This window comes from Bradyrhizobium sp. WSM4872 (assembly GCF_055811715.1).
Genome location: NZ_JBVVPT010000002.1, coordinates 469,344 through 518,241, shown reverse-complemented (window position 1 = coordinate 518,241; position 48,898 = coordinate 469,344). Strand labels below are relative to the sequence as shown.

At 64.2% G+C, this 48,898-nt stretch carries 49 protein-coding genes, 1 tRNA gene and 1 pseudogene (1 of these 51 running past the window's edge); 31 read left to right on the top strand and 20 right to left on the bottom strand.

Features of this window, described 5'->3' with window-relative positions; all coding sequences use genetic code 11:
- Positions 1 to 115: 115 nt before the first annotated feature.
- The 5 genes from AC0L3C_RS05650 to AC0L3C_RS05630 form a co-directional block, all read right to left on the bottom strand.
- Positions 116 to 2,074, bottom strand: coding sequence for a DEAD/DEAH box helicase (locus AC0L3C_RS05650; protein WP_473407391.1), 1,959 nt, complete (start codon positions 2,072 to 2,074; stop codon positions 116 to 118).
- A gap of 311 nt (positions 2,075 to 2,385) precedes the next feature.
- Entirely contained in the window at positions 2,386 to 2,898 is a 513-nt protein-coding gene (locus AC0L3C_RS05645; protein ID WP_473407373.1) for a hypothetical protein, read from the bottom strand.
- Positions 2,899 to 3,002: 104 nt separating this feature from the next.
- The gene (locus tag AC0L3C_RS05640) at positions 3,003 to 3,443 is read right to left on the bottom strand and encodes a VOC family protein (RefSeq protein WP_473258772.1); all 441 of its coding nucleotides are present in this window, start codon (positions 3,441 to 3,443) and stop codon (positions 3,003 to 3,005) included.
- Positions 3,444 to 3,536: 93 nt separating this feature from the next.
- Positions 3,537 to 4,001, bottom strand: coding sequence for a DUF5680 domain-containing protein (locus AC0L3C_RS05635; protein WP_473407372.1), 465 nt, complete (start codon positions 3,999 to 4,001; stop codon positions 3,537 to 3,539).
- A 2-nt stretch (positions 4,002 to 4,003) separates the two neighbouring features.
- Positions 4,004 to 5,155: a zinc-binding dehydrogenase gene (locus AC0L3C_RS05630; protein WP_473407371.1), complete on the bottom strand. Its 1,152-nt coding sequence runs from the start codon at positions 5,153 to 5,155 to the stop codon at positions 4,004 to 4,006.
- Positions 5,156 to 5,416: 261 nt separating this feature from the next.
- Between AC0L3C_RS05630 and AC0L3C_RS05625 the strand changes: the two genes are divergently transcribed.
- The 4 genes from AC0L3C_RS05625 (at position 5,417) to AC0L3C_RS05610 (ending at position 9,534) form a co-directional block, all read left to right on the top strand.
- Positions 5,417 to 6,658 carry an MFS transporter gene (locus tag AC0L3C_RS05625; RefSeq protein WP_473279673.1) on the top strand — a complete coding sequence of 414 codons (1,242 nt, stop codon included), beginning with the start codon at positions 5,417 to 5,419 and terminating at the stop codon, positions 6,656 to 6,658.
- Between the two features lie 71 nt (positions 6,659 to 6,729).
- Positions 6,730 to 7,896, top strand: coding sequence for an MFS transporter (locus tag AC0L3C_RS05620; protein ID WP_473407370.1), 1,167 nt, complete (start codon positions 6,730 to 6,732; stop codon positions 7,894 to 7,896).
- Positions 7,897 to 7,964: 68 nt separating this feature from the next.
- Complete coding sequence (locus AC0L3C_RS05615; RefSeq protein ID WP_007602573.1) at positions 7,965 to 8,576, top strand: PilZ domain-containing protein; 612 nt, start codon at positions 7,965 to 7,967, stop codon at positions 8,574 to 8,576.
- A 331-nt stretch (positions 8,577 to 8,907) separates the two neighbouring features.
- On the top strand, positions 8,908 to 9,534 hold the full coding sequence (locus AC0L3C_RS05610) for a transglutaminase-like cysteine peptidase (RefSeq protein ID WP_026232931.1): 627 nt from the start codon (positions 8,908 to 8,910) through the stop codon (positions 9,532 to 9,534).
- 120 nt (positions 9,535 to 9,654) lie between these two features.
- Here AC0L3C_RS05610 and AC0L3C_RS05605 read toward each other — a convergent pair whose 3' ends face one another.
- Entirely contained in the window at positions 9,655 to 11,148 is a 1,494-nt protein-coding gene (locus tag AC0L3C_RS05605) for a CYTH and CHAD domain-containing protein (protein ID WP_473407369.1), read from the bottom strand.
- On the opposite strand from AC0L3C_RS05605, the gene AC0L3C_RS05600 reads away from it, so the two are divergent.
- The 3 genes from AC0L3C_RS05600 to AC0L3C_RS05590 all read left to right on the top strand — a co-directional run bounded on the left by AC0L3C_RS05600 (position 11,140) and on the right by AC0L3C_RS05590 (position 13,643).
- Entirely contained in the window at positions 11,140 to 11,397 is a 258-nt protein-coding gene (locus AC0L3C_RS05600; RefSeq protein WP_473407368.1) for a hypothetical protein, read from the top strand. The genes AC0L3C_RS05605 and AC0L3C_RS05600 overlap by 9 nt on opposite strands.
- A gap of 341 nt (positions 11,398 to 11,738) precedes the next feature.
- Complete coding sequence (locus tag AC0L3C_RS05595) at positions 11,739 to 12,551, top strand: helix-turn-helix domain-containing protein (RefSeq protein ID WP_473258789.1); 813 nt, start codon at positions 11,739 to 11,741, stop codon at positions 12,549 to 12,551.
- A 114-nt stretch (positions 12,552 to 12,665) separates the two neighbouring features.
- Positions 12,666 to 13,643 carry a Bug family tripartite tricarboxylate transporter substrate binding protein gene (locus AC0L3C_RS05590; RefSeq protein ID WP_473407367.1) on the top strand — a complete coding sequence of 326 codons (978 nt, stop codon included), beginning with the start codon at positions 12,666 to 12,668 and terminating at the stop codon, positions 13,641 to 13,643.
- Positions 13,644 to 13,685: 42 nt separating this feature from the next.
- Here AC0L3C_RS05590 and AC0L3C_RS05585 read toward each other — a convergent pair whose 3' ends face one another.
- Positions 13,686 to 14,393, bottom strand: coding sequence for a GntR family transcriptional regulator (locus AC0L3C_RS05585; RefSeq protein ID WP_473407366.1), 708 nt, complete (start codon positions 14,391 to 14,393; stop codon positions 13,686 to 13,688).
- Positions 14,394 to 14,657: 264 nt separating this feature from the next.
- On the opposite strand from AC0L3C_RS05585, the gene AC0L3C_RS05580 reads away from it, so the two are divergent.
- From AC0L3C_RS05580 to AC0L3C_RS05555, 6 genes are all read left to right on the top strand, one after another.
- Positions 14,658 to 15,644, top strand: a complete 987-nt coding sequence (locus AC0L3C_RS05580; RefSeq protein ID WP_275174674.1) for an ABC transporter ATP-binding protein — start codon at positions 14,658 to 14,660, stop codon at positions 15,642 to 15,644.
- A 42-nt stretch (positions 15,645 to 15,686) separates the two neighbouring features.
- A complete protein-coding gene (locus tag AC0L3C_RS05575) occupies positions 15,687 to 16,976 on the top strand; it encodes an ABC transporter substrate-binding protein (RefSeq protein ID WP_473258796.1) in 1,290 nt (429 codons plus the stop codon).
- A 4-nt stretch (positions 16,977 to 16,980) separates the two neighbouring features.
- Complete coding sequence (locus AC0L3C_RS05570; protein ID WP_007602562.1) at positions 16,981 to 17,940, top strand: ABC transporter permease; 960 nt, start codon at positions 16,981 to 16,983, stop codon at positions 17,938 to 17,940.
- A gap of 3 nt (positions 17,941 to 17,943) precedes the next feature.
- Positions 17,944 to 18,822, top strand: a complete 879-nt coding sequence (locus AC0L3C_RS05565; RefSeq protein ID WP_473407365.1) for an ABC transporter permease — start codon at positions 17,944 to 17,946, stop codon at positions 18,820 to 18,822.
- A 4-nt stretch (positions 18,823 to 18,826) separates the two neighbouring features.
- Complete coding sequence (locus AC0L3C_RS05560) at positions 18,827 to 19,558, top strand: aspartate/glutamate racemase family protein (RefSeq protein WP_473259431.1); 732 nt, start codon at positions 18,827 to 18,829, stop codon at positions 19,556 to 19,558.
- A gap of 173 nt (positions 19,559 to 19,731) precedes the next feature.
- Positions 19,732 to 20,226 carry a hypothetical protein gene (locus tag AC0L3C_RS05555; protein ID WP_473258802.1) on the top strand — a complete coding sequence of 165 codons (495 nt, stop codon included), beginning with the start codon at positions 19,732 to 19,734 and terminating at the stop codon, positions 20,224 to 20,226.
- 173 nt (positions 20,227 to 20,399) lie between these two features.
- Here the strand turns inward: AC0L3C_RS05555 and AC0L3C_RS05550 are convergent, their stop codons facing one another.
- Together AC0L3C_RS05550 and AC0L3C_RS05545 are read right to left on the bottom strand one after the other, a co-directional pair.
- Positions 20,400 to 20,768, bottom strand: coding sequence for a hypothetical protein (locus tag AC0L3C_RS05550; protein ID WP_473407364.1), 369 nt, complete (start codon positions 20,766 to 20,768; stop codon positions 20,400 to 20,402).
- A 104-nt stretch (positions 20,769 to 20,872) separates the two neighbouring features.
- Complete coding sequence (locus tag AC0L3C_RS05545) at positions 20,873 to 21,175, bottom strand: hypothetical protein (protein ID WP_473258806.1); 303 nt, start codon at positions 21,173 to 21,175, stop codon at positions 20,873 to 20,875.
- Between the two features lie 111 nt (positions 21,176 to 21,286).
- On the opposite strand from AC0L3C_RS05545, the gene AC0L3C_RS05540 reads away from it, so the two are divergent.
- A complete protein-coding gene (locus tag AC0L3C_RS05540; RefSeq protein ID WP_007611843.1) occupies positions 21,287 to 21,451 on the top strand; it encodes a ribosome modulation factor in 165 nt (54 codons plus the stop codon).
- A 2-nt stretch (positions 21,452 to 21,453) separates the two neighbouring features.
- On the opposite strand, the gene AC0L3C_RS05535 is transcribed toward AC0L3C_RS05540, so the two are convergent.
- Positions 21,454 to 21,984 (bottom strand): gamma carbonic anhydrase family protein, encoded by a 531-nt coding sequence (locus AC0L3C_RS05535; RefSeq protein WP_473407363.1) that lies wholly within the window; start codon positions 21,982 to 21,984, stop codon positions 21,454 to 21,456.
- Positions 21,985 to 22,074: 90 nt separating this feature from the next.
- Positions 22,075 to 22,404, bottom strand: coding sequence for a DUF6949 family protein (locus tag AC0L3C_RS05530; RefSeq protein ID WP_473258810.1), 330 nt, complete (start codon positions 22,402 to 22,404; stop codon positions 22,075 to 22,077).
- Between the two features lie 219 nt (positions 22,405 to 22,623).
- On the opposite strand from AC0L3C_RS05530, the gene AC0L3C_RS05525 reads away from it, so the two are divergent.
- Complete coding sequence (locus tag AC0L3C_RS05525; RefSeq protein ID WP_473279653.1) at positions 22,624 to 23,331, top strand: hypothetical protein; 708 nt, start codon at positions 22,624 to 22,626, stop codon at positions 23,329 to 23,331.
- A 237-nt stretch (positions 23,332 to 23,568) separates the two neighbouring features.
- Positions 23,569 to 23,925, top strand: coding sequence for a PaaI family thioesterase (locus AC0L3C_RS05520; RefSeq protein WP_473407362.1), 357 nt, complete (start codon positions 23,569 to 23,571; stop codon positions 23,923 to 23,925).
- A gap of 108 nt (positions 23,926 to 24,033) precedes the next feature.
- On the opposite strand, the gene AC0L3C_RS05515 is transcribed toward AC0L3C_RS05520, so the two are convergent.
- Together AC0L3C_RS05515 and cysE are read right to left on the bottom strand one after the other, a co-directional pair.
- Complete coding sequence (locus AC0L3C_RS05515) at positions 24,034 to 24,252, bottom strand: DUF3126 family protein (RefSeq protein ID WP_007602550.1); 219 nt, start codon at positions 24,250 to 24,252, stop codon at positions 24,034 to 24,036.
- A 193-nt stretch (positions 24,253 to 24,445) separates the two neighbouring features.
- Positions 24,446 to 25,270 (bottom strand): serine O-acetyltransferase, encoded by an 825-nt coding sequence (cysE, locus tag AC0L3C_RS05510; RefSeq protein ID WP_007602549.1) that lies wholly within the window; start codon positions 25,268 to 25,270, stop codon positions 24,446 to 24,448.
- A 275-nt stretch (positions 25,271 to 25,545) separates the two neighbouring features.
- Here cysE and AC0L3C_RS05505 point away from each other — a divergent pair, with 275 nt between their 5' ends.
- A complete protein-coding gene (locus AC0L3C_RS05505; RefSeq protein WP_473407361.1) occupies positions 25,546 to 26,922 on the top strand; it encodes a hypothetical protein in 1,377 nt (458 codons plus the stop codon).
- Here AC0L3C_RS05505 and AC0L3C_RS05500 read toward each other — a convergent pair.
- Positions 26,908 to 27,663: an alpha/beta fold hydrolase gene (locus tag AC0L3C_RS05500; RefSeq protein ID WP_473407390.1), complete on the bottom strand. Its 756-nt coding sequence runs from the start codon at positions 27,661 to 27,663 to the stop codon at positions 26,908 to 26,910. The two genes, AC0L3C_RS05505 and AC0L3C_RS05500, sit on opposite strands and share 15 nt — an antisense overlap.
- A 34-nt stretch (positions 27,664 to 27,697) precedes the next feature.
- A complete protein-coding gene (locus tag AC0L3C_RS05495) occupies positions 27,698 to 28,831 on the bottom strand; it encodes a hypothetical protein (RefSeq protein ID WP_473258821.1) in 1,134 nt (377 codons plus the stop codon).
- 305 nt (positions 28,832 to 29,136) lie between these two features.
- Between AC0L3C_RS05495 and AC0L3C_RS05490 the strand changes: the two genes are divergently transcribed.
- Positions 29,137 to 29,382 (top strand): zinc-finger domain-containing protein, encoded by a 246-nt coding sequence (locus tag AC0L3C_RS05490; RefSeq protein ID WP_007602543.1) that lies wholly within the window; start codon positions 29,137 to 29,139, stop codon positions 29,380 to 29,382.
- A 19-nt stretch (positions 29,383 to 29,401) separates the two neighbouring features.
- Positions 29,402 to 30,604, top strand: a complete 1,203-nt coding sequence (locus AC0L3C_RS05485; RefSeq protein WP_473258823.1) for an FAD-dependent monooxygenase — start codon at positions 29,402 to 29,404, stop codon at positions 30,602 to 30,604.
- Between the two features lie 25 nt (positions 30,605 to 30,629).
- On the opposite strand, the gene AC0L3C_RS05480 is transcribed toward AC0L3C_RS05485, so the two are convergent.
- Positions 30,630 to 31,043 carry a twin-arginine translocation pathway signal gene (locus AC0L3C_RS05480; protein ID WP_473258825.1) on the bottom strand — a complete coding sequence of 138 codons (414 nt, stop codon included), beginning with the start codon at positions 31,041 to 31,043 and terminating at the stop codon, positions 30,630 to 30,632.
- Between the two features lie 172 nt (positions 31,044 to 31,215).
- Between AC0L3C_RS05480 and AC0L3C_RS05475 the strand changes: the two genes are divergently transcribed.
- From AC0L3C_RS05475 to AC0L3C_RS05465, 3 genes are all read left to right on the top strand, one after another.
- A tRNA-Leu gene (locus AC0L3C_RS05475) sits at positions 31,216 to 31,304 on the top strand.
- 160 nt (positions 31,305 to 31,464) lie between these two features.
- Complete coding sequence (locus tag AC0L3C_RS05470; RefSeq protein WP_473407360.1) at positions 31,465 to 32,715, top strand: multidrug effflux MFS transporter; 1,251 nt, start codon at positions 31,465 to 31,467, stop codon at positions 32,713 to 32,715.
- A 54-nt stretch (positions 32,716 to 32,769) separates the two neighbouring features.
- Positions 32,770 to 32,910 carry a hypothetical protein gene (locus AC0L3C_RS05465; RefSeq protein ID WP_473279645.1) on the top strand — a complete coding sequence of 47 codons (141 nt, stop codon included), beginning with the start codon at positions 32,770 to 32,772 and terminating at the stop codon, positions 32,908 to 32,910.
- A gap of 9 nt (positions 32,911 to 32,919) precedes the next feature.
- On the opposite strand, the pseudogene AC0L3C_RS05460 reads toward AC0L3C_RS05465, so the two are convergent.
- Positions 32,920 to 34,550: pseudogene (locus AC0L3C_RS05460) on the bottom strand (glycosyltransferase family 39 protein).
- Between the two features lie 205 nt (positions 34,551 to 34,755).
- Complete coding sequence (locus AC0L3C_RS05455; protein WP_473258864.1) at positions 34,756 to 36,363, bottom strand: ABC transporter substrate-binding protein; 1,608 nt, start codon at positions 36,361 to 36,363, stop codon at positions 34,756 to 34,758.
- Between the two features lie 280 nt (positions 36,364 to 36,643).
- On the opposite strand from AC0L3C_RS05455, the gene AC0L3C_RS05450 reads away from it, so the two are divergent.
- The 8 genes from AC0L3C_RS05450 to AC0L3C_RS05415 all read left to right on the top strand — a co-directional run bounded on the left by AC0L3C_RS05450 (position 36,644) and on the right by AC0L3C_RS05415 (position 46,838).
- Positions 36,644 to 37,774 (top strand): M20/M25/M40 family metallo-hydrolase, encoded by a 1,131-nt coding sequence (locus tag AC0L3C_RS05450; protein WP_473258866.1) that lies wholly within the window; start codon positions 36,644 to 36,646, stop codon positions 37,772 to 37,774.
- Positions 37,775 to 37,941: 167 nt separating this feature from the next.
- Entirely contained in the window at positions 37,942 to 38,883 is a 942-nt protein-coding gene (locus tag AC0L3C_RS05445; RefSeq protein WP_007602533.1) for an ABC transporter permease, read from the top strand.
- A gap of 21 nt (positions 38,884 to 38,904) precedes the next feature.
- Positions 38,905 to 39,792 carry an ABC transporter permease gene (locus AC0L3C_RS05440; RefSeq protein WP_007611875.1) on the top strand — a complete coding sequence of 296 codons (888 nt, stop codon included), beginning with the start codon at positions 38,905 to 38,907 and terminating at the stop codon, positions 39,790 to 39,792.
- Between the two features lie 14 nt (positions 39,793 to 39,806).
- Positions 39,807 to 41,456 carry an ABC transporter ATP-binding protein gene (locus AC0L3C_RS05435; RefSeq protein ID WP_473407389.1) on the top strand — a complete coding sequence of 550 codons (1,650 nt, stop codon included), beginning with the start codon at positions 39,807 to 39,809 and terminating at the stop codon, positions 41,454 to 41,456.
- Positions 41,457 to 41,692: 236 nt separating this feature from the next.
- A complete protein-coding gene (locus AC0L3C_RS05430) occupies positions 41,693 to 43,198 on the top strand; it encodes a M81 family metallopeptidase (protein ID WP_473407359.1) in 1,506 nt (501 codons plus the stop codon).
- A gap of 13 nt (positions 43,199 to 43,211) precedes the next feature.
- Complete coding sequence (locus tag AC0L3C_RS05425; protein ID WP_473258871.1) at positions 43,212 to 44,384, top strand: M20 aminoacylase family protein; 1,173 nt, start codon at positions 43,212 to 43,214, stop codon at positions 44,382 to 44,384.
- A complete protein-coding gene (locus AC0L3C_RS05420) occupies positions 44,377 to 45,798 on the top strand; it encodes an amidase (RefSeq protein ID WP_473407358.1) in 1,422 nt (473 codons plus the stop codon). The genes AC0L3C_RS05425 and AC0L3C_RS05420 overlap by 8 nt, the downstream gene beginning before the upstream one ends.
- A gap of 149 nt (positions 45,799 to 45,947) precedes the next feature.
- Positions 45,948 to 46,838, top strand: a complete 891-nt coding sequence (locus AC0L3C_RS05415; RefSeq protein WP_007611887.1) for a crotonase/enoyl-CoA hydratase family protein — start codon at positions 45,948 to 45,950, stop codon at positions 46,836 to 46,838.
- Between the two features lie 12 nt (positions 46,839 to 46,850).
- Here the strand turns inward: AC0L3C_RS05415 and AC0L3C_RS05410 are convergent, their stop codons facing one another.
- Both AC0L3C_RS05410 and AC0L3C_RS05405 read right to left on the bottom strand, forming a co-directional pair.
- Positions 46,851 to 47,828, bottom strand: coding sequence for an NADPH:quinone oxidoreductase family protein (locus AC0L3C_RS05410; RefSeq protein ID WP_473407357.1), 978 nt, complete (start codon positions 47,826 to 47,828; stop codon positions 46,851 to 46,853).
- On the bottom strand, positions 47,828 to 48,436 hold the full coding sequence (locus AC0L3C_RS05405) for a DsbA family protein (RefSeq protein ID WP_473258880.1): 609 nt from the start codon (positions 48,434 to 48,436) through the stop codon (positions 47,828 to 47,830). The genes AC0L3C_RS05410 and AC0L3C_RS05405 overlap by 1 nt, the downstream gene beginning before the upstream one ends.
- 110 nt (positions 48,437 to 48,546) lie before the next feature.
- Between AC0L3C_RS05405 and AC0L3C_RS05400 the strand changes: the two genes are divergently transcribed.
- Positions 48,547 to 48,898 carry the start of a methionine synthase gene (locus AC0L3C_RS05400; RefSeq protein WP_473258882.1) on the top strand. The gene runs 671 nt beyond the window's last position, so the window shows 352 of its 1,023 coding nt (coding positions 1-352); its start codon is at positions 48,547 to 48,549; its stop codon lies beyond the right edge, outside the window.

Genomic DNA, 48,898 nt, shown 5'->3' with positions numbered 1-48,898 from the left:
GGTGGTGGTGGTGGTGGCGGCGGCGGCGGTGGCCGCTGAGCCCATCCGGCTTTTCAGATGATGTCGCCGGTGCAATCCGGCGGCATCGTTGCTGTCGCTGCTGAACAGCGCCCGTTCAACCGCGATGCTTTTTCTTCTTCGGCTTCTTGCCCGACGCACCCTTTTCAGACCACGGCGTGACCGAAGCTTCGGAATGGCCCGGCTTGGTCTTATGTTTCTTTTTCTTCGCGAACGCCGGAGCGTCGTCGAATTTCGTCGGGCGCTCGCCGAAAGTCTTGCCGCGCGGTTTGAATTCGCTCTTGTCGCGCGGGCGATCGTCTCGACGTTCACGATGATCGCTGTCGCCGCTCTCGCGCCGCGGCGCGTGGGGCCGCTCTTCCGAAGCCGCTTGCCGCTGCGGCGCATCCGCCATCGGCTCGAGGCGGATATTGTCTTCCTTGTCCGGACGCTTGATCTTCACGGCGAAGGAGTCCGCGACCCGCTGGGAAATTTCGAACTCGGTCGTGGTGTCCATGATCTTGATCGCGCCGATATCGCCCTTGTCGATGCCGCCACGGCGGCAGATCATCGGCAACAGCCAGCGCGCTTCCGCGTTCTTTTTTCGTCCGATGTTGGCCCGGAACCAGACGCTGCCATCCGCCATGCCATGTTTCGACGAGGATTTTCCCGCTTTGGGTCGAGCCCTTTCGGGCCGATCGTCGCCACGCGAAGCGCGGACATCGTCGCGCGGTGCGCGCGTATCGTTGCGGCCGCGATCCTCGCGCGGCCGGCCAGCTCGCTCGCCGGGATCCATGATGTCTTCGGGCGATGGCAGCCGCGCGCGATAGAGCCGTGCGAGTGACGCGGCGATCTCCTCGGCCGACCGCTCGGCCAATAGCGCCTGCGCCAGCGCCCGATCGTCGGCGGTGGTCTCCTCCGTGAACAGCACGTCCTTCATGCGCTCATGATCGAGCTTGCGGATCTCATCCGGCTGCGGCGCCGTCCCCCAGACCGCGTCGATGCCCGAGACGTTCAGCAGCATTTCCGCACGCCGCCGCCGCACGGGCGGCACCAGCATGACGCTGGTCCCCTTGCGGCCCGCGCGTCCGGTGCGGCCGGAGCGATGCTGCATGACCTCGGCGTCGTTGGGCAGATCCGCATGAATGACGAGGTCGAGGCTCGGCAGATCGATGCCGCGGGCGGCGACGTCGGTCGCCACGCAGACGCGCGAGCGTCCGTCCCGCAGCGACTGCAACGCCGTGGTTCGCTCGTTCTGCGTCAATTCGCCTGACAGAGCGACCACGGAGAAGCCACGCTCCAGCAGCGCCGCCTGCAAATGCCGGACGCCATCGCGCGTGCTGCAGAACACCAGCGCGCTCGGTGCCTCGTAGAAGCGCAACACGTTGACGACGGCGTGCTCGGCATCGCCGGGCGCGAGCCGGAGCGCGCGATACTCGATATCGGCATGACCGCCTTCGTCGCCGGCGACTTCGATCCGGAACGCCCGCTGCTGATACTGCTTGGCCAGCGCGACGATGCCGCGCGGGAACGTCGCCGAGAACATCAGGGTGCGGCGCGTGTCCGGCGTGGTCTTGAGGATGAATTCCATGTCTTCGCGAAAGCCGAGATTGAGCATCTCGTCGGCCTCGTCGAGCACGACCACCTTTAATTCCGAGATATCGAGACGGCCGCGGCGCAAATGATCGCACAACCGGCCGGGCGTGCCGACGACGATATGAGCGCCGGCCGCAAGCTCGCGCTGCTCGCGCCTGGGGTCCATGCCGCCGACGCAGGAGACGACGCGCCCGCTCGCGTGCTCGTACAGCCACGCCAGCTCGCGATGGACCTGCAAGGCAAGCTCGCGGGTCGGCGCCACGATCAGGGCAAGCGGTGCACCCGCCCGCTCGAACCGCTCGGCGTCGCCAAGCAAATCCTTGGCCATAGCCAGCCCGTAGGCCAGGGTCTTGCCGGAGCCGGTCTGGGCCGAAACCAAGAGGTCGCGGTCAGCGGCCTCATCGGTCAGCACGGCGAGCTGAACGGGGGTCGGACGGTCGTAGTTGCGCTCGGCCAAAGCTCGGGCGAGCGGCGCACTCATGGTCGGAAAAGACACGGGATAAACCTTGGTTGGTCCAGGCGCGGAACGTCGAGCCGCGCGACCTGAAGCTGCGTAGGCGGCAAATGGTCCAGCCGCACGCGTGGTGATTTGATTTGGACGCTCTTTACGCCAAGTGCGGGCAAATCACCATGCCTATGACGCATGGCTTTGGTGATGCCGAGAATAAGCTTACCGGCCAGCTCGACCCACTATATCCAGCGTTTTCGAGCCGTTTCGCTGCATCTAGCGGGATTTTCCACCGAAGCCGCCGCCGCAGTGCGCAAACTCGCATAGAGAGCGACGCGCGGGCCCTAATCCCTGGAGGCCACCAGCCTGCCGAAGCCGCCAGCCAGCCTGGCTCTGGCCCGGGCAACAGTGTCTCTTGCCGCGCGGCCCAAGGCTCGGACCGCGCGCCAGGCTTCGGTGGCCTGCAGCCATGCCTTGACGTCTGTGAACTTGCCATAGGCCCAGGCGAAGGCCGGAATCCGCATCAGCTTGTCACGCGTGAGATGGAACAGGCGCTCGACCAGGACCAGCTTGAGCAGCTCGCCGATGATGAATGTCACGGCCCCGCTCACGACCTGACCGGTTGCGGCGAGATAGGCCGCCACGGGCTTGACCGGCTCCAGGATGATGACGGGCACGGAAAACAGCGCGAGCGAGCAATAAGGCGACAGCGATCTGATCCAGCCGCGCAATCGCTTCAAATGGAGATGCCGCCCAATCCAGCGCGAGATCGGCCTCGCCACGGCCATGAAGACCGCATCCACCAGGAAGTAGATGGCGGCCAGGATGTAAGTGACGGGTTTCAGGATCCGCTTCACGATGAACTCTCCCGTGAACTGAAAGCCGAAACCCGGGCCTGAGTTTCACCCCGGCGTGAAAAACTCGATGGAACTTTTCGTGCACGGCCGCCCGCTCCCGCGGTTCAGATCTCCGCATAGACTTCCAAAAGATTGCCGTCGGGGTCGCGAAAGAACAGCGTCCGATGCCCGAACGACTGGTTCGTTGGGGGTGACAGCAGCGCCACGCCGTGGCGTGCGAGTTCGTCGGCACACGCATCGACTTCGGCCGCGGACACCCTGAAGGCCAGTTGCAGCGCGGCACTGCCCGCCGGCGTCGGCGCGTCAGTCGCAGTTCGGCCCGGTGTAGCGAGAGCCAGCGTGTTGGGGCCCAAGCCGTACTCGATCCAGTTCGGCGACAGCTCCCGCAGCAGCGGAAACGCGAGGACGTCTTCATAGAAGCGGCGCATCGCCGCCATGTCGCGCACGAAGACGACGGTGTAGTCGATCGCGCGGATGGCACGGAAGGGCGAGCGCGTGCGTTGGCCTGGCTCGGTCGTTTGTTCGTTTGTCATCTCGTCCTTCATTCCAAACGCCGGCCCGTAGCCCGTATGGAGCGTAGCGGAATACGGGACTGGCGGCCCCGGATTACGCTGCGCTCCATCCGGGCTACGGATCATCTAGCGCAACATGCCACCACCATAGCGCAGCTCGTAAAGCAGCGCGCCATCCTGCTGCGCAATCGTCTCGATGCCGTGGAAGCGATCGAAGGAGCCTTCGACCTCGTTGCGGTAGATCATGCCGTCCTGCTCAAACAGATGCGGCCCCCGGTACGGCTCCTCCACGGATACGGCCAGTAGTGCCTTGCGCAGGAATTTGTAGATCGCAAGGAAGGTGTCTCGCCCCGTGATCTCCGCGCGGACGCCACCGCTGTAGCTCATCGACCAGATGACGCGCTCATCCCGGGACACGGTCTCCTGCCCGACGAAGAACCCCATCCCGAAATAGATATCGCGATAGGGCTCAAGCTGCTTGGAGCCTCTGAGCAGCGGAGCGGCCACGGTGGCGTCGTCGTCCAGCCCCGCATAGGTGCTGCGCTTGGATTCGACCAGAAACGCTGCGAGGTCGTGCGGGATCGATGCCATCGTTACTCCACCAATTCCGGCCACGGCACGATGGTTGATTTCACCGTCTTCATCGCCATCGCATCCCTGACCGCCTGTGCGACCCCCTCTTCCGTGAACGGATAGATCGTCTGCATCTTGAGCCAGGGATATTTGTCCGCCGTGCGATAGAGCATGTCGACGCCGAGCGGCAGATCGTTGGCGGTAAAACCCCAGGAGCCCAGCACGTTGATATCCTTGGTGCAGATGCGGTGCCAGGAGGTCTCGATCGAGCCGGCGTCTGTGAACTGGCCCATCTCGACATAGGTGCCGCCGTCGCGCAGCATCTCGATGCCTTCGGGGCCGGCGGAGGGATGCCCCGAGCAATCCATCACGAGATCGGCGCCGAAGCCGCCGACGATGTCGCGCACAAGGACGATGCGATCTTGTGGTGACTTCAGTTCGTCGATGTTCACCGTCGCCTCCGCGCCGAACTCGCGCGCGAGCTTGAGCCGCGGCTCCTCCGGCGCACCGACGCAGATCACGCGCCCTGCCCCCATCTCCTGCGCCGCGGCGACTGCGAGAATGCCGATCGGGCCCGAGCCCTGGATCACCACCGTGTTGCCCCAGGAAAAACCGCCGGCGCGGCTGGCGCGATTGAAGGCGCGGATGCAGGAGGTCAGCGGCTCCGACAGCGCACCCAGCCGCAGCGACATGTCGTCAGGCAATTTGTAGATCTTGGTGCCCGGCAGCATGTCGAGATCGACGTAGACATATTCGGCCCAGCCGCCCCACATGTGAGGTGCCTTGTCGAAGCCGAGATAGCGGCCGTAGTAAACCGGCGTCAGGCACTTGTTGGCGCTCAGGGGATAATGGATGCAGTAATAGCAGCGGCCGCACGGCATCAGCGGCGGGATCATCACTTTTGATCCGACCTTGAGCGGCTTGCTCATGAAGTCCTCGGTGAATTCGTCGCCGCATTCGACGATGATGCCGCCGAGCTCGTGGCCGAGCGTGAACGGCCAGGGCAGCGGCTTCGGCCAATGTCCTCTCAGGATGTGCAGGTCCGTGCCGCAGACGCCGCACGCGCCAACCTTGATCAGCGCGGCCTTTTTGCCAACCTTCGGCCATGGCACGGTGCGAATGACGGGCTCACTGCCCGGCCCTGCGTGGGTGCAGACGCGGATCTGGTCCATGGCGTGTCCTCGATGCCCGCTTTTATTATGGCTGATTGGTGCGAGCTGACGAGCAGCGTATGTGAGATGCGCGGTCGTGCCAAGCCGTGGGCGCGTAGCCCGTATGGAGCGTAGCGGAACACGGGGAGCCGCAGGCGAGAATCCCGGATTACGCGTCGCTCCATCCAGGCTACGGGACCGCTGTTCTCACACACCCAAGTGTCTTGAGCGCTCGACGGCGAACGTGTAGGCACGACGCGAAAGTCCCACCCAGGTGCCCTCTTGAACCCCCTCCCTCAAAATCCTGTCGTCGCATCCGGATCGTTCGCTGCGATGAAGTCGGTGCCGTATCGACTCCAGTTCATCGCTTACGTGCTGGCGATGATGGCCGATAATATCGAGCATGTGATCAGCTATTGGGTGGTGTTCCAGAAATTCCATTCGCCGGCGTTGGCGGGGTTTGCCGTGCTGTCGCACTGGCTGCCGTTCCTGCTGTTCTCGGTCGCGGTTGGCGGGCTCGCGGACCGGGTCGATCCGCGCCGCATCATTCAATGCGGCATGTTGCTGTTCATCGTGGCCTCGGCTGGATGGGGTTTCTTCTTCATCACCGACACCATTGAGATGTGGCACGCCATGCTGCTGCTGGTGATCCATGGCTGCGCCGGCGTGTTGTGGCAGACGCCGAACCAGCTCCTGCTCTACGATCTCGTCGGCCCCGCCGATCTTCCGAGCGCGGTGCGGCTGAATGCGATGGCGCGCTATCTCGGCATTCTGGTCGGACCTGCCGTCGGCGGCATCATCATGCTCACGCTCGGCACCTCGCATGGCATCATCTTCAACACGCTGTTCTATCTGCCGATGCTGCTGTGGCTGTTCTGGGCGCCGGTGCGCGACAGCAGCGTGGCCGTGCGGCGCTTCGCGGTGCGCGGCCTTGCCGACATCATGCTGACGATCGGCGCCATCGGCACGCAGCCGGTGCTGACGGCGATGACATGGCTCGCCGGCCTCACCTCTTTCATGATCGGCAATGCCTATCACGCCCAGATGCCGGGCTTTGCCGGCGATCTCGGCCATGGCGATCCCGGAATCTCCTACAGCGTGCTGCTCGCGGCAGATGCTGCCGGCGCGCTGCTCGCCGGCATCGCGCTGGAATCCTGGGGGCGGCTCAAGGGTACGCCGCGCACCGCGATCATGCTCGCGATGCTGTGGAGCGTGGCGCTGCTCGGCTTCGCCTCGGTGCGGATCTATCCGGTCGCGATCGTGCTGTTGTTCTTTGCAGGCTTCTTCGAGCTGTCGTTCAACACCATGGCGCAGGCGCTGGTGCAGTTGAACGCGCCGTCCGACATTCGCGGCCGCGTCGTCGGCCTCTACAATATGGCCGGGCTCGGGATGCGGGCCTTCAGCGGCATCACGGTCGGACTGTTCGGTGCGGCGATCGGCATTCACTGGTCGCTCGGGCTCTCGGCCGCGGTGCTGCTGGCACTGCTATGTTTTCTCTATGGGCGCGCGACGAGGAAGACGTAAGCTCAGAGCTTGCGGTTGACTCCGGCGTCTCCCCACCGCACGCTCGATACAGGGTTCGGGGAGATGAAGCGTTGCGCAATCGGTGGGGCATACTTGCGATCCTGTTCGTCGTTCGCCTCACCATCGCGTTCCAGTTCCAGAGCGTGGCCGCGGTCGCGCCGCTGCTGCAGCAGAGCTTCGGCGTCGGACTCGCCGATATCGGCATCCTGATCGGACTCTATTTCACACCGGGCATCGTGCTGGCGCTGCCGGGCGGCGCGATCGGCCGCGCCCTCGGCGACAAGCCTACCACGATCGTGGCGCTGCTGCTGATGACGGCGGGCAGCCTTGTCATGGCCACCACCGACGTCTGGGGCTGGCAGATGGCGGGCCGGCTCGCCTCCGGCGCCGGTGGCGTGCTGCTGACCGTACAGCTCACCAAGATGGGCACCGACTGGTTTGCGAGTAAGGAGATCGCCACCGCGATGGCGATCTTCGTCAACTCCTGGCCGGCGGGCGTTGCGATCTCGCTGCTCGTGCTGCCGGCGATCGGCACGACTTACGGCGCGGGCGCCGTGTTTCTCGTGGCCGGCGCGCTGACCGCGATCGGCATTGCGCTCATCATTTTCTACCAAGCGCCGCCGGGAGCAACCGCCAGCGCGGCCGGCTCCGGGCGGCTCGATCCGCTCGCGCTTCTGGCGGTGATCGTCGCGGGTGCGATTTGGGGCCTTTATAACATCGGCTTCGCCATGATTTTCTCGTTCGGCCCCTCATTGCTCGTCGAGCGCGGCTGGAGCATTGCGGCGGCGGGCTCGGCGATCAGCCTCGTGATGTGGCTGTCGGTGATCTCGGTGCCATCAGGCGGATATCTCGCCGATCGCACCAAGCGCCCCTTTGTCGTGGCGATCGCGGCGAGCCTCGTGGTGGCCGGTCTGCTCGCCTGGCTGACCCGGTCCGACGCTGTGATCGCGATCCTGGTCCTGGGCGGCTTGATCGGCGGCCTTCCCGCCGGCCCGATCATGAGCCTGGCCGCCCGCGTACTCGCGCCGGAGACACGGGCGATCGGAATGGGCGTGTTCTACACTCTCTTCTATGCCGCGATGATGCTGGGGCCGGCGGTGGCGGGCCGGCTCGCCAAATCGGCCGGCACTGCCGCGGTCGCGCTCGACCTCGGCGCGCTGACGGTGCTGGCCTGCCCGCCCCTGATGTGGCTTTTCGAACGCATTGTGGCTGTTCGTCATCGCCGCGCCCGATCCTAACGCGGCATTAACCCTGTGCACCTTAGGGTCGTCCCGGACTCCGCCAGGCGGGGGGTCGGGTTGTGAAAATGGCGTTGGCGCACAAAAAATTTCTTCCGGCCGCCGAGGAACGTCGGCGTTTCCAGCGGGTGAAGGTTCACCTGCTCGGCCGCTACATGCTGCCGGACCGCCGTGAATTCCCTTGCCAGGTGATCAACATGTCGCCGGGCGGGCTGGCGCTGCTGGCCCCCGGCATCGGCAATGTCGGCGACCGCGTGGTCGCGTATCTCGACCATATCGGCCGCGTCGAGGGCAAGATCACCCGCATCATCGACAATGGCTTCGCCATGACGGTCGGCGCGACGCCGCGAAAGCGCGACAAGCTCGCGGCACAGCTGACCTGGCTCGCCAACCGCGACATTCTCAACCTGCCGGAAGACCGCCGTCACGATCGTATCGTGCCGCGCAACCCGATCGCGGTGCTGACGCTCGAGGACGGCACCAAGATGACCTGCCGCATCATCGACCTCTCGCTGTCGGGCGCAGCCATCGCCGCAGAGAACCGCCCCCCGCTGAAATCGACGGTTCTGCTCGGCCGGGTGCAGGGCCGCGTGGTCCGAAACCTCGAAGACGGCTTCGCACTCGAGTTCATGCATTCGCAGCCAATTGAAACTCTCGAAGAGAGCGTTACCGCGCGGTAAAGCGCCAAGGCACCAAAACCACTGCATTTCCAGCCCTGAAGGCGGCCTCCGCGATGCGGACGCCGCCTTTTTCATGGGTCGTGACGGGCCTCGCGCGGGTTAACGCGGGGGCTGCGGGTGCGTGCAAGCAACAGTTCCGCCAGCGTTTCCGCGTTAATCGATAAAATTTGAATCAATCGCAGTCATATCGAATTTTATTCAAGTTTGACTCAAGTATAGATCGAATTCGCCGCGTGTTTTACTTGCATTCGTCTCGACTTGACTTGGCTGACTTAGCGGCAACTCAAAAGCTCCCTGCGCAATGTGGTCCCAACAAGAAACGGGGGCCGCAATGTTTGATTTCAGGGGACAGGGGAAGGGATTGGCGCTCGCCGCCATGCTCTTCGGAATGAGCGCGGCAGCGCAGGCCGGCGAAGGCCGTCTGCTCTACGCAAGCCTCGGCGACACCACGCGTGCGCCGATCGGCTGGGTCGAGTTCTGTGCGGATAATGCCGCTCAGTGCCAGGGCGCACCGACGCAACCGCGTGACATCGTGATGTCGCAGGCTGCATGGCGCGACCTCGTCAAGGTCAATCGCTGGGTCAACGAGACCGTCAAGCCTTTGACCGACCAGGAGCACTGGGGCGTGATCGAAAAGTGGTCGCTGCCGTCCGACGGTTACGGCGACTGCGAAGACTACGTGCTGTTGAAGCGCAAGATGCTGATCGATGCCGGATGGCCGCGCGAGGCCCTGCTCATCACCGTCGTGCGCGACAAGAAGGGCGAAGGACACGCGGTGCTGACGGTGAAGACCGACAAGGGCGAGTTCGTTCTCGACAATCAGAACGAGAACGTCGTTGCCTGGACGGAGACCGGCTACCGCTTCGTCAAGCGCCAGTCGCAGAGCGATCCCAACGTCTGGGTCTCGCTCGGCGACACCAAGCCGGCGGTTTCCACCGCCAGCGCGAGAGATCAGTAGAGACCAACGAAAGAGATACGCGACCCGGTCACATCCCCACCCCTCCCCGTCCCAGACCGGTTCGCGCGCGGCCAGCCATCCCCCAATGGCTGGCCGCAACTTTTTTAGGATGTGCTTAGCTCAGTCCTGCGGCGTCTGCCGCGACCAGGGCACGCGCGCGGCGGTGAAATCGCGCCATGTGCTTTGCAGGGCGGACTGCACCCCGACCGACGCGCGCGCCTGCCAGCCGGCGATCGCCGCCGCCGCGATGGCGCAGTCGGGCTCGGCACCAAGGCCGTCCAGCAATGATGCCGTGACCACCATGTCGTTGAAGGCGCCAAGCTGCTCCTGCAAGCCGGCGAGCCTGCGCGCGAATTTTCGCGCGCATTTGCGGTCCGCGAACAGCGGCAGCAGAAACTCGCTGACATAGCGCAGCCGCTTGGTCGCGAGCCGCACGCGGTGCAGACCTTCGGCGGGAAGCGATTTGAAGCGGCGGCCGCGCCTGAGCACCTTGGCGTACTGCGCCGACAGGATGCGTGCCGCGAAGTCGGCCGCGGGTTCGGCGAGCCGGCCGAGATCCTGCGCGGCGACGTCGTTGCGCCAGCCGCGCGCCTCGATCCACCCGCCGAGGCTGATCAGGAATATCGCGCAGCGGCGATCGTCGAGCGCATCGTGCGCCTTGCGATAGGCATCCGACTGCCGCTCGGCCCCAACCTGGCCCAGCGCATCGAAGCCCGCGACCGACGGACAGGCTGTTGCGATCATCGGCAAGGTCTCGAGCCGGAACACATCCCAGTCGCGCGCGGCGGACAAATCCTGCGCCAGCCATTTGGCTTCGGTTCGCAGCGTATCGACGTTGCTCGACACGCCCGCCGAACGCATCAGATCCAGCACGGACCGCAGCCGGCGCAGCGAGACGCGCAACTGATGGATTCCTTCCGGATTGCGGCCGTCCTCGGCCGCTGGCAGCGACTGAAGCAAATGGAGAAAGCAGGAACGCAGGATTGTCGCGAACGCCTCGTCCAATGTCACCGACGGATCGAGACGAAGTTTTCGCGGACGCCGCGCCGAGGGCGGCTTGTCGGCGGCAAGATCGAAGCCGCGCGCCGATTTGGTGCGGATGGACGGCTTCACGACGCCGTGCTCCGCGAGCCGCAACGCGAGCTCGTAGATCGCGCTCGCGCTGCCGCTCTTGAGCTCCAGCTCGATCTCGCTCACCGGCAGTGAATGGTCGCCGGCCGTCAACTCGCCCCGGTCGAAGGCGATCTCGACCGTGCCTGACGGCAGGTCAATCATCCGCGCATGGCGATGGACATCGGCGGTGAAGACCACTTTGAGCGGTTGCGCTTCCAGGTGGCTGCGAAGCTTCTCGGGAATGAAAGGCATCGCCAAAGCGAGCTCGGGCGCAAGCGAAGGCACGCTCGCCTCCCACTCACCACGGCGGAGCGGATCATTCACCGCATCGGTCTTCACGGTTTGCACGAACCGCGCGCCGCTCTGACGAACGCGCAGGCTCAATCCGTTGCGCCGAAGTGTCCGCTCCGGCGTGTCATAATAGACCGACTTGAGCCGCTTGCGCGTGCCCTTGTTGCGCGCGTTGACCGCGATCACAGGCGCGGCGTTGAAATGCGCCATGCGATCGGCATCGACGAAAAGCTTGAGCTCGATCTCACCGACACCATGCGCGGCAGCACTCGACCGGAGTGGTTCCGTTGCCGGTTCCGCGTCTTGCGATGGCGTCTGATCGATCACAGGTTCCGCGACGAGTTCGACAGGTTCACGTTGCCTGAAGAAGCCGGCGGTGACTTGCGTTCTCTTGTTGTCCCTCGCAACAGGATTCCCATCCCGCGCGCTCGGAGCCTTGCGAACCGACGTTGCGTCTGACTTCAGCATTTACGGTAACATGACAGTTCGATGACAGAGCGCCATCCTATAGCCGGTGCGGCTCGCGAGGAATAGTCACGTGACGTCGCAGCGCCCGACCATCCACACGAGGCTGGGAGCGCACAATCCAGTTCGACCACAGGAACTAAATTGCCGGCGGGCGCAGCGTGCGATCGACTGGGCTGCGAATCCCGCCCTTCTCGAAACCGAGATGAACGCGTCAGCGAGCTTGACTCATGCCAGCCTTCCCGCAATCGGTGGCGATGGCGTCGAGCGCGCTGCCCTGTCCCTCCGGCGGTTGCTTCATCGGCTCACGGCACAGGCAATCACAAGGAGTTGGCATGACGTCGTTCCGTCCGGTCATTGCGTTGTCCAGGGGTCTCGAAGTCCTGCGAGCGATCAATCAGGAACGGCAGTCGACCGTCGGGTCGCTGCACAAGGCGACGGGACTCAACAAGGCGACAATCGTCCGCATGCTCGAGACGCTGGAGCATGAAGGTTATGTGGTGCGCCGTACCGAGCCGGCCAGCTACGCGCCGACGGGACGCGCGCTGTTGCTCAGCGCAGGCTATGACGAGCCGACCTGGATTGGCGGCATCGCCGAACCCATCCTCAACAAATTCCGCAAGCAGATCCATTGGCCGTCAGACATCGCGGTGCTCGATCAGGAGTCCATGGTCATCGCCCACACGACGCGCGTGGATGGATCGCTGCTGTTCAGCCGCCCGCCGGGTTTTCGCTTTCCCGTCCTCGGCACCTCGATGGGACGCGCCTATCTCGCCTTCTGCGAGCCCGCCGAGCAGGAGCGCATTGCCGCGCGGCTTGCCCTCGGTCCAGAGCCTTGGAACGATCTGGCGCGCAATCCCGACAAGCTCAGCAAGGCGCTGCGCACGATCCGTAAAGCCGGGTTCGCGGTGATGGACGACAGCTACAGCCGCAGTATCTTCGGTGGCGCGGTCTGGGCGCTTGGCGTTCCCGTCGCGCTTCAGAACCGGCTGTTCGGCAGCATGAACGTGATGATGCTCCGCGAAGCGGTCAGTCCGGAGGAAGGCATACGCCGCTTCGTACCTCCGATGAAGAAAGTCGCTTCCGCACTTGCCGAGGCGCTCGGCGCCAAGCTTGCCGCGCCAGGCTCTTCTGCAGGTCGGCCGTGACCATTTCACACAGTGAAACGATATTTTGATTTCTTGACCCTCCTCCTTGCCCATGTGACACCTCGTTGCGGTGGCTTCCGGCTGCCCAATGACATAGGGAAAAGGGAGGCCGAAGTGCGGACATCCGCGAGAATTTGGGCTGCCGCGATTGCATGCCTGACGCTGGCCGCTTCTGAAACGGCTTGGGCCGAAGCCTGGCCGACTCGGGCCATCAAGATCGTCGTCTCCACGCCGGCAGGCGGCATCACCGATGCCTTCGCCCGCGCCTATGGCGACTATATCTCGCAGAAGCTTGGGCAGCCGGTCATCGTCGAAAACAAAACCGGAGCCAGCGGTGCGCTGGCGGCACAGTCGGTGAAGGATTCCCCGGCCGACGGTTACACGCTGATGTACACGATCTCGTCCACCTTGCTCGGTAACCGCCTGCTGCTGAAATCGCTGGCCTATGATCCGGACAAGGATTTCACGATCGTCGCGGTGACGCCTTCGGGGCATCTGCCGCTGGTGGTCCATTCCGCCACCAATGCAAAGACGATCGAAGAGTTCGTCGCGTACGCACGCGGCAACAAGGTCACGGCCGGCTCGTACGGGATCGGCTCGTTCGCGCACATTGCGATCGCCGAGCTCAACCGCCAATTCGGTCTCGACATTTCCATCGTGCATTACCGCGGCGAAGCGCCGATGTGGCAGGATCTGGCCGCCGGAGTGATCCAGGCGGCGGTCGGCAGCTATCAGGCCGCGCTGCCGGTACTCGATACCGGCATCGGCCGCCCGATTGCCGTGCCGACACCGGTGCGCATGAAGAAGCTGCCCGAGACCAAGACATTTGCCGAGCAAGGGGTCACCGGCAATGTCTTCCAGCTCATCAGTTTTACCGCGCTGGTGGCGCCCGCTGCGATGCCGGCAGACCGGATCGACATGCTCGCCAAGCTGATGGTCGAAGGCGGCAAGACGGAGCGCGTGCAGAAGCTGCTCGATGCCTTCGGCGTCGACCAGCCGGCCATGGATCGTGCATCCTCGATTGCGCTCTATGAAAAGGAAGGGCCGGTCTGGCTCGAGTCGATCAAGACTCTCGGGTTGGAGCCGCAATAGCCGCCGCCTCGCCCATCCGGGTGCGGACGCGCCTCGTTGAGCTCAGACCCCGAGCACGTCCGCGAGACGCAACTCGTCGGCGGCGGGATCCTTCAGGAACAGCTCAGCCTCGATCTCGTTCAGATGCGACAACATCTGCGCGCGCGCGGCCTCCCTGTCGCATTTGCGGATCGCGGCGACGATCCCGGCGTGATGATCGGTGCCGCAGGCCGGCGTGTCGTGCCGGCGATAAAGCAGGATGATCAGCGAGGAGCGCGCAATCAGCTCCTTGAGAAAACCGAGATAGATGCTGTGGCCACTCATCTCCGCGACGAGTCGATGGAAGTCGCCGGAGAGGCGGACCGAAGCACGCGCATCGCCACGCAGCTCCGCCTCGCGTTCCTCGGCAAGATGCCGCTGGAGACGCCCGATCCACGCCGGCGACACCGCGTCAACGGCGTGATCGACGATCGTCGGCTCGATCAGGCGGCGCGCCTCGAACACTTCGCGTGCGTCGGCAGGCGTCGGCCGCGCGACGAAGGCGCCGCGGTTCTTCTCGATATCGACGATGCCCTCATGGGCGAGCTGTTGCAGCGCGGTGCGAACCAACGTTCGGCTTGCGCCGTAGATCTCGCCGATCTCGTCCTCGCCGAGTTTCGTGCCGGGCAGCAGGCGATGCTCGAGGATCGCCGCAGTTACGCCTTCCCGGATGCGGCTGACGCGATCGCTCGCATCTGGCGCGTCGGATTTCGGTCGGGATTTGGCGGCCATGGGAGTGAGGACTCGATCGTCGAAGATGGCGTCGAATCCTAATCGACCAGCTGTATCCAATCACAGGCGAAACTTTATACAATCCACGCCTGTTTTGTGTGCACGCAGCTGCGAAGGCGGCGAGCCACCCAGACCATGCGATTCAATCTAACGATCTGACTCCGCTGCACTGTTTTGGAATTCGGCCCACCGAGAACGATTCAAGCGCGGTTGGCATGGACCTTGCGGAGAGAGGCGCAGCATCGCCCTCGCCCCGGACACGCCATGGCCACTCCCGCCGCCCTCGAACTGGTCGCCGTCAGCAAGCGCTACGACACGACGCTGGCGGTCGACACCGTCAATTTGAAGATCCCGGCCGGCACCTATTGCTGCCTGCTCGGCCCCTCCGGCTGCGGCAAGACCTCGACCTTGCGCATGATCGCCGGTCACGAGGCGGTCAGCGAAGGCGACATCATCCTGGGTCCGCAGAACGTCACCGATCTCGAACCCGCCAAGCGCGGCACAGCGATGATGTTCCAGTCCTACGCGCTGTTTCCGCACCTCACCGTGATCGACAACGTGGCGTTTGCCCTGAAAATGCGCGGCATCGACCGGGCGACGCGGCACAAGCGCGCCGGCGAGTTGCTCGAGCTGGTCGCGATGACGCCCTACGCAGCCCGCCTCCCCGCACAGCTGTCCGGCGGCCAGCAGCAGCGCGTCGCGCTCGCCCGCGCGCTGATCACCGAGCCGCAGATCCTGTTGCTCGACGAGCCGCTCTCTGCGCTCGATCCGTTCCTGCGGGTGAAGATGCGGGGTGAACTGAAGCGGCTGCAGCGCGAGCTCGGCATCAGCTTCGTTCAGGTCACGCACGGCCAGGAAGAGGCGATGGCGCTGGCCGACCACATCGTCGTGATGAACCAGGGCAGGATCGAACAGCAGGGAAGCGCCCGCGACATCTTCCATCATCCCCGCACCGAATTCGTGGCGCGCTTCATCGGCGGTCACAACGTCCTCAGCGACGCAGGCAAACTCATCGCCGTGCGCGCCGATCAGCTCGGCATCGTGCCGATCGCCGACGGCGCGGTCGGCGCGCCGGCGCTGCTGACCCAGACCGAGTACCAGGGCTCCTACATCGCCGTCTCGCTCACGCTCGAAGACGGGACCGCTCTGTTCTCCCACCTTCCCGAGGCTGCCTTCGACGTCCACCAGTTCCGGCCGGGCGATCGCGTGCTGGCCACATGGGATCCCGCCAAGGCGCAACGTCTGCAATAGCGCCGATCAATCACCGGAATGCGCAACAGAGGAGTGAGTGATATGACCGAAACGACCAGGAAGAAGGGCCTTAGCCGCCGCACGCTACTGAAGAGCACCGCGGGTCTCGCCGGACTTGCCGCAGGCTCCGGCGCCATCACCGGCTTTCCCTACGTCATGTCGGCCGAGCCGAAGGTGCTGCGCTATCTCGGCACCGCGGTGAACGAGGGCGACGAGATCTCCAAGCAGTGCCTGAAGGACACGGGCATCAAGATCGAATACATCACCGCAACCACCGACGACGTCACCAAGCGCGTGATGACCCAGCCGAACTCCTTCGACGTGCTGGACACCGAATATTTCGCGCTGAAGAAGATCGTGCCCTCGGGCAACATCCTTGCCCTCGATGCCAAGAAGATCAAGGAATTCGACAACATCACGCCCGTCTTCACCAAGGGCGTCACCCCCGGCGGCAAGAAGATCGGCGGCCAGGGCACCGCGCCCTGGAAGGTGCTCTATCTCGAAGGCAAGGACTCCAAGAAGTTCGCGACGTCGGCCACCGAATTCGTCACGCTGATCCCGACCGTCTACAACGCCGACACGCTCGGCATCCGTCCCGACATCATCAAGCGTCCGATCAGCTCGTGGGCCGAGCTGCTCAACCCTGAGTTCAAGGGCAAGGCCTCGATCCTCAACATCCCCTCGATCGGCATCATGGATGCCGCGATGGTCGTGGAAGCCACCGGCAAGTACAAATATGCCGACAAGGGCAACATGACCAAGGAAGAGATCGATCTCACCATGAAGGTGATGACCGAGGCTAAGAAGGCCGGCCAGTTCCGCGCATTCTGGAAGGACTTCAACGAGAGCGTCAACCTGATGGCCTCGGGCGAGACCGTCATCCAGTCGATGTGGTCGCCGGCGGTGACGAAGGTCCGCTCGATGGGGATTGCCTGCACCTTCCAGCCGCTCAAGGAAGGCTATCGCTCCTGGGCCTCGGGCTTCTGCGTCTCGAAGGGCGTCTCGGGTGCGAAGCTCGAATGGGCCTATGAGTTCGTCAACTGGTTCCTGTCGGGCTATGCCGGCGCCTATCTCAACCGCCAGGGCTACTACTCAGCCGTGCTCTCCACCGCGAAGGCGCATATGGAGCCTTACGAGTGGGCCTACTGGATGGAAGGCAAGGCGGCCGAGAAGGACATCAAGGCGCCCGACGGCTCGCTGCTCGAGAAGGCCGGCGCCGTGCGCGACGGCGGCTCCTACGAGGACCGCATGGGCGGCGTCGCGTGCTGGAACGCCGTGATGGACGAGAACGACTACATGGTCCGCAAGTGGAACGAGTTCATCGCGGCGTAATTTGATGGACACGTCAGAGGACATCCTGCAACAGGCATCCCCGGACCTGGTCCGGGGATCGGAGACGGCGCGCCGCAGCAAAGCGGCGCGCCTGTCGCCCTCCTTCATCTCCTGGCTCCAGGCCGGGCCGATGATGCTGGTGTTCCTCGCCTTCTTCCTGATCCCGCTGGTCTTCGTCGTCATCGTCTCGTTCTGGGACTACAACGAATACCAGTTGCTGCCGGCCTTCTCGGGCCGCGGTTACACCGACACGTTCGAGGGCTGCATCGCGCAGCTCCCCGATCTCTGCACGATCGCCAAGACTTATCTGAAGACGCTGAAGCTCTGCTTCCTCGTGTGGGTCATCACCCTCTTCATCGGCTTCTGGGTCGCCTACTTCCTCGCCTTCCACGTCAAGTCGAAGACCTGGCAGATGGGACTGTCGCTGCTCTGCACGATCCCGTTCTGGACCTCCAACGTGATCCGCATGATCGCCTGGATTCCGCTGCTCGGGCGCAATGGCCTTGTCAACTCGGGCTTGGTGAAGACGGGGCTGATCAACCATCCCGTTGAATGGCTGCTGTTCTCCGAATTCTCCGTGGTGCTGGCACTGGTGCACCTCTTCACCTTCTTCATGGTGGTGCCGATCTTCAACTCGATGGTGCGCATCGACAAATCGTTGATCGAGGCCGCCTATGACGCCGGCGCCACCGGCTTTCAGACGCTCGTCAACGTCATCATCCCGCTCGCCAAGCCCGGCATCGTGATCGGCTCGATCTTCGTCATTACCATTGTGATGGGCGACTTCATCACCATCGGCGTGATGGGCGGGCAGCAGATCGCGGCCGCCGGCAAGATCATCGAGACGCGGGTGAACGCGCTGCAATTCCCGGCGGCCGCTGCGAACGCCGTGATCCTGCTCGTCATCACGTTCCTGATCATCACCATGATGTCGCGCATCGTCGACATCAAGAAGGAGCTCTAGAGCATGAAGGAAGGACGGCCGCGCTCTTTCTACGTGCTCGCGATCTTCTTCGCGGCCTACACGCTGTTTCTCTACGGCCCGATGATCGCGATCTATGTGCTGTCGTTCCAGGGGCCGCAGGGCGGCCTCACCTTCCCGATGAACGGTGTGTCGACTTTCTGGATCGCAAAACTATTCCAGGGCACCGGCATCGTCGATCTCGGCGCGGCCTTTCGCCGCTCGCTGCTGCTCGGCGTTATCGTGATGATCGTCACCGTCGTGCTGTCGGTCGCCGCCGGCATGGCGTTTCGCCGCAAGTTCAAGGCGCAAAGCCTCCTGTTCTACTCGGCGATCGCGAGCCTGATCGTGCCCTCGATTATCACCTCGCTCGGCATCTCGCTTGAATTCCGCATCATCGACGACCTGATCAAGGGCACCTTCAACGAGAATTTCGAGACCTCGATGGGTCTGCTCACCTCGGGCCTCGGTGCACATCTGACCTGGACGCTGCCGTTCGGCCTGCTCATCATGTTTGCGATCTTCAACCGCTTCGATCCCAGGCTCGAGGAAGCCGCGCGCGATCTCGGTGCAACGCCGTGGCAGGCCTTCCGTCATGTCGTGCTGCCGATCATCCTGCCTTCTGTGATCGGCATTGGACTGTTCGGCTTCACGCTCTCCTGGGACGAGCTCGCACGTTCCAGCCAGGCGATCGGGGCGGTGAACACGCTGCCTCTCGATCTCCAGGGCCTCACCACCACCGTGACGAACCCCGATATCTATGCGCTCGGCACCGTGATCTCGGCCGTCTCGTTCACGGTGATCGCGCTTGCGCTCGGCACCATCCACATGCTCAACAAGCGGCAGGCGGCCAAAGGCTCGGACGCCGGCAAAGGGCTTGTCTGATCTGATGCGGCTTCACGTCGTCAATCCCAACACCACTGCGACCATGACGGCGAAGATTGCTGCTGCCGCGCGAAGCGTCGCCCTGCCCGACACCGTGATCGATGCGCGCCAGCCCACGATGGGCCCGGTCTCGATCGAGGGATTTTACGACGAGGCGTTCGCGGTGCCGGGCATGCTCGGCTGCATCCGCGAGGCCGACCGCGACGGCGCGGATGCGCACATCATCGCCTGCTTCGACGACACCGGCCTCGACGCCGCGCGCGCCGCGGCAAAGGCACCCGTGATCGGCATTGGCGAGGCGGGCTTCCACATGGCGAGCCTGATCGCGGCGCGCTTCGCCGTGGTGACGACGCTCGGTGTCTCTATCGTGCCGATCGAACACAATTTGCGGAAATACGGCCTCGCCGATCGCTGCGTCCGCGTCCGCGCTGCCGAGGTGCCGGTGCTCGCGCTGGAGGAGCGCAACACCGATTCGCTCGCAAAAATCTCTACGGAAATTACGGCCGCGATCCGCGACGATCGCGCAGAGGCCATCGTGCTCGGTTGCGCCGGCATGGCCGATCTCGCCAATGAATTCGCCGCCACGCACGGCCTGCCCGTGATCGACGGTGTCGCCGCCGCGGTGACCTTGGCGGAATCATTGGTGCGACTGGGGCTGAAGACCTCCCGGCTCGGACCCTATGCGACGCCGCGCTCGAAGACCTATTCAGGTCCGTTTTCGCCGTTTCAGCCCTGATCTCTGCCTCTGACGGACGTTCGGAGGCCCTAAGGCATCCTGATTGTTGGTTTTTTTGCTCTTGGCCTCTTTTTGGTCCCATTCCTTGCCGAAACGTAACGCTTTCGGGACCCCCGGTGACCTCAGGGTTGCCGGTCTTCGCCACTCAAGTTTCAATTTGGGTTTTGTCAGCGATGATCGATCTCGCAGAGGACACACGGTCCCATCCCCTCCTTCGCCTTGGCGCCCAGCCCATCGCGCTGACGGCCGCCGCGCTCCTGCTGCTGATCGCCGGTGTGACCTCGATCGCGATCTGGCGCGCCTATACCGGCTCAGCCCCCGAGACCGATCGGGTGGTGGCCTCGCGGCAGCTTCAGGCACGTACCGCACAGGCGTCCGAGCAGCTGGTCGAGAAGACCAAGGGGTTGGAAGCAACCCAGCAGGAATCGATTGACCAGCTCCAGGTCGTGCAGGACCAGCTTCAGAGTGTGAAGCGGTTGCTCGCATTCCAGCAGGCCGACACCAAGCGTCTGTCCGAGCAGGTCACGGCACTCAATGAGTCCATCGACGGCCTGCGGCAATCCTTTGCCAGCGCCCGGGCGACCGAGGCCGAGACTCCTTCGGTTACCCGCAGGAAACCTGCACGGCATCGTGTCCAGGCCAGTGCACGCAAGCGCTCGCGCGGCTGAGCAGTCGGCGCCGCTAAATTTTTGGACTTGTGAACTGGATCACATTCGCCCGTATGATTCCAAGCGATGCTCGCCGTTACCGGATGGCGTGAGCCGATTTCAATGTCCGGGGCTGGCAAGGCCGTTGACGGTATATTGCGTCAACGGCCTTGTTTTTTAGTGGCCCACCCGCCTCATTCGCAGACGTCGACGCGACGGTATCGCCATCCCGCAGGCGTCATCACGCGCTTCCGGACGACGTAACAGCCACCATAACCGCCGTCGTCGTATCCGGTACCATAGTAATAGGAGCTGCCGTAGGAGGGGTAACCGTAGCCGTAATAGCTGCCGTAGTAACCGGCGCCGGCGATACCCGCCCCGATGGCGACGCCTGGCCAGAAGCCACCGCCATGCCAGTGGCCGCCATGACCCCAGCCGCCACCATGGCCCCAGCCACCGCCACCATGGCCCCAGCCACCGTGACCGCCCGCTTGTGCCGCCTGCGGTATCGACAGCCCAACCGCCGCCACAGCCAGCGCCGTCAACATCATCTTCCGTAACATCACTCGATCCTCCGCGTGGAGACGCTCCACGCTTCAAAAGCAGGATCAAGCTAATTGGCTTGCGGCGTTCCTGACAGCCTCACTGTCTCACTTCCCCGCGAGCATCAGCAGCCGCGGCAGATGCTCTTGAGCTTCTTGTCGAGCAGCCGGTTCTCGGCGTTGACGGCGGCGTCGGTGGATCCACCTCCACCGGTCCCGGTGGTGGTTCCGGAGGTGGCATTCGCTCCCGATGATTGAGCAGTACCCAGACTGTTGGTGCCGGGCGCAGTCGCCGGAGAATTGGCCACACCTCCAGCCGATCCCGCCGAGCCGCCGGTGGCTTGCGCGAACGATACGGCCGGCATCGCGGCAAGGGCGAAGATCACGATCACGGTCTTGATTGAACAGGTTGTGGGCAATCTGGCCATTCTAATTCTCCTTCGCCGATCAACCGCCGCAGCAATGACCGGTTCCGGAACAAATGCCGTCGCATCAGCTTGAAACCGGGAAGGCTCCGAAAACAGAAAGGCGCAGTCACGATGAACGATCGCGATGCTTTTGCAGAAGGCGAACGCGCGGCGCGTCAAAACATTCCGGCGGAAGCCAATCCGTACCAAGACGGCAGCGACGAGCATGCCCTGTGGTCCGCGGGGCACGAGAAGGTCGCAAGCGCAATAGAAGCGCGCGAGTCCGAAGGAAGCTGAGCTCACCCGATCCGCTTGAGGCCCTTCGTGAAGCGCGGGCCGTTGGCGACGTAGAACTTCGCCGCGCTACCCATCTTCTGCACCTGGGCGTCGTCGAGCGTGCGGATCACCCGCGCCGGCGAACCGATGATCAGGGACCGTTCGGGGAATTCCTTGCCCTCGGTGATGACGGAGCCGGCGCCGACGATGCTGTTGCGGCCGATCCTGGCGCCGTTCATCACGATGGAGCCCATGCCGACGAGCGCGCCCTCCTCGATGGTGCAGCCGTGCAGGATGACGTTATGGCCGACCGTGCAGTTCCTGCCGATGTGAAGCGGAAAGCCGAGATCGGTGTGGCAGGTCGAGCCGTCCTGCACGTTGGCGCCGTCGCCGATCTCGATCCACTCATTGTCGCCGCGCAGCACCGCACCGAACCAGACGCTCGCGCCGGGCTTCAGGCGCACGCGGCCGATCACGGTGGCGGTCTCCGCGATGAAGTAATTGCCGTCGGCGGGAAGATCGGGCGCTTGCCCGTCGAGCTCGTAGATCGCCATGAGGGTCTCCTGTCGCGTCGACCCCAGCCATAGCGAAATGGCAGCGTCGACGCAAAGGGCCGCCGTGAAGGCAGCCCTACAGCGCCCGTATCAGACCAGAACGCCGGCCGCGCGCAGCGTCATCAGGAAGAAGGTGCCGCTCATCATGCTCCAGAAGCCGGCGATGACGGTCGCCATCATCACGAATTCGACGCGGCGGCTCTCCAGCTGCCTGCCGCGCAGGGTGTTGCGCATGATGATGAAAGGCGCTGCGAACACCAGGAACGGAACCGCCGCGAAGGTCTTCGGCGCCACGCCGTCCTGCAACAGACCGAAGCCGGCCGGCCGCTGTGCGATCGTCTGGTATCCGCTCACGAGCGCTCCCGCGAGCGCGAAACCGATGCCGATCGAGAAGAAGGTATTGAGAGCTTCAGGTGTCATCGGAACGGTCCGCCCTTACGCAACGCGAGGTGCCTTCCTGTGACAAATAGTGCCGGTTAACGCTACATTATCCTTAAGCGAAGGTTAACGCCGCCGGCCGACCCACGCAGGCCTCTCTCCCTTTCGTGCAGCCGGTGAACGCTCCGCGAAATCGCAGCCGCGTGGCATATTCGCCGCTGATTCGTCGGCCATCGGCCGACTTCCGGCTCATTGCGGCTCATGACGGTGTTTTCGGCAACCTCCCCCCAGTCTCCCCGGGCGCGCACCCGGGCCCACGTGGTCCCGATCGTGCTCGGCGGCATTGCCGCGGTGTGTGCCGTCGCGCTCGTCGCCTATTTGTTGTGGCCGACCTGGGGCCCGAGCGGCGCGAGCGCCCCGGACAAGCTGCCGGTGAGCGTCGGCGGGACGCTGTTCAACCTGCCGACCAACGCGATCCGCATGAAGATCCAGCGCCACTCCGGGCCGCAGGAGCGGATCGATCTCGATTTCCTGTACCCTTCGCTGGAGCCGCCGGGCGCGCCGAAGCACGTCACCGCCGATAGCGTGGATGCGGCGATGCAGCCGATCGACCGCATCTTCCTGTCGATCGCCGCGCATCGCGATGCGCTGTCGCCCGAGCAGCGCGCAGCCACGATCTATCCGCGCTATCTCGACCAGGCCGCGGCAATGCCTCAGGACGGGCTGACGATGCGGATATTCCGTGTCGACACGCCCTATGGCAGCGAGGATCTCTATTCTGCCGCAAGTCCCGCGCTGACCGCGCGCTGCACCCGCGATGGAGCGACGCCCGGCATGTGCCTCGCCGAACGCCGCGTCGGCGGCGCCGACCTCACCTTCCGCTTTCCGCGCAGCTGGCTGTCGCAATGGCGCGATGCGGCGGAAGCGATGGACCGCCTCACGGCGCAATTGCGCGGGCCGCGGGGCTGAGCGCGGCGTCTCTGCCGTGCCGCGCGACAGGCATGCGGGGACAAGCCTGGAGCCGTCCCAACAATAATCTCGAAAACAACCCCATGCACAGTAGCCAGGCGTCTGTAATCACTTCGTATTTTTGATACTTCGGTTTTTCGAAATCGAACTTGACCCGTCGGGCAAAACAGGAGCATGATGCCATCATGGGGCGATCGACTTGAACGATGCGGCAGCAGATCTCCCGCCGGAGCCCAGTTGCTGGGACGGGAATGGCTTGGCTTCGACGACAACGGGGATGCGCTAATCCGCTTCCAGGCTCAGCCGGCTTTCACCAACAGGCACGGGACGATCCAGGGCGGATTTCTGGCGGCGATGCTTGACTCCGCCACCGGCATCTGTGCGCTGGCCGCGCTCTCGTCCGAGTTGACCGTCGTCACAAAGAGTCTTGATACCCGCTTCCTGAAGCCGGCAGCGGTCGGCCCCATCACGGCCCGGGCGCGTGTTGTCGAGCAGACCGATCGCGACATGGTCGTGCGAGCCAAGCTCGTCGATGCAGCCGGCATCACTGTCGCCGATGCCACGGCGCGGCTGCGTGTTCTTGCAAAGAAATAGCGTATGAGCTGCGGGAATAGGATCCGTCATTGCGAGCAAAGCGAAGCAATCCAGACCGCGTCCACGGAGAGACTTTGGATTGCTTCGCTCGCAATGACGAAAAGAAAACTATTCCTGGTCGACCAGGTCGTCCTCGAGGATCGCCATCTGGAACTGGAACGAGCGATCGTCGTCCTCGTCGTCGACGAAGAGCACACCGATGAACTCCTCGCCGATATAGACCTCGGCGGAATCATCCTTCTTCGGCCGCGGCACGACGCGGATCTTGGGATTGCCGAATACGCGCTTCAGATACGCGTCGAGCTTCCTAACTTCCTTGACGTCCACGGCAAGTCTCCAATCGAAATCTGGGTTGGCGCGGGTTTTAGGACGAGACGCGACCAACCGCCAGCATGAATTGCCAAAGAATTTTGGGGACGAAAGGGGCGGAAAATCTGCCCCTTCCGACAAGCTCGAAGTCCCGCCTCAGAGTCCCCTCTCAGAGTCCCCTCTCAGAGACCCACCTCAAAGTCCCATGGCGTTAAAGTCCCATGGCGTTGATCATCTGATCCATGGTGCGCGACGGCTCGGCGCAGCCGGCTTCGCCGACGACCTTGGCCGGAACGCCCGCGACCGTCACGTTGTGCGGCACCGGTTTGACCACGACCGAGCCCGCCGCGATGCGGGCGCAATGACCGATCTCGATGTTGCCGAGGATCTTCGCGCCGGCGCCGATCAGGACGCCGTGACGGATTTTCGGATGGCGGTCCTCGTTCTCCTTGCCGGTGCCGCCGAGCGTGACGCCGTGCAGGATCGAAACGTCGTCCTCGATCAGCGCCGTCTCACCGCAGACGAAGCCGGTGGCGTGGTCGAGGAAGATGCCGCGGCCGATACGCGCGGCGGGATTGATGTCGGTCTGGAAGACCGCAGATGCCCGGCTCTGCAGATAATACGCAAAATCCTTGCGGCCCTTCAGATAGAGCCAATGTGCGAGGCGGTGGGTCTGGATGGCGTGAAAGCCCTTGAAATAGAGCAAGGGATCGATGAAGCGCGAGGTCGCGGGGTCGCGGTCGTAGACGGCGACGAGATCGGCGCGGAAGGCGTTGCCGAGATCGGGATCGTCGCGCAACGCCTCGTCATAGGTCTGGCGCACGAGATCGCCCGACAGCGCGGAGTGATCGAGCCGGTCGGCGACACGATGAATCACCGCATCTTCCAGGCGGCTGTGATGCAGCACGGTCGAATAGATGAAGGTCGCAAGCTCCGGCTCGCGATGGACGATGTCCTCCGCTTCGCCGCGGATCCGATCCCAGATCGGATCGAGCGTTGCGAGCTTTCCTCCCGGATTGACCTGATGCACTGCCATGAGATCTGCTCTTTCGAATTGGCTCGTTTCACTGGTTCTATAACACAGTCTAGGCGACAAAGTCCTGACGGGCTTGCCTGAGAGTGAACAGTGTGTTGCCCAGCGAGGGTATGCCAACACGTTGAATCACAACAGTTTCTTCCGACACCCCGGGCGGCAAGGTCGGCTCAAAATGGTCAGGGTTTCGCCAAATTCAAGCCGGGCGGCGTCAAACTATTGGTGAATTCCGCCTCAACCGTGATTGCGGGCATGGTCCGAGTGAGGACGGAGCGGATTTGACCATCACCACTGATCATGCGCGCGCGGGCGCCGCGGGCTCACTCTGGCTGCGGCTGGCCGGGATTGCCCTGCCGCTGCTGTTGATCGCGCCGGCGTTCTGGAACGGCTATCCGCTGTTGCAATGGGATACCGGAGGCTATCTGGCGCGCTGGTACGAGGGCTATCTCGTCCCGAGCCGCTCCACGGTGTTCGGCATCTATCTGCACTATGGCGAGAGTTCTGGTTTCTGGATCAACCTCGCGGTCCAGTCGCTGGCGACGCTGTGGCTGTTGCAGCTCACCTTGCGCGTGCTCTCGATGATGCAGACGTTCCGCTTCATCGCGATCAGCCTGCTTCTGATCCTGTCGACTGCGCTGCCCTGGCTGGCCAGCATGTTGCTCACCGACATCTTTGCAGGCCTGTCGGTGCTGTCGCTATTCCTGCTGGTCATCGGTGGACAGCGGACCTCCGCGCTCGAAAAGATCACGCTGTTCGTCTTCACCGCCTTTGCCGCTGCGACCCACAGCGCCACGCTCGGCGTGCTGCTCGGTCTCTGCGTTGCAGGCTGGATGCTGCGGCCATTCCTGCGCGCGCGTCTGCCCGTCGCAGGACTGGCGCAGGCGAGCCTGACCATCATCGTGGGCGGGCTGATGCTGGTGTCAGCCAACCATGCGCTGTCAGGCAAATGGGCCTGGACCCCCGGCGGCACGGGGGTCGCCTTCGGCCGCATGATGCAGGACGGCATCGTCGCGCGTTATCTCAACGACCATTGCCCGCGCGAAAAACTCAAGCTCTGCCCCTATCGCGACCAATTGCCGGCGACCGCCGACGAATTCCTGTGGGGCAAGAGCATGTTCAACACGCTAGGCCGGTTCGAGGGCATGAACGACGAGATGGGCACCATCGTCGTGGGTTCGCTCGCCGACTATCCCGTCTGGCAGGTCGGCGCGGCGTTGCGGGCGATGGGCCAGCAATTGCTGCATGTGGCGACCGGCGAAGGCGCAAGTGTCTGGATCCCGCACACTTACGGCATCATCGAGCGCTACATCCCCTCCCAGGTCGCGCCGATGCGCGCCGCGCGCCAGCAGCATTGGGCCCTCGACTTCGACTACGTCAACTGGCTGCACGTGCCCGTCGCGCTGGCCTCGATGCTGGCGCTCCTCGTGCTGCTCGGCCACGCGCTCGCACATCGCCGGCTGGACGATCTGACGCTGCTGGCGGCGACGGTGACTCTGGCGCTGCTCGGCAACGCCTTCATCTGCGCCGTCATCTCCGGCCCCCACGATCGCTACGGCGCGCGGATGGTGTGGGTTGCGACCTTCGTGGTGCTGATGGCGCTGTTTCGCTCGTTCGGCGACGACGGGCCTGCGGACGAAACCTCAGGCGCGGCGTGAGAGGAAATCGAGCACGCCAGTCTTGTAGACCTTGTCGCCGACCGCCCGCATGTGATCGCGGTTCGGAATGTCGAGCACTTCCGAACCCGGGATGATGGCGCCGAGTGCGCTGGCCGAGCCCGCGACGTCGTCGGTCGAGCCGACCGCGATCAGCACGGGCACGTCGATGCGCGCGGCTTCGTCCTTGGTCATGAGATCGCGCGTGCCGCGCAGGCAGGCGGCCAGCGCCTTGCGGTCGGAACGGGTCTGGTCTGCAAAAGCACGAAACGTGCGTCCGACGGGATCGGAGACGTCGTCGAGCGACGGCGCCTCCAGCGCCTTGGCGACGTTCTCGCCGGGCCCGGTGCCCTCGATCAGGCCGCCGATGCCGATGCCGCCGAGAATCGCCGAGCGCAGCCGCTGCGGCTCGTTGAGGGAGAGCCAGGCCGTCATCCGCCCGCCCATCGAATAGCCCATGAGATCGGCCTGCGGGATGGAGAGGTGATCCATCAGCGCGAGCACGTCGCCGGCCATGGTCGGGATCGAGTACTGCGCGGGCTCGTAGAGCTTTGCGCTTTCGCCATGGCCGCGATTGTCGAGGGCAATGACGCGACGGCCGTTCTTGCGCAGCTCCGAGACCCAGGTCGGATAGACCCAGTTCACGTTCTTGCTGGAGGCAAAGCCGTGCACCAGGATGATCGGATCGCCCTCGCCTTCGTCGAGATAGGCAATTTCAACGGCGCCGTTGTGAAAGCTCGGCATCATCAGTTCCGCAATCTTGAGGGGAAGAGGTATCTTAGGCCGTGACGGCAGCGCTTGTCAGGACGGCCTCGGCGATCCGGGCCTGGCGAAGTCGCCGCGCCCGCCTGCGATCGCACCAGGCCTGGGTCAGGCGCTCCGTCGTCGCCTTGATCGAGGACAACAGACCGAACAGCGTCAAGGCCGCGCCGAACAGCCAGAGTGCAAGATTGAACGCCCCGCCGATCAGCAGCAGCGCGCCGCGGCCGAGCAGCTTCAGGATCGCGCGCGTCTTGCCGCCCTGGGCTTCCGCGAGCCGCGCCGCGCGTGCGACGTCCTTGGGACCTTCAGCGATGCGCAGGCTATCCATCGCGCCGCGCGTGCCGGTCTTCTCGACGACTCGCGTGACATCCTTGCCGAGCCGAACCAGCGCGCCGGCTTTCTCGGCGCGGAACGCAGCCTTGATCGCGCTCAAGGTCTGGCCCGGCCGCAACACGGAGCCGGAGGCAACCGCGTTCTGGAGCATCGGGGTATCGACGACCTCGCGTGCGGACCGGCCGGCCCATGCCGCCAATCCCTCGCCGAGCCGGCCCACCTTGCGCGCGTCCTTCACCAGCGTCAGCCCGGCGCGAACCGGCGCGGCACCGCCGACAGACACGTAGGTCACGGCCGTGACGGCGAGACCCGCGGCCGCAAGGCCCAGCACGAGGCGATCGGTCTCCTCGCCCATGGCGAGGTGCTTGCCCTCGCGCACGACATCCCTGATGTCGCCGATGACGAAGAGATCGCCGGCCACGGTCCCCGACAAGCTCGCGACATCGTCCGCGTTGCCGGTGACGAGACCCGTGGCAAACCGTTTTGCGAAATGCGAGGTGGAATCTTCGGCTTTGACCGCGTCGCTGACACGGCTCAGGAGGTTATCAGGCAGCGCGATGTTCCGGTCGCGCGCCAGCGCGACAAAACTGTCGGCGAGATCGGCATCGCCCGATGCAAGCGCGGCCTCGATGTTGTCCTGAATCAGGCGGTCGTTGTGCCGCAGCAGTGCGTCGAGCTTGATCTCGGACAGCGCGGCGGGATCGTCCCGGGCGGCCAGAATCGCGCCGGCCTCTCGGGCGTGCGGTGCTACCTGCGCGAGCAAGAAGCCGCATGCCGCGATACCGGTCAACGCTGTGCTGATTCGCAACCACTTCATGCGGAGAGCCTGGACGGTCCTGAGATCGTTGACGCCTGACGGTTCGTCTTTCGTCGCAATTACGCTCGTCCACAGAGATAGTATGCCAAAATTGCGACACAACGTCCCCGACGAAAGAAGGGCTTCTCTCAGGCCGCAAGATTGTGTCGAATTTGCATGAGCAAATGAGCATGGGGCATTGCGGAGCTTTCGGTTCCGCTGGACTAGCAATCATCTACACCCAACAGTATGGTCCGCGGCGCCTTAATAATGCCGCGTCAGTCATGATTGTTGTCTGCCGCCATTGCCACTCCAGGATGAGTACGATGTCCGACCATGTCGTCCCGCACTTCCACAACGATGCCGGTGTCCCCGTCATCGAGATCGGCTCGCAAGAGTTCATGTGCGTGGGCGCCAACCCTCCGTTCGATCATCCGCACGTCTTCCTCGACCTCGGCAATGACAACGAGATCATCTGCCCCTACTGCTCGACGTTGTACCGTTTCGCCGCCGACCTGAAGGCGGGCGAAGCCCGTCCGCCGGAATGCGTCCTGAAGGACAAGGTGGCCTGACCGCTTCCATCGGCCAGGGGTGGCGCTCTCCCGAACGATTGTCATCGCCGGTGCCGGCATAGGTGGACTAACGGCTGCGCTTGCGCTCGCGGCCCGCGGCTTCCGCATCGTCGTCCTGGAAAAGGCCGAGCGGCTCGAGGAAGTCGGCGCCGGTCTGCAACTCTCCCCCAATGCCAGCCGCGTGCTGGTCGAGCTCGGCCTTGCCGAGCACCTCAAGCTGCGCGCCGTGATCCCGGAGGCGGTCTCGATCATGAGCGCGCGGGCCGGCGGCGAACTGTTGCGGATGCCGCTGGGAGAAGCCGCCGCCGCGCGCGCCGGCGCCCCCTATTGGGTGGTGCACCGCGCCGACCTGCAATCCGCCCTCGCCGGCGCAGTCTCCGACCATCCCGATATCGACCTGAAACTCGGCGCGACGTTCGAAGACGTCGCGCCTCACGCCAAGGGGCTGACGGTCGTCCATCGCAGCGGCACGATCCGGCGCAGCGATCTCGCCAGTGCGCTGATCGGCGCCGACGGCATCTGGTCGACGGTGCGCCAGCATCTGTTTCCCGAGGTGCAGCCGCGCTTCTCCGGGCTGATTGCCTGGCGCGGTACGCTCGATGCCACGCAACTGCCGAAGGACTACACCACGCGCCGGGTCCAGCTCTGGATGGGCCCGAATGCCCATCTCGTCGCCTACCCGATCGCGGGCGGACGCCAGATCAACGTGGTCGCGGTGCTGCCGGGCACCTGGAACAGACCGGGCTGGAGCACGCCCGGTGATCCCCGCGAGGTGATGGACGCCTTCGCCGCGCCGCGCTGGCCGCCAGCGGCGCGCATGATGCTCGCCACGATCGACAGCTGGCGGAAATGGGCGCTGTTCGGCGTCCCCGACGACTGCCCCTGGAGCAAAGGGTCGGTCGCGCTGCTCGGCGACGCCGTGCATGCGATGCTGCCGTTTGCGGCGCAGGGCGCCGGCATGGCAATCGAGGACGCTGCGGTGCTCGCGCAGCATTTGAGCCCTGAGATCGCCGAGAGCACCGCGGGAATCACGGCTGCGCTGAAACAATACGGCCGGACGCGTCAGGCGCGCGTGCGGCGGGTGCAGCGGACTGCGCGGCAGCAGGGCCGCATCTATCATTTCACTGGGCCGCTCGCGTTCGCGCGCGATCTTGCGGTCCGGGCGCTCGGCCCGGAACGCATGCTGGCACGGCAGGACTGGATCTACGGCTGGCGGCCCTGACGCGAGACGCTGATGGCAGGACGTTTCAGCGCACTGCTCTTGTCGATTTCGGGCCAGGCTGGTTCAGACCAGGATTGGCCGCGGGCGCCTCGGGCGGCGTTTCCCGGCACCTGTTGCGGCGCCAAGCGTCATCGGCCATCTGCGCCTGCCCGCGTACCGCGACGTAATCGTTGCGGTAGGCAAGCTCCGACACCACGGCGCCGCCCGCGCCGGTTTGTGCCTTGTCCATCAGCCTCTGCAAATCAGCGGTGCGGCTGGCGAGCGACTTGCGCTCGCCTTCGAGCTGCTTGCAATCGTACAATTCGTACTTGGCGGGATCGGCAAAGGCCGGAGCGACCGTCTCGCTCATGCCGGCGCAGCCGGACAGCGCGAAGCCGGCCGCGAGCAGCGCGGCGGCCACGCAGCACGTGCGCAGGCGAGATTGGACCAAAGCAGACATGTCGGATGAATAGTCCCCGTCGATTGAGAATGCCTAAAGCAACAACAGATGTCCGGATTGAGGCTTTGCCTTGTGCCGCCGGCTCGCCTAAGGAAGAACCGCCCCTCCGGCCTGCAAATGCCAATTCCAGACCGCCGGTAAGGGACTTAAGTGGCTGATCTCGTTGGATCAAGCGGGCATGGCGGAATTGGTAGACGCAAGGGACTTAAAATCCCTCGGCGCGCAAGCGCTGTGCCGGTTCGACCCCGGCTGCCCGCACCACGAAAGCTGCGCGGACGATCCCACCGACCGCCGCGGCCGCAAGCGCTGATACCTCATCAATTCCTGCCTGCTCCTGCACCGCCTGCCAGCCATCCCGAATCATCGCTTGTGCAACGCAGCATCGGGGTTAGACAAGGACCTCAAATCAGAGGTGAGCTACTTGTCCGACGTCAATGCCGACGATTGGGTGTCCTCGGGACACCGCCCCATGGGTTTTCCCGAATTCATCATCGTAATCGCGTCGATCATGGCGCTCAATCCGCTTGCGATGGACATGATGCTCCCGGCGCTGCCCAACATCGGGTCGGCCTTCAATATCCCGGTCGCTAACCATCTTCAGCTGGTGCTGTCGACCTTCCTGATCGGCTTTGGCGCGGGGCAGTTCGTCATGGGCCCGCTGTCGGACCGCTTCGGCCGCCGCCCGGTGCTGCTCGGCGGGATGGCGGTCTATGCGGTGGCAAGCGTGCTGGCGATTGCCGCGCCGTCGTTCGAGACGCTGCTGCTGGCGCGCGCATTGCAGGGCTTCGGCACCTCGGCGACGCGGGTGATCGCGACCTCGATCGTGCGCGACTGTTACGTCGGCCGCCGCATGGCGAGCGTGATGTCGCTCGCGATGATGATCTTCATCGCGGTCCCCGTAATCGCCCCCTCGTTCGGACAGGCGGTGCTGCTGGTGACGGCGTGGCGCGGCATCTTCGTCGTGCTGATGCTCTACGGTCTGCTCGCGCTTGCATGGTCGGTGCTGCGGCTTCCGGAGACCCTGCCTGAGAGCGAACGCAGGTCGCTCGCGCCGGCCGACGTGCTCACGGCCTACTGGCAGACCGTGACCCATCGCCAAACTCTCGGCTACGCGCTCGCAGCTGGCAGCGTCATGGGTGCGCTGTTCGCCTACGTATTTTCGGCCCAGCAAGTTTTTGTCGGCATCTATCATCTTGGCCATTATTTTCCGCTCGCCTTCGCCGCGATCGCGGCCGGCACCGCCATTGCCGGCTTCCTCAACGCGAGATTCGTCGGGACCCTCGGCATGCGCGTGATCTCGCACGGCGCGCTGACGCTCTACACCGCGGTGGCGGGTGTGATGCTGCTGACGGAAAGCCTCGGCGCGTTACCGCTTCCCCTGTTCATGGTGCTTTCGGCGCTGATGATGTTCTCGTTCGGCATGATGGTTGCCAACTTCACCGCACTCGCGATGGAGCCGCAGGGCCACATCGCCGGCACGGCGTCCTCGCTCTACGGCTCGATCACCACGCTGATCGGCATCGCCGTCGGCATGGCGATCGGGCAAAGCTTCGACGGCACGTTGCTGCCGTTCTCGGTCGGGTTCTTCGTGTCGTCACTCGCCGCGCTCGGGATCGTGCTGGTGGTGGAGAGAGGACGGTTGTTCAGGCCGCATCATCGCGCCATCGGGTGAGGAACTTCGCGGCGCTCTCGATGTTGTACTGCAACAATTTGAAAAGGCGCTTCAATGGAACCGAAACCCCGTAAAGACAACGACGCCGCGGAGCGGGCGAAGACGGAACGCACGCCGTCGGGCGCCGAAAAGACCGCCGTCACCGTGCCATTCGCGAGTGAAGGGCTCGAGCGGGTCCGCGACAGCCACTGCTGACGAAGACGCCTATTGCGTTGCGCGCCTGCTGGCGCTGAAATCGTCCGCAATGCCTTCGGGTGCCGCACCACTTCCACGGGGCGGCACCATCAGCACAACCACTTCCCGTGTGAGACCGGGCCGGCCCCATAGCTGCGCCTGTACAATCAATTCCCGCCTCATGAAGTGCCCGGCACGCCCGGCCACCCAGTCCATCCACCGGCTGCAATCATCCTGATCGCGGAAACAGAGCGCGGCCCAGCCGCGGTCCAGCGTCACCTTGCGCGGCAAACCCCCGGGATATTGATCCTCGAACGGCCGCACGTAGTGCGGATGGTCCGGGCTGTAGAACGCTGTCGCGAACGCCAGCGAATCGTCGCCGCTGACGCCGGCGAGCGGCTCGTCCGTCAGTTCGCGCCACTCGCGTGTCAATCGGCTCGCCGCCTGCGCGTAGAAATTGCGCCCCTCCTCGTAACCGTGATCGTTGCGATAAACCGCGTGGATCGGCGCGGCGACGAGGACGGCCGTAAGCGCGACGCTGGCCACGACCACGGTGAGGTTGACGGTGTAAAAGCGCTCGATTGGATAATTTGTGCCGCAGACCACGAGAATGGCGAACAGAAACAACCCTTGCAAAGCCCACAGGGACGGCAGATCGGTGCCCATCACGAGCGAGATCAGGACCGGCAACGCAATCGTGCCGACGGCAACGTAAAAGAGAAGCCGCAGGCCCGGATGCATCGCCGCGAAATCGTCCGGAAACTGCTTCAGCCGCCTGCCGGCGATCAACACCCAGGCGACGGCTGACACGCTGATGGCGGCAACAGCCCCAGCAGGAAATTCCTGGCCTCACCGAGCGAGCTCACCGCAGTGCCGTTGGCATGGTTCAGCGCGTAGGTGAAGGTCGGTGCCCCCGTCGTCGCGAGCCAATGAACATGCGGTGACAGCGCTGCAAGCCCGACGACCACCGAGATCCAGGGCGAAGCAGAAGTGAAATAGGCGCGTCGCGCCGGATGTGCCAGCGCGGCAAGCGTGAAGCTCGCGACGAGGAAGATCGAATAATATTTGCCGACCATGGCGAGCGCCGTCGTGCATCCCACGGCGATCGCCCACGACGCCGCTCGGGTCTCGAATGCGCGCAAGAAGCACCAGGTCGCCAGCGGCCAGACGGCCAGCAGCACCGCATTGGCGTTGAAGCGCTGGGCATGAAACTGATAGGCCGGTGTCAGCATCAGGAGCAACAGCAACAGCACCCGCTTGTGCCCCGTCACGAATTGCCGCGCGATCCGGTCGACGAAGACCAGCGCAAGCCCGGCATTGGCCATCGCCATCAATTGCAGCGACCACTCGCTGAGCGGAAAGATGGCGCTCCAGCTCGCGGCAACCCAGCCGGTCAATGGCGGATGCTTGTGATAGCCCCAGGCGAAATGCCGCCCCAGCGTCCAGGCTTCCAGCGTATCGGGGTGCAGACCGCCGCCGGCATAGGCGACCGCCAGATAGAGTGTCCAGATCGCGACGAAGCAGGCGATGAGAAGCGGCGCGGCCCAGCCCGTCTCGACGCCATCGAGCCAACGCAGGAATGGCCGGCGCCATCGCGCCGGCGCGCGATCGGACCGTTCGGCCATCGCCTGGAATGCAAAATCGATCGGCACTGGAATCAAATGGAGGAAGGAAGGTGATGCGCAAGAACGGCACATCTAGTTCAGTACGGAAACAAATAGCAATGATTGGAAACTGGAAAAGATTGAAAACGTCCGCCTTCTCGGCCGGCGCAAGGTCGACAAACGACTAAGATCGACAAACGACAACGGCGCCGCTGATGACAGCGGCGCCGCATGGTGATCCGGAGGAAAGGAAGAGTTCGCCCTACTCCGACTTGTCGACGTTCCAGAACAACGGGGTCGCGGGACCGTCGAGCACGCCGGTCAGCGATTTACGCCAGCCGCTCGGCAGGAGATACTGTCCCAGCGGGATGTAGATCACCTGCTCATAGGCTTCCTTCTGGATCTCAGCGGCGATCTTCTTCTGATCGTCGAGCGAGGCGGCGCGAACGAAGTCATCCTTGAGCTTTTCGATCTTGGCGTTCTCGGCCCAACCAAACCAGCCCTTCTTGCCCTGGCCGCCGATCGAGAGATTGGCGATCGGGTTGGAGACGTCGGCCGCGACCCAGTTGGTGAAGAACATGTTCCAGCCGCCCTCCTTCGGAGGCTTCTGGCTGGCGCGGCGGCTCACCACCGTCTGCCAATCGGTCGCTTGCAGGTCGACCTTGAAGCCGGCCTCGCGCAGCAACTGAGCCGCAACGATCGGCTGCGCCTTCAGCGTCGTGACATCGCCGGGGGCCATGATCACGATCGGGGTGCCGTCATAGCCGGATTCGGCGAGCGCCTTCTTGGCTTCGGCCATGCCGTTGCCCTTCACCAGCGTCTCCCCGCCGACTTCGGTCGCGAACGGCGTATCGCACACGAAGAAAGCGCCACAGATCTTCTGATATTTGGCGTTGCCGACGAGTGCGTCGAGAACATCCTTCTGGTTGATCGCCAGCAAGGCAGCACGGCGCACTTTGACGTTATCGAACGGCGGATAGAGGAAGTTCATCCGGCCGAGAGTCTGGAAACCGAACTTGTTCGAGACCTCGATCGTGATCTCCTTGTTCGCCTCCAGCAACGGAAGCATGTCGTAAGGCAGATTTTCCACGAAGTCGATGTCGCCCGACTGCAACGCGTTCACCGCGGTCTGCGAGTCCGGCATGGTGATCCACTCGACGCGGTCGACCTTCACCACCTTGCCGCCGGAGGTCCAGCTCGACGGCTCCTTGCGCGGCACGTAGTCGGTGTTCTTGACGTAGACCGCCTTCACGCCCGGCTGGAATTCCGACTGCACGAATTTGAAGGGACCCGAACCGATCTGCTCGGGGATCTGCTTGTCCGGCGGCGTCTCGGCCAGGCGCTTCGGCATCATGAAGGCAACGCGGGAGGACGGCTTGCCGATCGAGTCGAGCACGAGGCCGTAGGGCTCCTTCAGCTTCAGCGTGATGGTCTTGGCATCGGTCGCCTCGATGCTCGCGGTGAAGTCGAACAGTTTCTGGCCCATGCCGTCGACTGCGCCCCAGCGCTTGAGCGAGGCAACGCAGTCCTCCGCCGTCACCGGCGCACCGTCATGCCACTTCAGGCCGTCGCGCAGCGTGAACGTGTAGGTGAGCTTGTCGTCGGAGATCTTCCAGTCCGCCATCTGCGGCTGGATCTTGAAGTTCGAATCGGGCGCCACGAGCGTGTCGTAGATCATGTAGCCATGGTCACGCGTGATGTAGGCCGTGGTGAAGATCGGATCGATGATGCGCAGATCCGAATGCATCACCGCCGTGATGGTCTTGCCGGCCGCAAGCACCGGCGAGGCCAGTGCGGTCGAAAGCGCGACGACCGACAGCGCAAGTTTGGAGGCGAACGCGCGAGGCCCCCGGCGCATCAACTTAAACATAAAAAGTTCTCCTGACGTGAAACTGTTCAAAGGCAGGTTATCGATTGAGCATCCGGTTCGTTCTTTAGGCGAACTAACCTCATGCAATGCCTTTATCTTTTCGAGACTTGCAGACAGTGCCGAGCGCGTCAATCCGGTTTCGCTGCAAGCCCAAGCGGCGCGCGCACGGGCTCCACAAGGATCGGTTTGGCTCTAAAACGCTCTCCGCCTGTCCTGACCCGCGCCGATGCAATGCGCGTTCCATGTTCCGAAGCCCAAGAGACATTGGAGAGACATTGAGATGAATCCAGCCAATCTTCCCTTCGATTCCGAAGCGATGCTCCAGGGTCTGCGCGACTGGGTGGAATGCGAAAGCCCGACCTGGGATGCGAATGCCGTGAATCGCATGCTCGATATCGCGGCGCGGGAGATGGCGATCATGGGTGCGACGATCGAGCGCATCGCCGGTCGCCAGGGCTTTGGCGGCGTGATCCGCGCCCGCTTTCCGCATCCGAAGCAAGGCGAGCCCGGCATCCTGATTGCCGGACACATGGATACCGTCCACCCCACGGGCACCATCGAGAAGCTGAAATGGCGCCGCGAGGGCAGCAAGTGCTACGGACCCGGCATCTACGACATGAAGGGCGGCAATTATCTTTCGCTGGAAGCGATCCGGCAACTGGCCCGCGCCTCGTTCACGACGCCGCTGCCGATCACCGTGCTGTTCACGCCCGACGAGGAAGTCGGCACACCCTCCACGCGCGATATCATCGAGGCGGAAGCCGCGCGCAACAAATACGTGCTGGTGCCCGAGCCCGGCCGCGCTGACAACGGCGTCACCACCGGACGTTACGCCATCGCGCGTTTCAATCTCGAGGCGACCGGCCGGCCCAGCCACGCCGGCGCGACTTTGTCGGCGGGCCGCTCGGCTATCCGCGAGATGGCGCGGCAAATCCTCGCCATCGACGCGATGACGGGCGAGGACTGCACGTTTTCGGTCGGCGTCGTGCATGGGGGTCAATGGGTCAATTGCGTTGCCACGACCACCACCGGCGAAGCGCTTTCGATGGCCAAGCGCCAGGCCGACCTCGATCGCGGCGTCGAGAGGATGCTGGCGCTCTCCGGTACAACCAATGATGTCACCTTCAACGTGACGCGCGGCGTGACACGTCCGGTCTGGGAGCCCGATGCCGGTACGATGGCGCTTTACGAAAAGGCGCGCGTGATCGCCAAGTCGCTTGGCGCAGAACTGCCGCATGCGAGCGCCGGCGGCGGCTCCGACGGCAATTTCACCGGCGCAATGGGCATTCCGACTCTCGACGGCCTGGGCGTGCGTGGCGGCAACGGCCACACGCTCGAAGAGTATATCGAGGTCGAAAGTCTCGTCGAACGCGGCCGGCTGATGGCGGGGCTGCTCGCGACTCTCGAGTAATGGCGCAAGCCAGGTCACCAAAACCGGGCCAGGTCACCAAAACAAGTTGACCGCACTGCAAAAACCGTGGCCCGGATGGCATGGGAATTGCTGAAATGTTAGGCTGGTGGCAGAACGCAGCCTTCAGCCGCTGTCTCTGATCTGACTCTAATCTGACGGGATCCAACTTGCTCGGATATCTCCTTCGCCGAATTCTCGCCGCCGTGCCCGTGATGGGCGTGGTGGCGCTATTCGTCTTCCTCCTGCTCCGCCTCACCCCGGGCGATCCCGCCGCGATTCTTGCCGGCGACAACGCCACGCCGGAGCGGCTCGAGCGCATCCGCACCTCGCTCGGCCTCAACGAGCCGCTGATCGTGCAGTTCATCACCTGGCTGAACAAGCTGCTGCATGGCGATCTCGGAACTTCACTCATCTCCAACCTTCCGGTGATGAAGATGATCGGCCAGCGGGTCGAGCCGTCGATCTCGATCGCGCTGTCGACCATCATCCTCGCCGTCATCGTCGCCGTTCCCCTGGGTGTGATCGCGGCCTGGAAGCACGGCACCTGGATCGACCGCTTCGTGATGGGCCTGTCCGTGCTCGGCTTCTCGGTGCCGGTGTTCGTGGTCGGCTACATCCTGATCGAGGTCTTCGCGATCGACCTGCGCTGGGTGCCGGTGCAGGGCTTCCGCAGCATCTCGAACGGTTTCGGGCCGTTCTTCGAGCGCATCATCCTGCCGACCTGTGCGCTGTCCTTCATCTACATCGCTTTGATCGCGCGCATGACGCGCGCGGCGATGCTCGACGTGCTCGGCGAGGATTACGTCCGCACCGCGCGCGCAAAAGGCATCAACGAAGTCGCCGTGATGATGCGCCATGCGCTGCGCAACGCCGCCGTGCCCGTGATCACAGTGATCGGTACCGGCTTTGCGCTTTTGATCTCCGGGGTCGTCGTCACCGAGAGCGTGTTCAACATTCCCGGCATCGGCCGCCTCACGGTGGACGCGGTGCTGGCGCGCGACTATCCGGTGATCCAGGCCATGATCTTGCTGACGTCATTGATCTATGTCGTCGTCAACCTCCTGATCGACGTCGCCTACACGCTGCTCGATCCCCGGATCCGGTACTAGGGCTAAGGATAACAACGAAAAATGTCGGTCGATACCCTTCCCCAGTCGTCCATTCCGATCACGTCGCCGCTGCGGCCGCGCTTCGGATTCCTGACCTCGACGCCGATCATCGCGGCAGCGACCATCTGCCTGGCGTTGGTTGTGCTGATCTCGATCCTGGCGCCGTTGATCGCGCCGTATGATCCGATCCAGCTTGCGCCCTCGCAGCGGCTGAAGCCCTCTTCGGCGCAATTCCTGCTCGGCACCGACGCCTATGGCCGCGACCTGCTGTCGCGCGTCATGTATGGCGGACGCATTTCGCTTCTGATCGGCATCGGTTCGGCGATCATGTCGATCGTCATTGGGTTGGCGATCGGCCTCGTCTCCGGCTTCTTCAAGCTGGTCGATTCGGTCATGATGCGGATCATGGACGGCCTGATGGCAATGCCGAGCATCCTGCTGGCAATCGCCGTGGTGTCGCTGTCCGGCGCCAGCCTTTGGACCGTCTTGATCGCGATCACGATCCCCGAAGTTCCGCGCGTGGCACGCCTGGTGCGCTCGGTCGTGCTCTCGGCGCGCGAAGAGCCCTATGTCGAAGCGGCGATCTCCGTCGGCACATCCCTGCCGAAGATCATGTGGCGGCATTTGATGCCGAACACAATCGCACCTCTGATCGTGCAGGGCAGCTACGTCTGCGCGTCCGCGATCCTCACCGAGGCCATCCTCTCCTTCCTCGGCGCCGGCATCTCGCCGGAAACGCCGACCTGGGGCAACATCATGGCCGAGGGCCGTCAGTACTTCCAGCTCAAGCCGACGCTGATCTTCTGGCCGGGCCTGCTGCTCTCGATCGCGATCCTCAGCATCAATTTGATCGGCGATGCCGCCCGCGACGCACTCGATCCGCGCATGAAGCAGCGGGAAGGCAAATGATGACCGATCAAGTGATGACCAGCCCCATTCTCGACATCAACAATCTCGTCGTCTCCGTCGGCAAGAAGCCGAATGCCGCAAACATCCTCGACGGCATCTCGATCCAGGTGCACGAGCGCGAGACGCTGTGCCTCGTCGGCGAAAGCGGCTCGGGCAAGTCGGTGACCTCGCTGACCACGATGGGTCTGCTGCCGAAGGGCACGCTGATTCCCACCGGCGGCAGCGTCAAGCTGGTCGGCGAGGAGATTCTCACCGCGACCGACCGCCGCCTGCGGCAGCTCCGCGCGACGCGGATGGCGATGATCTTCCAGGAGCCGATGACGGCACTCAATCCGGTGATGCCGGTCGGCCGCCAGATCGACGAAGTCCTGCGCGCGCACACCAAACTCGATGCGAAGGCGCGCAAGAAGCGCATCCTCGACATGATGGAGCAGGTGCGCCTGCCCCAGGTCGAGCGTATCTTTGCCTCCTATCCTCACCGACTCTCCGGCGGTCAGCGCCAGCGCATCATGATTGCGATGGCACTCGTGCTCGAACCGAAGCTGCTCATCGCGGACGAACCGACCACCGCGCTCGACGTCACCACGCAGAAGCAGATCTTGACCCTGATCCGCGACCTCCAGCGCGATCACGGAACCGCCGTGCTGTTCATCACCCACGACATGGGCGTGGTCGCAGAGATCGCCGACCGCGTCGCGGTGATGCGGCAGGGCCGACTGGTCGAGACCGGAACGCTGGATTCCATCCTGCGCAATCCGACCATGGAATACACCCGCAACCTGCTCTCTGCAGTGCCGAGCCTGGTGCCGCGCGCGGCACGGCCTGAGACCAAGGAACCGGTGGTGCTGGAGGCCAACGAGCTCGGCAAGGTCTATCGCGAGCGCGCGTTCTTCGGTAAAGGCCGCGAAGTCGTCGCTGCCGACAGGGTCACGCTGACGCTACGCAAGGGTCGCACGCTCGGCATCGTCGGCGAGAGCGGCTCAGGCAAATCGACCGTGGCGCGCTGCATCGTCCGCCTGATCGACCCGACCTCCGGCGGCGTGCGCCTCTCCGGCCGCGAGATCTCGGACATCTCGCGGCGGCTGTTGCAGCCGCATCGCAAGAAGATCCAGATCGTGTTCCAGGACCCCTACCGCTCGCTCAACCCGCGCGTCACCGTCGGCGAAAGCATTGCGGAAGGCCCGATCAATTACGGCGTGTCGCATGCCGACGCAATGAAGCGTGCCCGCGAATTGCTGGAGCTGGTCGGCCTGCCCGCCGATGCGGTCGCACGCTATCCGCACCAGTTTTCCGGCGGCCAGCGTCAGCGCATTGCGATCGCCCGCGCGCTCGCGCTCGATCCCGACGTACTGGTCGCGGACGAGGCGGTCTCCGCCCTCGACGTCTCCGTGCAGGCGCAGGTGCTGGACCTGTTCGACGAGATCCAGAAGCGGCTCGGCATCGCCATCCTGTTCATCACTCACGATCTGCGCGTCGCAGCACAGATCTGCGACGAGGTCGTGGTGATGCAGCACGGCCGCGTTGTCGAGCAGGGCCCGGCCGCCGAAGTGCTGACGCATCCGAAGGAGGCGTACACCAGAGACTTGCTCGAGGCCGCGCCAGGCCGCGGCTGGGATTTTGCGAACTTCCGGCCAGTGGCCGAGGGCGTGGCGGCTAGCGCCTAGTCTCTCGCCTCGTCATTCCGGGGCGTCGCGAAGCGATGAGCCCGGAATCCATCGGGCAGCAGACTCCGTCGCACGATGGATTCCGGGCTCGCGCCGAAGTGGTGCGCCCCGAAATGACGGCGGAGCAGCATTCCCAAAACGATCTGACGCCATGCGCGCCGCGATTGCTTCCCGGCTTGCTCTCGCCGCAAGCACAGGGCTAACGTCGCGCACTTTCAATTGCTGGACTTGAGTTGATGACACGTATCGCCGTCGCCGGCTTCCTGCACGAGACCAACACCTTCGCTCCGACGAAGGCGACTTTCGCGGATTTCCAGCACGGCGGCGGCTGGCCGGCGATGACGCAAGGTCCCGACGTGCTGAAGGTGATGCGCCGCATCAATGTCGGCCTCGCCGGTTTCGTCGACAGCGCCGAGGCTAACGGCTGGGAACTCATTCCAACGATTGCCTGCGGCGCGAGCCCTTCGGCGCATGTCACCAAGGACGCCTTCGAGCGCATCGTGAAGGTCATGGTCGATGGCATCGCTGCCGCCGGCCCGATCGACGCCGTCTATCTCGATCTGCACGGCGCGATGGTCACGGAACATCTCGACGACGGCGAAGGCGAGATTCTCGCGCGCGTGCGCCGCGTCATCGGCAAGGAGATTCCGCTGGTCACCAGCCTCGACCTCCACGCCAACGTCACCCCCGAGATGATGGAGCACGCGGACGCGCTGATCGCCTACCGCACCTATCCCCATGTCGACATGGCCGAGACCGGCCGCGCCTCGGCCAAACATCTCGCGCTCCTCCTGAACACCAGGCAGCGTTTTGCAAAATCCTTCCGGCAATTGCCGTTCCTGATCCCGATCAGCTGGCAGTGCACCAACGACCAGCCGACCAAGGGCATCTACGAAAAGCTTGCCGCGCTCGAGAGCGACGCCGTTCCGACGCTGTCCTTCGCGCCCGGCTTCCCCGCCGCCGATTTCCGCGATTGCGGGCCGAGCGTGTTCGCCTATGGCAAGACGCAAGCCGATGCCGACCGCGCTGCGGATGCGATCGTGAAGCTGATCGAAAGCCATGAGGACGATTTCGACGGCAAGATCTGGTCACCCGATGACGGCGTGCGCCACGCGATGGAACTCTCGAAGGGCGCCAGCAAGCCCATCATCATCGCCGATACCCAGGACAATCCGGGCGCCGGCGGCGATTCCGACACCACCGGCATGCTGCGCGCGCTGGTCCGCAACAAGGCCAGTGCCGCGACCGGCGCGATCTACGATCCGGAATCGGCCAAGGCCGCGCATGCAGCCGGCGCCGGTGCCACCGTGACGCTGTCGCTCGGCGGCAAGTCCGGCATTCCCGGCGACGAGCCCTATCGTGAGGCCTTCGTCGTCGAAAAACTCTCCGACGGCCGCTTCATCGCGCCCGGTCCCTACTATGGCGGCCGCGAGATGGAGATGGGCCCGTCCGCCTGCCTTCGCATCGGCGACGTCCGAATCGTCGTCTCCTCGCACAAGGCGCAGCTCGCCGACCAGGCCATGTACCGCTATGTCGGCATCGAGCCGACCGAACAGAAGATTTTGGTCAACAAGAGCTCGGTGCACTTCCGCGCCGATTTCGAGCCGATCGCGGAAAAGCTGATGATCTGCGCCGCCCCTGGCGCGATGCCGGCCGACACAGCCACGCTGCCATGGACACGCCTGCGGCCGGGCATCCGCATCAAGCCGAACGGCCCGGTTTTCACTCCCTCCTCACGCTAACTGGACAGAACACATGCCCACGATCGAGCGCATCGACGGCTATGCCGACGAACTCACCGCTATCAGGCGCGACCTTCACGCCCATCCGGAAATCGGCTTCGAGGAAGTGCGCACCTCCGGAATCGTCGCGGACAAGCTGAAGAGCTGGGGCATCGAGGTGCATCGCGGTCTCGGCGGCACCGGCGTGATCGGAATCATCAAGGGCAAGGGTTCGAGCGGCAAGCGTATCGGGCTTCGCGCCGACATGGACGCGCTGCCGATGGAGGAGAACACCAATCTGAAGTGGAGTTCGAAGATTCCCGGCCGCTTCCACGGCTGTGGCCATGACGGCCACACCACCATGCTGCTCGGCACCGCGCGTTACCTCGCCGAAACCAAGAATTTCGACGGCACAGTACACCTGATCTTCCAGCCGGCCGAGGAAGGCCTCGGCGGCGCCCGCGCGATGATCAAGGACGGGCTGTTCGAGAAATTTCCGTGCGACGAACTCTACGGACTGCACAACGCGCCCGACCTCAACCACGGCGAGATCGCGATCCTGCCCGGCCCCGCGATGGCCAGCGCCGACTTCTTCGACCTCCGCATCACCGGCTATGGCGCGCACGGTGCGATGCCGGAGCGCTCCAAGGACGCTGTGATCATCGCGACCACGCTGGCGCAGGCGATCCAGACCATCGTCAGCCGCAATGTCGAGCCGCTGCAAGCCGCCGTCGTCTCGATCACGCAGATTCACGCCGGTTCGGCGTACAACGTCATCCCCGGTGACGCGCATCTCTGCGGCACCATCCGCACTTTCTCGAAAGAAGTCCGCACCCTGATCAGCGAACGCATTCGCACGATCTGCGCCGGCATCGCGAGCGCCTATCAATGCGTGATCGACGTCGACATCCGCGACACCTTCGACGTACTGGTCAACCAGGTCGAGCAGTCCAAGGTGGTCGAGGAGGTCGCGCGCACCATCGTCGACCCCGCCAACGTGATCACCCGCGCCCAGCCGAAGATGGGCAGCGAGGATTTCGCCGACATGCTGCAAACCATTCCCGGCGCCTATTTCTGGGTCGGCCACGACGGCTCGGTGCCCGTGCACAATCCCGGCTTCGTGCTCGACGACAAGATCCTGCCGATCGGTGCCAGCATGTTCGCCCGGATCATCGAGACCCGTATGCCGGTGGGTGCCCATGCATAAAAAGAGCGTCGAAGAGGAAGTCACCTCGTTGCACGATCTCTCCGCAGTCGATCTGATCGCGGGCTATCGCGCCAAGCAGTTCTCGCCGAGCGAGGTGCTGGAAGACGTGCTCGCGCACGTCGCAGCTTGGGAGCCGCACCTCAAGGCGCTTTATGCACTCGATCCCGACGGCGCGCGCGAGGCCGCGAAGGCCTCGACCGCACGATGGTCCGGGGGCGAGCCGTCCGGCGCGCTCGACGGCGTGCCGGTGACCGTGAAGGACAACATCGCGACCAAGGGCGTGCCGGTGCCGCTGGGCGCGGCCAGCGTCAAGCTGGTGCCGGCCGAGAAGGACGCGCCGCCCGCCGCGCGGCTGCGCGAGGCCGGTGCGATCATCTTCGCCAAGACCACCATGCCCGATTACGGCATGCTGTCTTCGGGGCTATCCTCTTTCCATGCGCTCGCGCGTAATCCCTGGGGCCTCTCCAAGAATCCCGGCGGCTCCAGCGCCGGCGCGGGCGCGGCTGCGGCGGCTGGCTATGGTCCGCTGCATCTCGGGACCGATATCGGCGGCTCGGTCCGCCTGCCCGCGGGCTGGTGCGGCCTCGTCGGATTCAAGCCGAGCTTTGGCCGCGTGCCGATCGATCCCGCCTATGTCGGCCGCGTCGCCGGTCCCATGACCCGCACCGTCGACGATTGCGCGCTGATGATGAGCGCGATCGCAAAACCCGACCGGCGCGACGGCACGAGCCTGCCCGCGGAACCCCTCAACTGGAAGGGGCTGGAGAAATCCCCGCGCAAACTCCGCATCGGATTGATGCTCGATCCCGGCGTTGGTCTGGCGCTGGAGAAACCGGTGCGCGATGTCGCCGTGAAGGCGGCAAAGGCATTCGAGTCCGCAGGGGCCGTCGTCACCGAAGTCGACGGCATCCTCACGCGCGAGATGCTCGACGGCCTCGACAACTTTTGGCGCGCACGGATGTGGGATGACCTGTCGAAGCTGACGCCCGCCGAACAGGCCAAGGTGCTGCCCTACATTTTCAAGTGGGGCGAGTCGGGCGCGAAGCTCTCCGGTGTCGACGTCATCAGGGGCTTCAACCAGACCATGGCAATCCGCGCGGCGGCATCAAAGCTGTTCTGCGAGCTCGACTATGTGATCTCGCCGACCGCGCCGAACGTGAACTATCCGGCGGAGTGGGCCTCGCCGACCAACGATCCCATGAAGCCGTTCGAGCATATCGCCTATACCGTGCCGTGGAATATGTCGGAGAATCCGGCGATCTCCATCAACGGCGGCTTCGACGCCAAGGGTTTTCCCATCGGCGTGCAGATCGTCGGCCGCCGCTTCGACGACATCGGCGTACTCGGCGTGGCCAAGGCCTTTGAGAGCCTGCGCGGGCCGCAGAAGCCCTGGCCAAGCCCGCCGGCGAAGTAATCTACATACTCCGTCATGGCCGGGCTTGTCCCGGCCATCCACGTCTATACGCTTGCACTGAAGCAAGTACGTGGATGCGCGGGACAAGCCCGGGCATGACGGCAGGCTGCGTAGCAACACCAATAACAAAGAAAAGGAAGGAAACCACCATGGCGTATGAGACGATCAAATACGAGGTCGCCGAGCAGATCCTCACCATCACGCTGAACCGGCCCGACAAGCTCAACGCCTTCAACGCTCAGATGCAGGGAGAGCTGATCGACGCGTTCGACGCCGCCGACAAGGACGACGACGTCCGCGCCATCATCGTCACAGGCGCCGGCCGCGGTTTTTGCGCGGGCGCAGACCTTTCGTCTGGCGCCGACACCTTTGACCGCGACGCGCGTCGCGGGCCGGTGAAGCGCTTCGCCGACGGCAAGGTCGACTACAGCGATTCCCAGGTGCGCGACGGCGGCGGCCAGGTGACGTTGCGCATCTTCAAATGCCTGAAGCCGGTGATTGCCGCGGTCAACGGTCCCGCGGTCGGCATCGGCGTCACCATGCAGCTCGCGATGGACATCCGCATCGCGTCCGAGGCCGCGCGCTTTGGCTTCGTGTTCTCCCAGCGCGGCATCGTGCCGGAGGCCGCCTCGAGCTGGTTCCTGCCGCGCATCGTCGGCATCTCGCAGGCGCTGGAATGGTGCTATTCGGGCCGCGTCTTCCCGGCGCAGGAAGCCCTCGCCGGTCGCCTCGTCAGCAAGGTCGTAGCCCCTGATGATCTGCTGCCGACGGCCCGCGCGCTCGCCAAGGAATTCGCGGCGAAGACGGCGCCGGTGTCGGTGGCACTGATCCGCCAGATGATGTGGCGCATGATGGGGGCCGACGATCCGATGGAAGCGCACAAGGTCGACAGCCGCGGCATCTACGCCCGCGGCCGCTCTGAAGATGTCAAAGAGGGCGTGGTGTCTTTCCTGGAAAAGCGCCCTGCGCAGTTCAAGAACAAGGTGTCGAGCGATATGCCCGACTATTTCCCGTGGTGGACGGAGCGGGAGTACAAGTGACCTTGTAGGCACTTAGTCCATCATCAACGCCACACGCCCGATCGCCTTGCGGTCGATCAGCAACCGCATCGCCTTCGCAACCTCCTCCAGCGGCAGGCGGTGCGAGACGTGGGGCCGCAGCTTGCCCTCCTCGGCCCATTGGAGCATTGCCTTCAGCCTGACCTCGCCGAGCGCGGGATTTTTCCGTACCGCCTCACCGGCGCGCACGCCGAGCACGCTGGCACCCTTGATCAGCAGGAGATTGGTTTTCGCCGAGCCGATGCCGCCCGTGAAGCCGATCACCAGCAGCCGCGCGCCCCAGGCGATGCAACGCATCGAATTCTCGAACACTTCGCCGCCGACGGGATCGAACACGACGTCGGCACCGCGACCGTCGGTGATGCGCTTGACAGCATCACGAAACGGCTCGCGGTCGTAGCGCACGAGATGATCGGCGCCGCGCGCCTTGGCAATCGCGAGCTTTTCGTCGCTGGACGCGGTCGCGATCACGGTCGCGCCCAGCATCTTGCCAATCTCCACGGCGGCAAGGCCCACACCCCCACCGGCACCATGCACCAGCAGCACCTCCCCCGGCTCGACCCGGCCGCGGTCGATCAGCGCGTGATAGGCGGTGCCGTGCCCGGCGAGATAGGTCGCGGCTTCCGCATAGTCGAACGTCGATGGCATCGGCGTGAGCTGCGACGGCATCACCAGTGCTTCATCGGCGAAGGCGCCGTGCCGCATCTTGACGATGACCTTGTCGCCGGCTGCGACGCCGCTCGCCCCTGCGCTGACCTCGGTCACGTCGCCGGCCGCCTCCATTCCCGGCGTGAACGGCAGCTCCGGCTTGAGCTGGTACTCGCCGGCCGCCATCAGCATGTCTGGAAAATTCAGGCCGGCGGCACGGATCGCGACGCGCACTTCGCCCGGCTTCAGCTCGCGCGACGGAAACTCTTCGAGCTGCAATTTTTCGGGCGCGCCGAGCGCGCGGCAGACGACAGCCCGCACCATCAGGCCGCGCTCGCCTTGTCGCGCAGCAGCGCCTCGCGGATCAACGGCAGGCGGTCATTGCCGAAATACATGTCGGTCTTGCCGACAAAGATCGTCGGCGAGCCAAAGCCGCCGCGAGCGACGACCTCTTCGGTGTTGGCCTTGAGTTGGTCCTTGATCCCCTGCCCGGAAATGCCGGCGAAGAATTTCTGCTCGTCGACGCCGACCTTCCTGCAGATCTCGGCGAGCACTGAATCCCGCGAGATGTCCTTGTCCTCGCCCCAATAGGCCTCGAACACCGCCGTGGCGAAAGGCACCGTTTCCTGTCCGAGCCAGATGCAGCCGCGCATCGCTTTGACGCTGTTCACCGGAAATACCGTCGGCGGCATCTTGATCGCGAGACCGGCCGAGCGCGACCAGTCGGCAAGGTCCTTTTTCATGTAGCGCGCCTTCAGCGGCACCGGTGTCTCACGCTGAGCATAGACACTTGGGTTGGCCGTATTGAAGATGCCGCCCACCAGGATCGGCCGCCAGATGATCTCCGCGCCAACCTCCCGGGCCAGCGGCTGGATGTTGTGGAAGGCGAGATAGGTCCAGGGGCTGGAACAGTCGAAGAAGAATTCGATCATGGCGTTTCCGGTCCGGCGCCGCCGGTTTCAAGGCGACTTTTGTTGTTCTGTACCTCGACGTTAAGACATGGCAGGAAGGGGCGCAATCACAACCCGCCGAGAGGGCCGCCATGCTGTTTCCAACCACGATCGCCGGCTCCTTGCCGAAGCCGGAATGGCTCGCCGAACCCAACATGCTCTGGGCGCCCTGGAAGTCGCAAGGCGACGAGCTCGTCCGCGCCAAGCGCGATGCGACGATGCTTGCCGTCAAAGTCCAGGAGGATGCCGGGATCGACATCGTCACCGAGGGCGAGCAGGCCCGGCAACATTTCGTCCACGGTTTCCTGGAGAAGATCGAGGGCATCGATTTCGCCCACAAGGTCGAGATGGGCATCCGCAAGGACCGCTACAAGGCGATGGTGCCGCAGGTCGTCGCCCCGCTCCGGCTGAAGAGCCGCGTCCACGCCGACGAGGCGCGCGTCG

Excerpts from the sequence above, each read along its gene's own strand:
- AC0L3C_RS05530 (WP_473258810.1), bottom strand. The coding sequence starts at position 22,404 with ATGACACCTGAAGCTCTCAATACCTTCTTCTCGATCGGCATCGGTTTC.
- AC0L3C_RS05600 (WP_473407368.1), top strand. The coding sequence starts at position 11,140 with ATGCGCCATGCGATCGGCATCGACGAAAAGCTTGAGCTCGATCTCACC.
- AC0L3C_RS05430 (WP_473407359.1), top strand. The coding sequence starts at position 41,693 with ATGACACGTATCGCCGTCGCCGGCTTCCTGCACGAGACCAACACCTTC.
- AC0L3C_RS05495 (WP_473258821.1), bottom strand. The coding sequence starts at position 28,831 with ATGAAGTGGTTGCGAATCAGCACAGCGTTGACCGGTATCGCGGCATGC.
- AC0L3C_RS05610 (WP_026232931.1), top strand. The coding sequence starts at position 8,908 with ATGTTTGATTTCAGGGGACAGGGGAAGGGATTGGCGCTCGCCGCCATG.
- AC0L3C_RS05550 (WP_473407364.1), bottom strand. The coding sequence starts at position 20,768 with ATGTTACGGAAGATGATGTTGACGGCGCTGGCTGTGGCGGCGGTTGGG.
- AC0L3C_RS05580 (WP_275174674.1), top strand. The coding sequence starts at position 14,658 with ATGGCCACTCCCGCCGCCCTCGAACTGGTCGCCGTCAGCAAGCGCTAC.
- AC0L3C_RS05585 (WP_473407366.1), bottom strand. The coding sequence starts at position 14,393 with ATGGCCGCCAAATCCCGACCGAAATCCGACGCGCCAGATGCGAGCGAT.
- AC0L3C_RS05425 (WP_473258871.1), top strand. The coding sequence starts at position 43,212 with ATGCCCACGATCGAGCGCATCGACGGCTATGCCGACGAACTCACCGCT.
- AC0L3C_RS05480 (WP_473258825.1), bottom strand. The coding sequence starts at position 31,043 with ATGTCTGCTTTGGTCCAATCTCGCCTGCGCACGTGCTGCGTGGCCGCC.
- AC0L3C_RS05630 (WP_473407371.1), bottom strand. The coding sequence starts at position 5,155 with ATGGACCAGATCCGCGTCTGCACCCACGCAGGGCCGGGCAGTGAGCCC.
- AC0L3C_RS05410 (WP_473407357.1), bottom strand. The coding sequence starts at position 47,828 with ATGGTGCGGGCTGTCGTCTGCCGCGCGCTCGGCGCGCCCGAAAAATTG.
- AC0L3C_RS05605 (WP_473407369.1), bottom strand. The coding sequence starts at position 11,148 with ATGGCGCATTTCAACGCCGCGCCTGTGATCGCGGTCAACGCGCGCAAC.
- AC0L3C_RS05640 (WP_473258772.1), bottom strand. The coding sequence starts at position 3,443 with ATGAAGGACGAGATGACAAACGAACAAACGACCGAGCCAGGCCAACGC.
- AC0L3C_RS05525 (WP_473279653.1), top strand. The coding sequence starts at position 22,624 with ATGACGGTGTTTTCGGCAACCTCCCCCCAGTCTCCCCGGGCGCGCACC.
- AC0L3C_RS05570 (WP_007602562.1), top strand. The coding sequence starts at position 16,981 with ATGGACACGTCAGAGGACATCCTGCAACAGGCATCCCCGGACCTGGTC.
- AC0L3C_RS05490 (WP_007602543.1), top strand. The coding sequence starts at position 29,137 with ATGTCCGACCATGTCGTCCCGCACTTCCACAACGATGCCGGTGTCCCC.
- AC0L3C_RS05555 (WP_473258802.1), top strand. The coding sequence starts at position 19,732 with ATGATCGATCTCGCAGAGGACACACGGTCCCATCCCCTCCTTCGCCTT.
- AC0L3C_RS05420 (WP_473407358.1), top strand. The coding sequence starts at position 44,377 with ATGCATAAAAAGAGCGTCGAAGAGGAAGTCACCTCGTTGCACGATCTC.
- AC0L3C_RS05575 (WP_473258796.1), top strand. The coding sequence starts at position 15,687 with ATGACCGAAACGACCAGGAAGAAGGGCCTTAGCCGCCGCACGCTACTG.
- AC0L3C_RS05565 (WP_473407365.1), top strand. The coding sequence starts at position 17,944 with ATGAAGGAAGGACGGCCGCGCTCTTTCTACGTGCTCGCGATCTTCTTC.
- AC0L3C_RS05415 (WP_007611887.1), top strand. The coding sequence starts at position 45,948 with ATGGCGTATGAGACGATCAAATACGAGGTCGCCGAGCAGATCCTCACC.
- AC0L3C_RS05405 (WP_473258880.1), bottom strand. The coding sequence starts at position 48,436 with ATGATCGAATTCTTCTTCGACTGTTCCAGCCCCTGGACCTATCTCGCC.
- AC0L3C_RS05535 (WP_473407363.1), bottom strand. The coding sequence starts at position 21,984 with ATGGCGATCTACGAGCTCGACGGGCAAGCGCCCGATCTTCCCGCCGAC.
- AC0L3C_RS05545 (WP_473258806.1), bottom strand. The coding sequence starts at position 21,175 with ATGGCCAGATTGCCCACAACCTGTTCAATCAAGACCGTGATCGTGATC.
- AC0L3C_RS05650 (WP_473407391.1), bottom strand. The coding sequence starts at position 2,074 with ATGAGTGCGCCGCTCGCCCGAGCTTTGGCCGAGCGCAACTACGACCGT.
- AC0L3C_RS05500 (WP_473407390.1), bottom strand. The coding sequence starts at position 27,663 with ATGCCGAGCTTTCACAACGGCGCCGTTGAAATTGCCTATCTCGACGAA.
- AC0L3C_RS05615 (WP_007602573.1), top strand. The coding sequence starts at position 7,965 with ATGGCGTTGGCGCACAAAAAATTTCTTCCGGCCGCCGAGGAACGTCGG.
- AC0L3C_RS05595 (WP_473258789.1), top strand. The coding sequence starts at position 11,739 with ATGACGTCGTTCCGTCCGGTCATTGCGTTGTCCAGGGGTCTCGAAGTC.
- AC0L3C_RS05455 (WP_473258864.1), bottom strand. The coding sequence starts at position 36,363 with ATGTTTAAGTTGATGCGCCGGGGGCCTCGCGCGTTCGCCTCCAAACTT.
- AC0L3C_RS05465 (WP_473279645.1), top strand. The coding sequence starts at position 32,770 with ATGGAACCGAAACCCCGTAAAGACAACGACGCCGCGGAGCGGGCGAAG.
- AC0L3C_RS05440 (WP_007611875.1), top strand. The coding sequence starts at position 38,905 with ATGTCGGTCGATACCCTTCCCCAGTCGTCCATTCCGATCACGTCGCCG.
- cysE (WP_007602549.1), bottom strand. The coding sequence starts at position 25,270 with ATGGCAGTGCATCAGGTCAATCCGGGAGGAAAGCTCGCAACGCTCGAT.
- AC0L3C_RS05560 (WP_473259431.1), top strand. The coding sequence starts at position 18,827 with ATGCGGCTTCACGTCGTCAATCCCAACACCACTGCGACCATGACGGCG.
- AC0L3C_RS05540 (WP_007611843.1), top strand. The coding sequence starts at position 21,287 with ATGAACGATCGCGATGCTTTTGCAGAAGGCGAACGCGCGGCGCGTCAA.
- AC0L3C_RS05435 (WP_473407389.1), top strand. The coding sequence starts at position 39,807 with ATGACCAGCCCCATTCTCGACATCAACAATCTCGTCGTCTCCGTCGGC.
- AC0L3C_RS05635 (WP_473407372.1), bottom strand. The coding sequence starts at position 4,001 with ATGGCATCGATCCCGCACGACCTCGCAGCGTTTCTGGTCGAATCCAAG.
- AC0L3C_RS05450 (WP_473258866.1), top strand. The coding sequence starts at position 36,644 with ATGAATCCAGCCAATCTTCCCTTCGATTCCGAAGCGATGCTCCAGGGT.